A 56706-nucleotide genomic window follows, 5' to 3' on the forward strand; every position below is an offset into this window, starting at 1 on the left:
ATGGTCGGTCGCTCTCACCAGCACCACGACTGTCGTGTGGGCAATCGTTCAACAGCCAAAGGAACGCACCATGAGAATACGAACCTTGTATCTGGGGGCGGCGACTGCTCTCGGCTTTCTTGCAGGAGGCGCATCCGCCGACCCCCTTAGTGATCTGGCATCTTTCCCGTCGTTCTACGCAGATGCCGGGATGACGACGATGAAGCCGATGGCCGAGTTCAAGAAGGCCTGGCGTGCCACGCCAAAGAAAGATCGGGCTGCAATGAGGAAGGCGTGCAACGACCCGGCGATGAGCAAGGCACATGCGCCGTTCTGCGCAAACGTGCTGGCGCTCGGTGGCGCCAACTAGCCGCAAGTCCAGGCCACCGGTGGCTGGATGCAGAACCGGCATAAACTCCATACGCAGATGGCATTGGCAACTCCCACACCGATTGCAGCAAAGTCCATCCCGGCAAGGAGGAACCGCAGAGTTTTAAATTGCTGCCGATAATTACTGCAGTCGTCGATGGGACGATTGCTCAACTCCAGAGAAGGATCATACCATGAATATCAAAGCTATCTGCCTCGGCGCCTTCGCACTTTCCGTTCTGAGCGGCGTTGCGTTCGCCGGCGCGCTGGACGAGCCGTCCAACATGCAGCCCTTCTTCACGGACGCCAGCATGAAGACGATGAAGCCCAAGGCTGAATTCAAGGCCGCCTGGGACTCGATGGCGAAGGACAAGCAGGGCGCCATGATGAAGGAATGCCAGGATGCGGCGATGAGCAAGCCGCACGCCGAATTCTGCGCCAATCTGCAGGCGCTCGGCGGCGCCAACTAAACTGCCCTGACGCCCCGGACAACACCGGCACAAATAGGATGGCGAGCAGCTTGCTCGCCATCCTGTTTTCGGCGGCGTCCTAGTCTAGTGCCCATGTTGCACACGATGTCCGCAACGCGCGATCCTCGTGACCATGACGGACCGCTATCGACTTTATAGCCGCTGTGCATTGGCGCCGAGACAAGCGTTGCGGCAGGCTCCGAAGCTACGAGAAGCCTCGGACTTTGGGACAAATCGGCATGGACATTCATCACATCCGCTACTTCCTTGCCGTATGCGAGACGCGCAACTTCACGCGCGCTGGCGAAAAGTGCAACGTCACCCAACCGGCACTGTCGCGCGCCATCCAGCAACTCGAGGATGAGGTTGGCGGCCTGCTGTTTCGCCGTGAACGAAACCTGACGCATCTGACCGACTTGGGCGTGCTGCTGCGACCGCGTTTCCAGCAGATACTCGACGAGCTGACCGGTGTGCGACAGGAAGCGTCGAGGTTCTTGTGCCTGGAAAACGCCAACCTCAAGGTTGGCGTCATGTGCACCATCGGTCCGCGCCGCTTTACGGGCCTGCTGGCCGACTTCAACCGACGTCAGCAGGGCATCCAGCTTCAGCTGGTCGAGGGCGTGCCGGCGTCGCTGTCCCAACTGCTTGAATCAGGGGAAATCGACGTCGCCATCATGGCGTCGAGCAACAGCTTTCCAGACCGGTTCGATGTGACCCCGCTTTATCGCGAACGCTTTGTCCTGGCCTTTCCGAACGGTCATCGGCTGGCTCGCAACGACAACGTCGCCATCTCCGAACTCGACGGTGAAAACTATCTCAGGCGTCTCAACTGTGAGTATCGCGATCACCTCGCCGGGCTGTGCACCGACCGCGGCGTGAAGCTTAGGATCTCCTACGCCAGTGAGCGCGAGGACTGGATCCAGAACATGGTTTCAGGCGGATTGGGAATCTGCTTCATCCCGGAGTTCAGCGCTGTGATCCCGGGCCTGCAGGTCCGGCCCGTCATCGATCCCGAGGTCTGGCGGGAAGTGTCCCTGGTCGTTGTCGCGGGGCGCAGGTTCTCGCCAGCGGCATCGGCCTTCGTCAGCAGCGTCAAGGCGCATGGCTGGCCGGAAAGCGCCATCCCTCAAGCGATCCGCAAGACCGCGGCCTGAAAAAAAATAGAAGAAAATCCGGTTCTGCGCGACATATAGTGTCACGCACTCTTGCGCAGCTGAAGTGATCCACGATAGTTTTCAGGTATCGATTTGAGAGCCAGTCAGCATTTCTCTTTTCCTGCCGCTCAGATCACTCTCCTTGTCATGCCCCGCCTCCCGCGTTTGGGCACCGACAATGGAGAAATACAAGATGGCTACCAAGAAACTCAACCTCGCGTTTGCGGTCGGGCTGCTGGCCGCGACTGCCGCGTTTTCCGCTGCTCCGGCCTTCGCTGGCGACTGCCCTGTCGGCCAGGCGGCAACGACCGACATCCAGGAACATCCCGGCAAGCCAGTTGGCGTTGTCGACACGGTTCTCTCCGCGATCGATCTGAGCAGCAAGGGCGAAGCGTGGAAAGGCAACATGCTGCGTCTTCGCAAGCTCGTCGTTCAGCCCGGCGGTGTCGTCCCGTGGCACGAGCACAACGCTCGTCCAGCCAACATCCTCATCGTTGAAGGCTCGATCACCGAATATCGCAGCACCTGCAAGGTCGGCATCGAGCATCCGGCAGGAGACGTCACCGCCGAGTTCGGCCAACTCGCCCACTGGTGGAAGAACAACGGCAAGGTGCCCGCGGTGCTCTATTCGGCCGACGTCCTGCCGCCGGCAATGCACGACGACCACATGATGTAACCCGCGCTTCGCGGTGAGCACATTCCAGCACCCGCAACTGAAAGTGCGTCCTCAGGCGATCGCCTGGGGACGTCTGACACGGAGCCCTGTCATGACGACCAGTGAACAGACTGAACCGACGCGGCTCCGTATGGTTGCCGCGGACAGCTGGCGCTTCGGCCTGATTGCCCTGATCGCGTTTCTCACGCTTGTCGATCTGTTCGCCACACAGGCCATCCTGCCTTCGCTGGTGATCAAATTCGGCGTCAGCCGCGCGACAATGGGTTTTGCCGTCAATGCCAGTACGTTCGGCATGGCCGTGGCCGGGATCGCGGTTGCGCTCTTTGGCGGAACCCTCGATCGGCGCAACGGCATCTGGATCAGCCTTGCGGTGCTGGCGATCCCGACAACATTGCTGTCGCAGACCGACAGTATCGTGGTGTTCGCCCTGCTGCGTGTCGTCCAGGGCTTGTGCATGTCGACGGCGTTCACGCTGACGATGGCCTATCTGGCTGAGCACTTTTCCGCGCGGCAAACGACGGGTGCGCTTGCGGCCTATGTGACCGGGAACGTTGCCAGCAACTTTTTCGGGCGGCTGATGTCGGCCGCTGTCGCCGATACGTTCGGCATCTCCACCAATTTCCTTACATTCGCCGCCCTCAACCTGATTGGCGCAGCTCTTGTCTGGTTCACGCTGCAGAAGGCATCCGAAATGATGCGCGCCGACGCGATGGGCGAACCCGCTCGCGCGGCCTGGAAGGGTCCACTGAGAGACGCCGAGCTGCGCGCCTGCTTCGCAATCGGCTTCCTGATCCTCTTCGTCTTCATAGGCACCTTCACCTATGTGAACTTCCAGCTCGTCGCGGCGCCGCTATCGCTTTCTCCCATGGCGCTGGGGCTGGTGTATTTCGTCTTTCTGCCTTCCATGCTGACCACGCCGCTCGCTGGGCGCGTCGCTGCGGGCCTCGGCCCAAGGATCGGCATTGGTGCAACGCTTGCGCTGGCGATCCTGGGTCTGCTTTTGCTGCTCACCACCCACCTTCCCATTGTTCTCGGCGGGATGGCCCTGGTCGCCATTGGCACCTTCCTGGCGCAGGCGATAGCGACAGGCCATGTCAGCCGAACTGCCTCGCAAGACCGCGCCGCTGCAAGCGGCATCTACCTAGCCTCTTACTATGCGGGTGGGCTCGCCGGCAGTTTCGTCATCGGACAAATCTACGACCGGATCAGCTGGACCGCATGTGTGGCCGTGCTCGTCGCGGTCCTGGCCGGCGCGATCGCGGTCGCGCGCGTGCTGCAAACTCCAAAGGCATGAGATCTGACGACCGAGAATTTGGCTATCCAACAAAGGAGACTGAGATGATCAACACCCTGAAAACCATGATTGCCAGCGGCGCCATGTTGATGGCGATCGCGCTCCCTGCCGTCGCCTCGGAGGGTGTCGTCACGGTGAAGAGCGACTATTCCGTCGCCGAAACCGTCGCCCGCATCAAGAAGGATGTTCTCAAGAAGGGCATCAAGTTCTTTGGCGTCATCGACCAGGCAAGGCTTGGCAAGGATGCCGGCAACGATGTCAGGCCGTCGCGGCTGGTGATGTTCGGCAATCCGGCACTGGGCACGACCTTCATTACGTCCAATCCCGAAGCCGGCCTCGACTGGCCGGTGCGTGTGCTGGTCTACCAGACCGCGGATGGTGCGGTTTATGCCGCCTACAGCGATTTCGGCTGGATTGCCAAGCGGCATGGAATTACCGACCGCGAGGCGCAGTTCAAGATGGCGACCGAAGTCATCCAGTCCGTGACCTCGACGATCAGAAAGAACTGAGCTCGGAAGATCCGCCGCCTGGGCATACGAGGCGGGTCGCTTCTCGCGACAAGCCTACTCGGCGGCGGACAATGCCTTTGCCCGCTCGCCGAACCACCTCTTCTGCGTGGCTTCTCGCACCAGCGCGCCAACCGCTGGCGAATGCCTGCGGCCGCGCACGGTCACGAGATTGACCTCGCGCCAGAATTCCGGGTCGGTGATCGGCAAGGCCACCACTCCCGGATGTTTGGCGGTATGCTCGGGCATGAAACCGAAACCAAGCCCGGCAGCGATCATCGCGAGCGTCCAATCGTCCCTATCGCTCCAGTAAACAGGGCTGACGGTGACGCCCTGCTCGGAAAGAATGGCATCGGCATAGCCGGCAAATTCACAGTTGTTGCGGTGGATGTAGCTTTCATTGCTCATGTCCTTCACGCGCACACTGCGCTGGTTGGCGAGGCGATGTGTCAGGTGGACGGCCATCACCATCTGCTCGCGAAAGAGCGGCAGGGAGTGGACCTCTTGGTCGGGCACGTTCGACGGCAATGCGTAGATGGCGGCCTCGAGATCACCCTCGAGCAGTCGCCGCCGCAAACTCGGCGCGTCGGCGTCACACAGATGAAGCTCCACACCCGGGTGATGGGCGCGGACGGACGAGATGAGCTCGATGATCTCGTCCGGAGCTATTGTGCTCATGATGCCGACCCTGAGCGGGGTCTTCTTCATATGCACATACTGCTCGGCTATCTGCTTTGCCTGGCGAGAGTTCTCGAAAACACCCTCGAGATAGGTTTCGACCATGCGGCCGAGTTCAGTGAGGTGGGTGAAGCGTCGCTCACGATGAAAAAGCGCGCCGCCAAATTCGTCCTCGAGCAGCTTGATGGCGCGTGAAAGCGCTGGCTGCGTGACGTTGCACTCCTCCGCCGCCCGGGTGAAGTTCAATTCCTTCGCGACGGCCAAGAAATATCTGACCTGGCTGATCTCCACTGCACGCTCCCCCAGCGGGCATGCATACGGCACAACCCGTGTTGCGGCGTGATCTTACTAGGTGCCCCAACGTCAAACAAGCCAAGGCGGACGGTTCGAGGGCTTCGCCGGCCCCGAGCTGACGAATCTGACCGTCGGCTATCGAATCCATGTCTCAACGGCATTTCCGCTGCTTCGAGCCGGTCGCCATACTTGGTCCAGAACTCGAGACCTGGGCGCGGAAGCCCGTCGCTCGGCCGTTGCCGGCCATTCCGGCCACGGCTCCAACCGAAGGAAACAACGATGCTCAGAGGAAAGACGGCACTCATCACAGGATCGACCAGTGGCATCGGTCAAGGCATCGCCGAAGCATTCGCGGCGAGGGGCTGCAACATCGTCCTGAACGGTTTCGGCGATGCCGATGAGATTGAGCTCCTGCGCGCGAAGCTTGCCACCGACCATGGGGTCACTGTTCGCTACGACAATGCAGACATGAGCAAGGGCGGCGCGATCACCGCGATGATGGACAAGGCTATCGCCGAGTTCGGCGCGGTCGACATCCTCGTCAACAATGCAGGCATTCAGCATGTCGCGCCGATCGACGACTTTCCGATCGAGAAATGGGAAGCGGTCGTGGCGATCGATCTGATGTCGTCGTTCTACACGATCCGGCGCGCCTTGCAGGCTATGAAAGCGCGCAAATGGGGTCGCATCATCAATGTGGCCTCGGCCCACGCCCTTGTCGCCTCGCCCTACAAATCCGCCTACGTCGCCGCCAAGCACGGGGTTGCCGGCCTGACCAAGACAGTCGCGCTGGAGGTCGCCGAGCAGGGCATCACCGTCAATGCGGTTTGTCCCGGATATGTGCTGACCCCGCTTGTCGAGAAGCAGATACCGGACACTGCCAGGGCCCGTGGGATCACCGAACAGCAGGTGATCAAGGATGTGCTCCTGGCCGCCCAACCGACCAAGCAGTTTGTGACCGTTGCCCAGGTTGCGGCGCTCTGCCTGTTCCTGGCTTCAGACGATGCAGCATCGATCACCGGCGCCATCATGCCGATCGAAGGCGGCTGGACAGCCCATTGAATCCGGCAACGAGGAGCCAAAGGCCATGAACAAGATCACCCGAAATCCCTCAGCTTCGGACCCCATGCCAGAGACCGGCCATCAGGCCGATGGTTCGGTCCATCGCCAGACCGTATTGGTGCTGCAGGGTGGTGGTGCCCTCGGAGCCTACCAGGCCGGTGTCTACAAGGCGCTCGTCGAAGGTGGGATTGAACCGGATTGGGTCATTGGCACGTCGATCGGCGCCATCAACGCCGCGCTGATCGCGGGAAACGAGCCGAAGGATCGATTGCCGAGGCTTGAGGAATTCTGGGACAGCGTCAGCCGGAGCAGTCCGCTCGACGAGTTTTTCCGGATGATGGTTCCAAGCAACATCTTTGCCAACATGGGCACGGTGATGCACGGCATACCCGGCTTCTTTGAGCCGAACCCAAGCGCCATGTTTGGGGTGAACCGCGAAGTGGGTGTCGAGAACGCCTCCTACTACACCACCGACCCTCTCAAGAGGACGCTGAATGACCTGATCGATTTCGACTATCTCAACCGGCGCCATACGCGGCTGACGGTCGGAGCGGTCAACGTCAACACCAGCGAACTCAAATACTTCGATACCCTTGAGATGACGCTGTCAGCGGCGCATATCATGGCCTCGGGCGCCTTGCCGCCGGCGTTTCCGGCGGTCTGTATCGATGGCGAGCCCTACTGGGATGGCGGCATCTATTCGAACACACCGATCGAGGTGGTGCTGGACGCGCGTCCGCGGCGCGACGCGCTGATCTTTGCCGTGAACATGTGGCAGCCCCGTGCCACCGAGCCGAAATCGATCTGGCAGGTGATGGGGCGGCAGAAGGACCTTCAATACGCCAGCCGGGGCCGGAGCCACGTGGCGCGGCAGGAGCAGCTGCATCGCCTGCGCCACGTCGTGCGCGAAATGGGAAGGCTGGTTCCCGAGGAGCGGCGCGAGGATCCAATGTTCAAGGAACTCGCGTCCTATGGCTGTCCCTCGGTCATGCACCTTGTTCGGCTGCTTTCACCACGCCTCGACGGCGAGGACCACACCAAGGACATCGACTTCACCCGCTCAGGCATCCGCACACGCTGGCAGGCGGGATACGAGCATGGGCAGCGCGTCCTCGCGGAGAAGCCCTGGGAATGCGACGTCGACATGCTGCAGGGCATCGTCATCCACGAATCGCAAGAGTGAATTGTTCGAGCGCGGCGAGGCCGAGGAAACGGAGAATACCGATGCAGATCATCACTGCGGGGATGCGGCTGGTTCCAGAAGCCGTGCTCGCCAACAACGCCGCGCTTTTCCGCACGATACCGGAAACCCCATCGCATGCGGACAGCTCGCTTCATCGTGTGGTCGTCGTCGGTGGCGGCGCGGGCGGATTGGAATTGGCAACGCGCCTCGGCCGCAAGTTCGGCGAACGGCAACTTTCCGTCACGCTTGTTGACCGCAATCGCACCCACATCTGGAAGCCGCTTCTGCACGAGGTGGCGTCCGGTGCCTTGAGTGCGTCGAACGATGCGGTGGAGTACATCGCCCATGCCAGCCGCCACCATTATCGGTATCGCATCGGTGAAGTCGTCGGCATTGATCGCTCCAGGCGCCAGGTCTTTGTCGCACCCAGCTTCGACGACGATGGCAGGCAGATCATCCCGCCGCGTGTGCTGGGCTATGACACGCTGGTGCTGGCCGTAGGCAGTGTCAGCAACGACTTCGGCACGCCAGGGGCGGCACGCCACGCGATCGCGCTCGATACGGCCGAACAGGCCGCCCGGTTCAACAAGCGCATGATAGACGCGTGCCTGCGCGCCAATGCGCAATACGAGCAGCTGTCGCCAGGCCAGCTCCATTGCGTCATCGTTGGCGCGGGCGCCACCGGCGTCGAACTGGCTGCTGAATTGCATAAGTCGATGCGGGAGATCGCATCGCACAACCTCGACAACATCGATTTTGAAAGGCTGATCCGCATCACCCTCATTGAGGCGGGGCCGCGCATCTTGCCGGCCTTGCCCGAACACCTCGCACGCGCTTCAGCACGTCTGCTTGTTGATCTGGGCGTCCAGATACGGTGCGGGATCAAAGTCACCGAAGTGACCGAGGACGGCGTCAAGCTTGGCGAGAAATTGTTTGTGCCCGCCGAACTCGTCGTCTGGTCCGCTGGGATCAAGGCGCCGGATTTCCTGAAAAAGCTCGATGGCCTGGAGACGGACCGCATCAACCGCTTGGTCGTGGACGAGACACTGCAAGCCAGCGGGGACGAAAACGTGTTTGCGATCGGCGACTGCGCGAGCTGTGTTCTGCCCGGCGAGGGCAACCCATTGCCGCCGCGCGCCCAGACGGCCCATCAGCAGGCCGATCACCTGGTAAAGGTGATTGCCGCGCGTCTCGAGGGACGGGCCGCACCGGCTTTCCGTTACCGCGACTACGGCTCCCTTGTTTCGCTCGCCGACTACGGCTCGTTCGGCAGCCTGATCGGTGGATTGAAGATCGAAGGTCTGCTCGCCAGGCTGATGTATCGCTCTCTCCACAAGCTGCATCTCAAGGCGGTGCACGGCCTTGCGAAGACCACCTTGGATTCGATTGGCGAGATGATGGCGAGGAGCACCAGGCCTCGGATCAAGCTCCATTGAACATATAGGGGCAGCGCTATGAAAAAGTATGATGTCGTGATCCTCGGCGGCGGCAATGCCGGGATGGGCGTGACGGTGGCTACTCGTGCTGCGGGGCTGTCAGTGGCCATGATTGAACCACGCGACCTCGGAGGCACTTGCCCCAATCGTGGGTGCACGCCGAAGAAAGTGCTCGTTGCGGCGGCCCATGCGCTCCATGAAATCGGACGGGCTGACCAGCACGGGATCATGATCGGCAAGGCGAAGCTCGACTGGCGAGCCCTGATCGAACGGGAAAGAGACATTATCGATGACATTCCGTCCCGGCTGTCCGGATTGATGGCCAAGCGCGGTGTCGATGTCATCGTCGGCGAGGCCTCGTTCATCGGCAGCAATGCCATCGGTGTCGACGGCCTCGAGCTTGAAGCCAGGAACATTGTCATCGCCACCGGTTCGAAGCCGCGATCACTATCAATTCCTGGCGCCGAGCACCTGACGATTTCCGACGATGTCCTGAATGACCCGGTGCTGCCTCGCGGGGTCGTCTTCGTCGGCGGCGGCGTGATTGCCTTCGAACTGAGCCACGTTTACGCGCGCGCCGGCGTTGACGTGACGATTCTCGAAGCATTGCCACATCTGCTGGGAGCATTCGACGCCGATGCCGTGGCCCAGATCCGTAGCGAGAGCGAACGAATAGGCATTCAAGTCCGCACGCTTGCCTGGGTCAAGAAGATCGAGAAGGCTGAAGGACGATTGCGCGTAACCTTTGTGGCGGATGGCGTCGAGCATGCCGTGGAAGCGGACAGGGTTGTGAATTGCGCCGGGCGCGTGGCCAATGTCGAGGCGCTCGATCTTGGTGCTGGCGTTATCGTGCATCGTGAAGGCCGGGTCGAAATCGACGATCATCTGCGTTCCCGGTCTAACCCGGACGTCTATGTCTGCGGCGACGCGGTGTGGAATTCTCCGCAGCTTTCACCTGTCGCGACCTACGAGGGAGGCATCGTTGGCCGCAATATCGTCGATGGACCGAGACACCGGCCGGATTATGGCCAGATCCCAGCGGGGCTCTACACGGTCCCCGCCTTGGCCAGCGTCGGGCTGACCGAGGCCAAGGCGAAAGAGCAAGGCGCTGGCATAAAGGTCCACGTGAACGACATGCGGGGCTGGCTGTCCGCCAGGACTTATGCCGAGACAGTGGCGTGGTCGAAGATCATCGTCGAGGAAGCGACCGACAGGATCGTTGGCGCCCACATGGTGGGCCATGCCGGCGAAGAGCTGATCCATCTGTTCGCGCTTGCCATGAAGCACGGCATCACGGCATCGCAGCTGTCCGAAATGGTATACGGCTTCCCGACCTTCTCGTCGGATATCAGGAACATGATGTAACGAATTGAGGGAAGGTTGCGAACAGAATACGAACCCCGCGCGCTTGGATGCATCTTGGGCATCGAAACGATGCAAGGAAAGCATGGCCCTGCCCGAGGGGCTCCAATGGTAGGGTGCACGCAATCCATGAAAGTCCAGACATGGCCGCCGACGACCAGGCAATGACATTTGAACAGTCCGTCCAGGCTGCCATAGAACTTGATGCGCCTCTCAATGAGCGGTTGGCGGTTATTGCCGCGGCGGTGCGTCGCCTAAACGCGGATTTCGCCGATGCGGTTGACCGGCTGGTCGCACGCCTGGAAAAACAGGGAGCAGGAGCCATGGCGCCGGCTCCCGGTGATGTGATGCCGCCATTCCTGTTGCCAGACGACGAGGGCAGGCTGGTTGGCTTGGCCGAAATCCTTTTGAAGGGCCCGGCCGTGATCACCTTCCAGCGCGGGCATTGGTGTCCCTATTGCCGCTTGAATGCGATTGGCATTGTCGAGGCGCAGCAGGAAATTGCCGTGTTGGGCGGCCACGTCGTGGCGATCATGCCCGAGCGGCGTAGATACGCGAAGGCGATGAAGGCCGCGGTCGGTGCGAAGTTCCCCTTCCTGACCGACATGGACAATGGCTACGCCCTGTCCCTCAACCTTGCGATCTGGATCGGGGCCGAGATGGAGCGGTTGATGGGCGTTGCCTATGATCTTCCCAACTACCAAGGCAACGCCAGCTGGTTTCTGCCGATCCCCGCGACCTTCATCGTTGGCACCGACGGGATCATCACCGATCGCTTCGTCGATCCCGACTACCGCCGGCGCATGGAGATCGACGACCTGATCTCAGCGCTCAGGCGGGCTCGCTGACGCCAAAGGAAGACCAGTCGGTCGATCGCAACAGATTGAGCAAGGTCGTAGCGACGGGCGACCGATGCCGACCCGCTACCGCATAGACGGAGACGATCCGCGAAACTTCCAGATCACGAAGCTTGAGCCGGCGAGTGTTCTGCGACCGAGGCGCCGTCAGCGAGACGAAGCCAACTCCGGCGTTGGCTTCCAGCAACGCGAGGAGATCCTGGTCGGTCTCAACCTCATGCGCGGTCCGCGGCGTCAGGCCTTTCGCGGAAAGACAACGCGACAGGTCTTCGCTCGTTTCCCAATCGATCCTGCTTAGCACAGGTTCCGCGGCCAGCTGGCTCAGCGCGACATCGGCCTCGTTACGACGGGCGAGCGGATGATCGTTGTTCACGACCAGCTCGATGCCCTCCTGGAAGAGCGGCCATGTGTCGAGCCGGTCCCAAGCCTGCCCCAGGGGTCCGGCAACGGCAAGCTCGACCTCGCCATTCTTGAGGGCCTCGACGACAGCACTCGGCGAGCCGCGGTTGATCTTGAGATGGACTCCGGGATAGGCCCGGAAAAGCTCCGTGAACGGTGATACCAGCAGTGCAATGTTGACGCTGTTGGAAATGGTGACGTTGAGAGGCGCCACGTCGCTGCTTTGGACAGCCTTGGCGAGCGACTTGGCGGAAGTGGCGGCATCGTAGCATTGCTGCAGCAGGGGCAGCATGCGCCGCCCGAGTTCGGTCAGGTGTGAGTGCTGGCGTTCGCGCCGAAGGAGCTCTCCACCCAACTCTTCCTCGAGCGTCTTGATCGCGCGCGTCAGGGCAGGTTGAGTGACGTTGCACTCTTCGGCCGCCCTGGTGAAGTTCAGCGTGCTGGACAGGGCCAGAAAATAGCGGACCTGCTGCATTTCCATGAATTTTCGCCCCCTCAGCGAAATCCGATTCGTCAGGCATAGCTAATTTGTGCGTATGCTAACGCAAGAGGAGGCCTAGGCAAAGGCGGAAGGGTGGTGGCAGCACAGACCCGGGGCACGAGGCCCTCACGATGCCCGCCGGCTCCAACCGGCGGGTTCGTCAGCGCGACTACTGTCACATCGCCATTTTTTCACATTCAGCCTGAGCCTTCTTGGTGGACGTATCGATCATGTAGGCTTTGCCCTTGGCGTCAGTCATCATCATCATGCAGTGCTTGATTGGCTTGGCCATCTTCATCATTTCGGCGCTCATCTTCGCATCCGGCATCATCGTTCCCATGTGCCCATCGGGCATGATTGCCGTCACTTCACCACCCTTCATCATCGACATTTTGCCCATCGCGTCTTCGGCAAGAGCTTGCGAGGCGGAAAGACCGAGGAGACCGACAATGGCAACGAGCTTGATCGAGTTCATTCACTTACTCCCGTTTTGGGCACAAACGCCCTTTTTGAGTTCGCAAATTCTGGCCGTATCGTTACGCCATCACGAACACGTGACCGCCAATGCGCCAAGCAGGACTCGATCTGGCTGCGGCGGTTCACCGCCCTTTCACGTTGAATGAACCACCAGTTCGCTTGTCATGGGGATTCCCCTGAGGGCGCCAAGCACCATGTTGTGGGAGATCGCGCGCTCATGAATCTTCTCCAGATCGGCGCGCGGCGCCGAAGAGCACACGGTCGCGCTGAGGTGCAGGGACACATAGCAATGGCGCGCGTCGGCGGGCGCCTTGAGCCCGTCGAGCCCGTCGAACTCGCCGCGCGGGTCGAACACGCCTTCCGCGACGAAATCGACTGAACGCAGATCGACCCCCGCATGCGCTGCCAGCATCGGATAGTCCGAGCCGGCACACACGGCCGCCGCGGCAAAGATCTGCTCCCAGGGAAAGACGGCGGTCGGCGAATTGTCCTTGAGGCTCGCGGGTCGCTCCAGGAGCGGTGTCGTGTAAGGGTCGCTCGATTGCGGGTCGAAGCGGTAGCGGGCACGATAGGTGCCACGCACTTCGTCACCGTGTTTCTTTAGAACGGATACGATATCTTTGACTGTGCTGACGGGTTCTCCGAAGACTATTGGCATCTCTGCCTCCCTATAAAGTCGGAATTCCACTCACTGTATCGGGACCGAAGATGCCGACGACAGTTGCGGCCGCCTGACCCCAATCCCGATAATGTGCCGATAAGGTTCGCCCTACTTGGCAGGCGCGGCCGCCTGGGCTTCGCCGCCGAGATCTTTCTTGAAGGTTTCGAAATCGACCTGCATGCCGTTGAAGATGGTGCTCCAGTGGCGTGACAGAGCGGCGATAGCGACTGCCTCCTCGATCTCGTCCTCCGTTGCGCCCGCCTGTTTTGCGCTCTCGGTGTCTTCCCAGATGCAATACTGGCAGGGAATCTGGGCGGAGACGGCGAGCGAGATCAAGGCCTTGACCTTCGGCGGCAGGGCGGTTTCGCTCGAGAACTGCATGGCCTTCACCTCGGCCCAGGCGCCCGGCAGTGCTGCTTTCGAAACCTGATGGAGAAAGCTGGGCACCGAGCCGAGCGTCCGTTCGACATCCTTGTAGGTGGCGTCGACCTCAGCCTGACCGGCCCAGCCCGAGCCCGATGATAAGAAGGTGGCGCAGACGACCGTCGATGCGAACGCCGTTTGAAGGAAGCCTCGCGACCGGCGCGGTCCGAGCTTGCCGTGGTGCGCGTTGGAAGCAACATGGGGAACTACGAAGGTGGACATGATCTCTCTCCTCTATGGAACCATTCGAGTTGGCGCCCTGTGATGGCCGCGTGCTCTAAGGAGTCACGGAGGGGAGAAAAGGTTCGATCAATCATCCTCGTTTCTGGGCGGACGCGGCGAAAGATGAAGATGCAAGCGTCGGGCCTTGCCGTCTCGCTGAAAGATCACCAGGACGACGCCCGGCGGGCAGTGGAATGGGTCTTCGGGCGGATTGATGAACAGTCCCTCGATGACGGTGACGTGGCTGGCGCTGAGAATGCGCTGCGGTTCGAGGCGGACGCCGGCTTCCGTGTCGGAGTCGATTTCCCCAGCAAGGAATGAGCGGCCCAACACCGGTTCGCTTGATCCACGGACCAGGTGAAGGTCTTCCGCAAAGTGCCCGAGGAAGCGGTCACGCTCGCCATGCCGGTTAAGGCCACTGAAAATTTCGGAGTAAAATTGTTGGCGCGAGTGAGACTGCGAGCGAGCGTCCGCGTCGACCAGGCCTGCCGTTTCGAGCAGCATCTCGGCCAGCTTGCGTTTGGCTTCTGACAACCGGCTGCGAACCGTCCCGATCGGGACAGCCAGAATGGCGGCCAGTTCCTCATAGGACTGGTAGCTTCCGAAATAGCGCAACATGGCGGTAGCCTGGAGCGGCTCGGGAAGTTTGCGCAAGGCATCCCAAACCCACTCGCGAAGCGCGATCTTCTCCAGCCGCTCCTCGATGCTCGCGCGTTCGTCCGGGCGATCGGGAATGTCGGCGGTCAAGACCTCGCGTCGTCTTCGACGCAATTGTTGCAGGCAACAGCGGTGCAGCACGGTGCGAAGCCAGCCGCCGACGGCTTGCGGATCCTTGAGTTCACCGATGCGCCTCAGCGCGATCAGGAAAGTCTCATGCACAGCATCTTCGGCGTCCGACCCATAACCGAGCATGTTCAGCGCTGTCGCGTAGAGCCGCGCGCGATGGCGTTCCAGCAGCAGGCCGAGGCAACGACAATCGCCACCTTGAGCGGCAAGGGCCAGTTCGGCATCATTCGGCAGGATATGAGTTTCGTAGCCCATGGACTTAAGATGCATCAACCGGCGAAAAAGTTCGAATGCTGGTTCAGGCTTCGTCAAGATCCGATCAGGCGGCACCAGTTCACCAACGAGCTTTGAACGGGCTTCGAATTGAGGTTATGACCCTCCAACCGTCGCTCGCCGATCCATGGCGTGCAGTGCTTCGTCACTTCACCTCAGCTATCTTGCTGATACCACCTTCCACGTTCAGATGACCAAGACCGGAGCAAAGCCGCCGCCGGGTGTGCGGAAATTTGTAGTCTGGCCTTGGTAGAGGCGCGCGGCCGCGAGCAGCACCTGGCCATCATACGTATAAAGCCGCACGTCCATCTTGCGCGGTGCGGGTGCGCCATCGATCTCGATCATACGCTGCCCCGGTGCGGCGAATGCCTGGGCCACATAGCCACCACGGGCGATCTCTGCCCAAACCCCTTTTGTCACCTTGTCGCCTCGGTAGACCGCCTTGCTGCCGTGGCCTGAGACCGGCTTGAAGAACATGTCCTTGCGGGATTGCCAGGCGGCATCCGAATTGTCGGGCGTGACCAGTGTGGTGCGCGGAACGCCGGCGAGCCGCGAGCGCATCTCCGGAGGAAGGCCGAATGCTTCGAGTGCCGCCGGATCGGACAGCAATGTCAGATTGCGCTTGCTTGCAAAGAGCGCGTGGTTGTGTGGATTGGGCGTGAGCACCACGGCACCGTCCTGGTAAGCCGCCCTGAGCGCGGCATGTTCCGGGCGATCGAGTGTGAAATCGACCAAGCGGTTGTAGACGAGGTCAATCTCCTGTCCGCCGAGCCGAAGCCTGCCGCCATCATACTTCAGCCCACTCGCGTCCCCGATCATCGCGTCCACGCCGTGCTTCAGCAATAGCTGCCGGGCCAGCACGAATTCAGGATAGAGATACTGCTCCCCAGGCTGATCATCGACAATCGCAATCCTTCGCGGCGAGCCGGCTCCGCGCTGGCGGCGCCATTCGTTCTCGAACATCGCGATGACACTGGTTTCGAAGTGATCGTCCCTGGCACCGATCAACGCCCGATCGACTTCCGAGCAGCAGGCCTTCTGCGCTCTGGCCAGCAAGGCATTGAGGAAAGCCCCACCGGCATTGGTGTTGACCTCAATCAGCTTGGGACCCTGATCGTCGAGGTGGAAGTCGTAGCCCATCAGGGCGCCGACGGGTCCAAAATCCCTCTGCGCGATTTCGGGAGCCCAGGAGAGGGCCGTTTCGCGGTAAGCTGGCAACTTTGCTGTCGCCTCGATGGCGACGACGATTGCCTGCATCTCCTCAAGGGCGGGCGCTGCGAGGAAGACCGGGACATTGGAAAACAGATGCGGACGCGACGCCATCAAGGCTTCGCAGAAGCCGGGCTCTCCGGCTTCGCGATCCAGCGCGTCCCGAAGCGCTGTCCGGTCGAGCGTTATGCAGAAGCATTTGCGGTTGAGCCGCGTCGACAGGGACGTGCTCAAATCCACCACGCTGGAGACCGTAAGCATGAGCGTATCTCCTCGATCCCGGCTGCTGTTTTGGCCAAACTCGAATGGCCCGTAAATGGCATCTAATCCGGATCCCATGAAACCTTGCCAGATATGGGATTTCACCGGTTCGTGGACATTGATTTGCGTCAAAGTGCTGGCGTGAGCTTGGGTTATGATGAGATCATGAAAGTAGCGTTGGCTCAGCTTCGGTTATTGCTGGCCGTGATCCTCCTGATCGCGGGCGGGGCAGTTGCCGGTGTTGTCGGTCAGGCTTCCGCAACGGGCTCTCTAAGCGGTGTCACAGCTAGCGTTGCGACACTCTCGGCGAGTGCCTCGCACCAGGCGATAGGTCATGTCGCCTCCACAGACCAGGACAATTATCGCGCCCCTTGTGATGACTGTCTGAATTGCGTGCACTCGACCGGCTCCAGCTGTTGTGCCGCGGGCATTTCCGCCGGCGAATGCGACGTTCTTCATGAGGCGCCGATTGCCGCCCGGTTCATGGCGGGCAAGGCGTTCCTGCCAACGGGCATCGACCCCGAAGCGCTCCTGCAACCTCCCCGGACCTTCGCCTGATATCGCGCCGTCGCGGTGCTTGGGACTGTTGAATCCAGCAGTGCCCGTCAAGGCCCCATAACGCGCGAACGATCCGCGAAACCATAACCATCCCGGTCCCTTGCGCACCCATTTCAGGGTTCGCCTGTGCCTTCACACCAACGAAGGAAACTTGTCATGAAAACTCACCTTCAATTGATAGCTCTAGCAGCATTCACAACTCTTTCGGGCGCGGCATTTGCCCAGACCGACCCGCATCATCCGGCGGCTGATGCGCCGCAAGCCGCGGCTCCGTCCGCACAGGCGATGCCGGGCGGGTCGCCCGAGCAGTGCGCGGCGATGATGTCCACGATGCAGAAGATGATGCCCATGATGGAGAAGATGGCTCCCATGATGCAGCAAATGATGCCGATGATGCAGCAGATGATGCAGGGCGGCATGATGCAGGGTGGGCAAGGCGGAATGCAAGGCGGGATGATGCGGGATCAGGGCGGCATGACGCAGGGCGGCGGCATGACGAACATGCCGATGGACACCGCCAACATGTCCGAGGCCTCCAGAAATTATATGCAGGCGATGAAGCGAATGGACGCGCCGATGATGCAGGGTGTCCAGGCCGCCGATCCCGATGTCGCCTTCGTCCAGGCGATGATCCCCCACCACCAGGGCGCCATCGATATGGCACGGACGGTCCTGCAATTCGGCAAGGATGATCAGGTCAAGGTCTGGGCCAATCAGATCATCACGGCTCAGCAGTCTGAGATCGCCGCCATGCAGGAATGGCTCAAGCAACACGCGAAGTGACAGGAGGAAAACATGGACAAACTCAGTGTGCTGTCCGTCGGCATTGCGCTGGGCGTGACGTCGGCCCTGACGAGCATGCTCTGCGCTTTGGCGGTCGCTATCTGGCCAGAGGCAACACTCGATTTCTTCGGTGCCATCATGCACGGGCTCGACCTCAGCGCGGTCAGGTCTACGGCGCCGACAAGCCCTGGCCGAGTTCTCTATGGCGTTGTCGGGCTTGGCATCGTCGGGCTGCTGGCGGGTGTCGTTTACGCCTCGATCTACAATGTCGTCGCCACGTGGCGCCGGTCAAGCAAGTCAAGGTTCAGCCCATGAAAGCCACCGTCAATCCATGGACGACGTCGTCCCTCACTCTTGCTTTGGCGGGGATAATCATCGCCGGGATCGGACTGTATTTCATCGCCCTCAGGCCACCCCTGCTGCCCGAGGACGTCCGCTATATGAACCTCTCGGTCGCCGAGCTCGAAGCCGTCGGTCCACGGTTTGCGATGTGGCTCACCCAGGTCTTCCGGGTGCTCGGTGGCTACGCCCTGGCCACCGGCGTTCTCCTGGTTGCGCTGGCAATCACCGCGTTCCGCGCGCGCCATCCGGTCGCGGTGGCCGGCGCCCTGGTCGGAGGAGCGTCGTCCATCGGCTTGATGTCGGTGGTAAACTTCACGATCGGCTCCGACTTCAGGTGGCCGCTGTTCGCCTGCGCGATGGTCTGGGCCGTAAGCCTCATCGCGTATGGGCTCGAAAGCTCCCGCAATGACAATCGATGACAGACACGGGAATTCGGCGACGCATATGACCGTTATGCGGCCCGTGTGCCCGCCTTTTTTCCGCATCTGGCCAAGCTGTTCGATTCCGCCGGCGAGCGCCGTGCGCCGTGAAGGAGGCCCGTTGGGACCTGAACCTCGTGTACTGACGAAACAAACGAAATTCCGAAACCTGAACCCTAAAGCAAGGAAACGATCATGAAACGCCGGGATATTCTGAAGGCCGCCGCAGTGACAGGCGCCGCAGCTTTTGCGATCCCATCGAGCTATCTTGCGGCAGCCTTCGCCAATCAGTCGGGCGGCCAGCCGCTTGGCATCTCGCGCCGCACGATCGAGGTGAACGGTAAAGCTGCAAGCGTCTTCGGCCTGCAAAGGGCCGACGGCGCGCCTGGTCTGCGCTTGCGGGCGGGCGAAGCCTTCAACGTGCTGCTTCGAAACGAGACTGCCGAGCCGACGATCATACATTGGCACGGGTTGACGCCGCCATGGCCGAGCGACGGAGTCGGCGACGCGCCACTGCCGCTCATCGGCGCCAGGGCCGATCGCAGTTTCGATTTTCCGGTCGGCGGGCCCGGCACTTTCTGGATGCACGCGCATACCTTGCAGGAGCAATTGCTGCTCGCGGCTCCGCTCATCGTCGCCGATCCCGCCGATGACGCGAGGGATGAGCAGGAGCTTGTCATCCTGCTCCACGATTTCTCGTTCTCATCGCCGGAGGAACTGCTGGCCGGGTTGCAGAGTAAGAACACCGGCGGCTCCATGCCGATGGACGGTATGGACATGTCGGGAGCGCAAACCGACGCCATGGCAGGGATGAACCATGGCGGCATGGCGACCGATATCAACGATATCGAGTATGACGCCTATCTGGCCAATGACCGGTCCCTGAACGACCCCGAGATCGTGCCGGTCGAACGGGGCGGACGCGTGCGGGTGCGGATCATCAACGGCGCCACGGCGACGGCGTTTACAATCGATTTCGGGGAACTTGAAGGCGAACTGATCGCGGTCGACGGTCAGCCTGTCGAACCGGTCAGGGGACGGCGGTTTCCAATGACGATGGGCCAGCGAATCGACGTGCGCCTGCGGTTGCCGCGCGACATCAGCTCTTCCTTTCCGATCCTGGCGCTGCGCGAGGGGAGCAAGGAACGGACCGGAATCGTCCTGCGTCCCGCGGGGGCGGCGGTGGCCAAGCTCGGAACGGCGGCTGATGTCGACGCCCCGATTTTGGACCTGCCGCTCGAGGCGCAACTTCGAGCAATCGCGCCCCTTGCATCGCGCCCTGCCGACAAGACGTTCGAAATGGCGCTGACGGGCGATATGGCCGCCTACCGCTGGGGCTTGCTGACCAACTCCCCGATCGTCGTGGATCCAGGCGATCGCGTTGAGGTCACGCTGCGCAACGACACCATGATGGCGCACCCGATGCACCTTCATGGCCATCGTTTCCAGGTGGTCGCGATTGACGGACAGCGCTTCCAGGGTGCGGTTCGCGACACCGTGCTGGTGCCGCCGATGCGCTCGATCACCATCGCCGTCGATGCCGTCAATCCCGGTAAATGGGCGTTCCACTGTCACCATCTCTACCACATGGCGAGCGGCATGATGTCGACCTTTGCCTACCGAACCTGAGAAACACAGCCAGCGCGAATGCCGTCACGAGCCGCGGCACGGAGAACGATGATGAAAAAGGTCAATCTGGAAGTGCGCGACCTTGTCGGCATGATGGATTTCGCCGCGGTCGAAAAACGTCTCGCGGCTTTGCCGGGTGTCGTCAGTGTCGCGATGAACGCGGGGTCGACCACCGCAACCGTCGAATTCGACGAGGGGCGCACGACCCCGGAGACCCTTGCTCGGGAAATCGAGGCTTGTGGCTTTCATTGCCGCGGCGAGGTCGTGCCGCGGCATCTGTGCATTCCTGACAGGATGACGATTCCTCCGGGGCATCGACAAGCGACCTCCGGGTACGCGGGGCATGATCACGCCGAGCAACATCATGGCCGGCATGTGGCCATGATCGAGCCGGCTCCGGCGGGCGAGAGTAGGGCTGCGGCCAAGGCGCCGCGCGACGCCATGGCCCACGAGATGGGACACGGCGCCGGCATGGACATGCAGGGCATGGTCAAGGACATGCGCAACCGGTTCCTCGTCAGCCTGGTCTTCGCGCTGCCGATTTTCGCGATGGAGCCGATGGGCCTGGGCGAGCCCTGGCTGCGCCCGCCCTTCGGACTGAGCGAAGACGTCGCGATGTTTTTCCTCGCCAGCGCCGCGATCCTCTACCCGGTCTGGCCGTTCCTGGTGGCTGCCTGGCGAGCCTTGCGCAACGGTGTCCTCAACATGGCGGTGCTGGTGGTGCTGAGCGTCGGCACCGGCTACCTGTTCAGCGTCGGCGCGACCTTCTTCTTCGAGGGGGAGCAATTCTACGAGGCGGCGAGCGTGCTGCTGGTGTTCATCCTGCTCGGCCATTGGCTGGAGATGCGCGCCCGTGCCGGGGCGTCGGCCGCGATCAGGGCCCTGCTCAACCTCGCTCCGCCAAGGGCCTCCGTTTTCCGCGATGGCAAGGAGGTCGAGGTTGCGACCGCGGACATCGTGCTCGGCGACATCGTGGTCTTGCGGCCCGGCAACAAGCTTCCGGTCGACGGCGAGGTGATCGAGGGCACGTCGACGATCGACGAATCGATGCTCACTGGCGAGTCGATGCCGGTGACCAAGAAGGTCGGCGACAAGGTCATCGGGGCGACCATCAACAAGAGCGGCACGCTGCGCTACCGCTCCACCAAGGTGGGTGCCGACACTGCGCTGGCCCAGATCGTCAAGCTGGTCCAGGAGGCCCAGAACTCGAAGGCCCCGGCGCAGCTTCTCGCCGATCGCGCTTCGCAATGGCTGGTGCTTGCCGCGATCCTCATCGGGCTTGCGACCTTCGCCGTCTGGTTCTGGTGGCTCGGCCAGCCTCTGCTGTTCGCGATGACCTTGACGATAACCGTCTTCGTCATCGCTTGTCCCGACGCGCTCGGCCTCGCTACGCCGATGGCTGTCATGGTCGGCACCGGCCTTGGCGCTTCAAACGGCATCCTGTTCAAGAATGCCGCTGCTCTCGAGGAGGCGACCAAGCTCAACGTGATCGTCTTCGACAAGACCGGCACGCTCACCATGGGCCAGCCCAAGGTCGTCGAAATCGTTCCGGCTGCCGGCGTTTCCCCCGACGAGGTTCTGCAGGTCGCAGCTGCCGTGGATCAAGGGTCGGATCACCCGCTGGCCGTTGCCATCGTCGAGCGGGCCAAGGATCTAGAGCTTCTCAAAGTGTCGGGCTTTCTGAATATCGAAGGCAAGGGCACCAGTGCCACGATCGGCGGAGACCAGGTTTTCGTCGGCAACCGACGGCTTATGGACGAGCAGAAGATCGATCTCCTGGCGCTCGGTGAGAAAGCCGAGACGCTGAAGGGCGAAGGCCGCACCGTCATCCATGTCGCGCGGTCCGGCAAGCTGCTCGGACTGATCGCGATTGCCGACACGCCGCGCCCGACGGCCATCGCAACGATTGCCAAATTGCACGACCAGGGTGTTCGTGTGGCAATGCTCACGGGAGACAACGCTGGCACCGCCAAGCGCATCGCTGACGAACTCGGCATCGACATCGTCCTGGCCGATGTCTTGCCAGGGCAGAAGGCCGAGAAGATCAGGGAACTGCAAGGGCAAGGCCTGAAGGTCGGCATGGTCGGCGATGGCGTCAACGACGCGCCAGCCCTGACGCAAGCCGACGTCGGGTTTGCGATCGGCGCGGGCACCGATGTCGCCATTGAAAGCGCCGACATCGTGCTGATGAAGAGCGACCCTTATGATGTGGTCGGTGCAATGACGCTCTCGCGCGCGACACTGCGCAAGATGCACCAGAACCTCTGGTGGGCGGTCGGATACAATCTCATCGCCTTCCCGATCGCGGCGGGCGTGTTTTACCCGTTCCTGCTGAGCCCCGAGCTTGCGGCGCTGGCAATGTCGGGCAGTTCGGCGCTCGTGGCCGTCAACGCCCTGCTGCTCAAGCGAACCAGGCTCGAAGGCATTCGACCTGCCGCAGCATCGATGACCGAAGGCGTCGCTCATCAGCACCCTACGGGCGCGCAGGCATGAGCGTGGCGCAAGCTCGCCCGCCGACGTCGCGATGATTTGGCCGCGTGGCGCCCCGGCGGTTGTCCGGAGATGCATCAGTTCAAGCCCAGCTCCATCCTGGATGCCCGACATGTGTTGTTCGGCGGACCGGGTGGCAAAAATGATCTGCGACGAGGTCAGGTCGAGCGCCAAGGTGAGGCCAACGCCCACTGCGGTCGATGGTCATTTTCGAAAACAGGACTGGCACTCGTCTTGCAACTGCCGCTGCGCCGGCTAATCCCGGTCCTGATTTGGGACACGAATCAGGTTTGGCTCGCCGGGGACAGTTGGGGTTGGGGTCAACCCCCGGCGAGTTCGCTCCAGACTTTGAAGTAAAGGGTTCCAAATCATGGCTCATTCATTGCTGGCATTTTCTCGCTTTCGTGTTGCGTTTGATGGGGCAACCGGGGGGTGCTTTAATGTATCGAAATGATCCAGAACTCTGCGCTCGCGCGACCGCGCGAGGCATCACCATATACCAGCGTTCGAAGACAGTGTGGATCGCTTCTGGAAAGTACAGAGATCGAGATGTTCAAGTGAAGGGGCGCTCGCCGACAACAGCCCTGACATTGTGGAAGGAGGCTGTACAGTACCGAGGTTCGGGGATATAGGCCAATCGGCCAGGTGCGGCCGACGCCCTCGGGATTGGTGGCTCCATCGAGCGCCGGCCTCGGCGGGGTTGGGGTCCCGCCGCCGCATTAATTTAGCTGATTCTAAAATATTAAGGAATACTGCGATGGCGGACCTGGGTCTTCGCCTTCCGCCTCCCAGGCGCCTTCGCCGAACTCGTCCCTCGGCATCTTCTTGTGCGAGGTGCGTTTGAGCCATTGGAGGACGAGTTGCCGAGCTTGGATTGCGCTCGACCCCAATTTCATCTGCGCTGGTTGCCCGCCCATGGTCCAAGGCGGCGATAGAGTCCGGCGCAGCCTTCTTTGCAGTTGGAGCGCTAGATGACCGTACTCACACGCCGCGGACTTTTGAAAACTGCCGCGGTTGCTGGAGCGAGCGGGATCGGGCTCTCGGCCATGAAGTTTGGCGGCTGGGCCGCTGCCAGGCCTGAGCCGGTGGTGCTGCGCACAGCGAGGATCCAAGCGAAGCTTATGGATGTCGGCCAGACCAGGGACGTGCTGACTTATGGCGACGCCGGAATGCCGCCTGTGCTCAGAATGAGAAAAGGCGAGCCCTTCGCCGCGCGCCTTGTCAACGCGATCGACGATCCGACGACGATCCACTGGCACGGCATTCGCGTTCCAAACAAGATGGACGGTGTTCCGTTCCTGGTCCAGCCTTACGTCTACACCGGCGATCATTTCGACTATGCGTTCACGCCGCCCGACGCTGGCACCTTCTGGTATCATCCGCATTGCAACACGCTGACCCAGATCGGTCACGGCCTGACGGGCGTGATCGTGGTCGAGAATCCGGGCGATCCGAAATTCGATTCCGAGGTGGTCCTCAATCTGCGCGACTGGCGTCTCGGCGACGACGGCCAGTTCATCGAGCAGTTCCGGCCGCGTGATGCCGCGAGAACCGGCACGTACGGCACGGTGCGCACGGCCAACTGGCTCGATCAGCCGCAATATGACGCGCCGGCCGGCGGGCTGGTGCGGCTGCGGGTCGCGATCACCGACGTCACGCGGATCTATGCCTTTCGCGTCGACGGCAGCGAGGCGACAGTCATGGCGCTGGACGGCAATCCGGTGCCGCGGCGTTTTTCACCCGATGCCTTGCTGCTTGGGCCGGGACAGCGCATGGAACTCGCCATACGCATGCCCGACGACGAGGGCGCGATCGTCAGCCTGCGAGACGTCAGGGGCACCAAGCCCAAGGTGCTGGCGACCCTGCGCGCGACTGGCAGCTCGCTCAAGCGTGACATTCGTGATCTTGCTCCGCTGGAGGCCAATCCAGTCGCCGAGGTCGATCTCACCGCCGCCCAGCATATTTCGCTGGCGCTCAGCGCCACGGCGGAAAACATCCCGAGTGATGGCATCTGCGGTTCACTTGGCTACAGCTTCTGGGCCATCAACAAGGTGCCGTGGTCAGGCGATACATCAGATCCGACCGCGCCGCTGGCCGAATTGAAGCTCGGAGGCAGCTATGTCATCGACATGGAGAACCTGACGCCGCAATCCCATCCGATGCACTTGCACGGCATGAGCTTCAAGGTGTTGTCGTCCTCGACGCGCCCGGTTCAGCCACTGATTTCCGATACCTATCTCATCCAGCCCAACGAGAAGGTGAGCCTGGGCTTCGTCGCCGACAGTCCTGGCGACTGGCTGCTGCATTGCCACATCATCGAGCACCAGAAATCGGGTATGACGAGCTACTTTAGAGTGGTTTGAAGCCGCGCAGCGAAGTCGTCAGGCCGTGAATCCGCGCCGTGCGATCAAGACGGCATCAGCCTTCGTGATGCCTCGTGACCGTCACTTGCGCAGTTGCGCCTCGATCTCGTCGAGCACCTTGTCCTTGCCGATGCCGGTGAGGAAGGCGAGGCCCTTGATCACCGGCTTGGTCACCGAAGCGGAGATCGGGGTGGTGGCGACGATAAAGTCGACATTGTCGGCCAGTCCAGGCACCTCGGTGGCTTTTGCCTGCTGGGCATTGAAGGTGAGGCCGCGTTTCTTCATTTCCTCGGTGACGGCGACGTTGACCGCAGTCGAGGTGGCGATGCCCGTGCCGCAGGCAAAGAGGATCGTTTTCTGTCTGGACATCTGCTTCTCCCTGGTTATCAGCCGAGCACGGCACGCACGTCTTCGAGCGTCCTGGCCGACCTCAAGCCGTCCAATGCGTCTGGATTCTGGATGGTGGCCATGACGGACTGCAGCGCTTCAATCTGCTTGTCCTTGTCATTGATGGCAAGCAGGAAGACGAAGCCGACCGGCAGCTTCTCGTCGGGGTCTTCCATGTTGGCGAAGGTCACCGGTTGCTTCAGCGTGCCCATCGCGATGCCCGGTTTCAGCACATGCTCCGGATCGGTGTGCGGCACCGCGACATTGTCGGCGCGCTCCAGCGGCAGTCCTGTCGGGATGGTCAATTCGCGGCGCACGACCGCGTCGGCATAGGAGCTTTTGACATAGCCAAGGGCCTCCAGCCGGCCCGCCAGGATGCGGATGATCTCCTCATTGGTCGATGCATCGGATCCGAGCACGATCGCTTGCGGGTCCAGAAGCTGCATGAGGCCATTCGACATGATTTCGTTCCATCCACAAAAGTCGTGCGCCCCTCGAGGGGCGCACGATCGCCTCTAATTCAAGACGACAGTCAGCTTCAGGCCGTGCCTTCGGCCGGCTCGTCCTCGGCGCCTGCCGCCCGCTCCCAGCCGAGCGTATTGCGGCGGTAGAGGACAAACAGTGCCGCGATGACCACCGCGATCGCGATAATGCCGACAAGCCCAAGCCCCTGGATTGCCTCGATGATCACGTAAGGCACCCACAGGAAGCCGTCGACGACCGAAGTGATCTGCAGCGCATCCGCCGGCAGCTTGAAGCCCGATGCGACGGCGGCACTGGTGAACAGCGGCGCCAGCGCGTTGGCGACGTAGAAGCCGATGGCCAATGTCACCGTGCCGATCACCACCATGCGGAACACGTTGCCTTTGACCAAAGGCGCGGTCATGGCGACGATGAAGGGGATGACCGCCAGGTCGGCGAACAGGATGACGCGGTTGCCTGGCAGGATCACCGACAGGATGATCGCGATCGGCACGAGGATCAGCGACGACGAGATCGCCGCCGGGTGGCCGATCAGGATCGCCGAATCGAGGCCGACGAGAAGCTCGCGGTCACCGGTGCGCTTGCGCACGAATTCCTGTGCCGCGTCGGAAACCGGGATCAGCCCTTCCATCAGGATCTTGACCATGCGCGGCAAGAGCAGCATGACCGCGGCCAGCGTCATGCCGGTGCCGAGCACCTTGGCGAGCACCGTGCCGAGATCGCCGGCGTTGTAGAAGGCGATGGCGCCGAGCACGAGGCCGATGATCAGGCCCAGCACCACGGGTTCGCCGAACACGCCAAACCGGCGCTCGATGGTTTCCGTGTTGATGTTGATGCGGTTGATGCCGGGAATGCGGTCCATGATCCAGTTCAGGATGATGGCGATCGGCAGGATCTGCGCCGAGGCAAGGTGCGGCACTGAAATGCCAGGCACGCCGTAGAACTGCTGCACGGCGCGCGCCGACCAGTCGGCGAAGAGCAGCGACAGCGCCGCCACAAGTGCCGCGATGGCAATGCCATAGGCCAGATTGTCGGTTGCGGCGACGACGAGCGAGCCGACAAAGGCGAAGTGCCAGAAATTCCAGACGTCGACATTGAGCGTGCGCGTCATGCGGGTCAGCAACAGCACGATATTGACCAGGATGCCGACCGGGATGACCCAAAGGCCGACCGACGAGCCGAAGGCGATCGCGGCCGCCGAGGGCCAGCCGACATCGATGATGTCGCGATGGATTCCGGTGTTGGTGACGATGGCCTTGGCAACGTCGCCGATCGACGTGAACATGAGGCCGAGCACCAGATTGATGCCGATAAAGGCGACGCCGATGGTGACGGCGGCGCGAAAGGCCTTGCTGACCTTTGCTCCCAGAACCACGGCAATGATGAAAATGACGATCGGCAGCAGGATCGTAGCGCCGAGCGTGTCGATGGCCCCCTTGAGGCCAGCGAGAACAGTGTCCATTCTTCCTCCCCTGGAGCACCGGGCCCTACGCCCGGCGCTTCGCAATGATGCTCCGTTGATCTCATCCAACGCCTTTGCCGCCAAGCCTTGCGCAAAGGCACTCCCCAATCTGCCGTGCGGCGGAATGCTCCCCCGATTCATGTACCGGGATGAACATTTGCCTTTGTCAGCAAACGAATGTTTTATTGGGGCTGTTCACGACAATGTCAATCGGCAACCCTTTGGGCCAATCGAACCTCGGCGAACGCGCCTTTCCCCGGCGATTTCGCTGGAAATTGCCGCCCGCGACCGGTTTTGTTGGCAAATGGGGCTCGTTCCCTGCTAATCCGGCCACACATCAAGAAGCTGTGGACATCCTCGCATGACCAATGTCGCCCTGACCGGGCTTGCCCACGATCTCGCCAGGCGTGCGGCCGAGGGCCGTCCCGTGCGCATTGGCGTCATCGGTTCCGGCGAGATGGGTACCGACCTGGTCACGCAAGGCATGCTGATGCCTGGCATTTCGGTTTGCGCGGTCTCGACACGGCGCCCGCACACCGCGCGCGCGGCCATCCGCATTGCCTATGGTGACGAAGCCATGGCGGTCGAAGCCGACTCCGCATCGAAAGTCACCGGCGCCATCGAGAGCGGCAAGATCGCCATCACCTCCAACGAGATGCTGGTCACCAATCCGCTGATCGATGTCGTCATCGACGCCACCGGCAAGCCGGGCGTCGCCGCCGATTTCGACCTGATGGCGATGGAGCACGGCAAGCATCTGGTGATGATGAATGTCGAGGCCGACGTCACCATCGGCTGCTATCTCAAGCAGCAGGCCGACCGGCTTGGCGTCGTCTATTCGGTCGGCGCCGGCGACGAACCGTCAAGCTGCATGGAACTGATCGAGTTCGCGTCCGCGCTTGGGCTGACCATCGTCTCGGCCGGCAAAGGCAAGAACAACCCCCTCAACCACGATGCCGTACCGGACGACTATCGCGAGGAAGCGCTACGCCGCAACATGAACCCGCGCATGCTGGTCGAATTCGTCGACGGCTCCAAGACCATGGTCGAGATGTGCGCCATCGCCAATGCCACCGGGCTGGTGCCTGATGTGCCCGGCATGCACGGCCCGAAGGCCGATCGCGACGACCTCGCCAAGGTGCTGATTCCGCGCGAGGATGGCGGTCTGCTCACGAAGAAGGGCGTCGTCGATTACACGGTCGGCAAGGGCGTCGCGCCCGGTGTCTTCGTTATCGTCGAGGCGACGCATCCGCGCGTCATCGAGCGCATGGACGATCTGCATATCGGCCACGGACCCTACTACAGCCTCTTCAGGCCCTATCATTTGACCTCGCTGGAGGTGCCGTTGACCGCCGCTCGCATCGTGCTTTTCGGCAAGCCCGACATGGTGCCGCTGCCGCGGCCGGTGGCCGAGGTGTGCGCGGTCGCCAAGCGCGATCTCGCCGCCGGCGAGACCTTCGATTCGATCGGCGAGACCTGCTATCGCTCGTGGACGATGACCGTCGGCGAAGCCCGCGCCCAGCGCGCCGTGCCGGTCGGCCTGCTCGAGGGCGGCACGGTGCTGAAAGCGGTCAGGAAAGGCGAATTGCTGACCGCCGACAATGCCGCGCCCGACCCGACGACGAGGCTGTTCGCCCTGCGCCGATTGCAGGACGCGATGCTGTACGGAGCGAACTGAGGCTCTATTTCCCCAGTTCGATCGACCGCAGCCGCGCCGCTTCGATCGCTTCGGTCAGCAGATTTGTCAGCCGGTCCTCGCCCATCAGCACGCCAAGGGCCGCTGCCGTCGTCCCGTTGGGGCTGGTCACCTGCTGGCGCAGGACACCTGGTTCCTCACCACTTTCGGCGGCGAGCGAGGCAGCGCCGTAGACGGTCTGCATGGCGAGCAGCTTGGCGGTCGTTGTCGGCAGCCCGGCTTTCTCGGCGGCGACGGTCAGCGCTTCGATGAAATGGAAGATGTAGGCCGGCCCCGATCCCGACACGGCGGTGACCGCATCCATCAGGCCCTCGTCTTCGATGGTGGCCACTTGACCGCTCGCCGAAAGCAGATCGGCGACGAAACGCTTGGTCTCATCCGAGACCAGCCTGTTGGAAAACACCACCATCATGCCCTTGCCGATCGCCGCGGGCGTGTTGGGCATGCAGCGCACGATCGGCGCGCGGTTGCCCAGGATCGCCTCGAAGGTGGCGACGGGCGTGCCGGCGGCGATGCTGACGAAGGTGGTGCGGCCATCGCCGAAACGCTTGTAGCTGGCGGTAACGTCGCGGATCACCTGCGGCTTCACCGCGATGACGACGAGATCAGGCACGGCATCGGCTGGAATATCGCTGGCATCCGCGGCGGCGCCGCAGCCGAGCGCTGCCGCGCGATTGCGAAGGTCTGCATTGGGCTCGACCACGAAAACCGCCGATGGATGAAGCTTGCCGGATTTCAGCCAGCCGGCAAGCATGGCGTAACCCATATTGCCGCAGCCGGCGAGAACAAGCCTGATCGTCATGGAAACCCCTCCGAAGGAAGGCCATCACATAGACGCTCGCGCATCCGTGGGGAAGCCCCGTCAGGACGGAGGGGAAAATCGCTCCCCGCGATCTGGGTTGCGCACCGCGATCGGCCGCAGCGAGACTTGCCTGAGGCCAAGCACGCCGAGCACGAAGAACAGCCAGACCGGGTCGCCGCGATGGAAGAAGAAGCTCTCGAGGAAAGCGTTGAGCGCGGTGAACAGCACCACCATCATGAAAAAGTCGCCGAGATAGATGTTTTCCTTGCGCAACGGAATGCGCATGTAGTCGCGCAGCGGCGCGATGAGGAAGGCATAGACCGCGACGCAAAGTGCCGGAATGCCCATCAGCACGGCGATGTCGAGATAGCCGTCATGGCCGTGCACGATGGTTCGGATGTCCCAGGGCCGGTCGAAGGGCTGGTCCTGGTTGAGCAGCAGCGGCGTGCCCCAGAAGCTCTCGTAGCCGTAACCGGTCCATGGCTTCTTCGCCAGCATGGAGCCGGCGAACTCCCACAGCGTCGTGCGGCCGGTATAGGTGAGGTCGGGGAAATAGGTCGCCGCCAGCTGTTTCACCGGCGGCAGGAAGACGATCCCCAACGTGCCGACCGCCGTGGCCATGATCGCCAGCGCGAACAGGATCGGGGTGCCGAGCCGCATGCCCATCAGGCTCGGAAACATGACGATCAGGATCGAGAACGGCACCAGGCCGGCCGTCGTCTTGGAGCCGGTGTGCAGCATGAAGATCATCGCCGCGCAGAAGATCCCCGCGCCCCAGAACCGCTGCCCGCGCCGGTAGAGATAGAGTCCGGCGAAGCTGAAACAGGCCATGATCGGCCCGGCGATGTTCTTGTGGGTGAACACGCCGCGCCACAGGCCCGCATGCTCGGGTTCCTGTGAGTCGGCCGTGTGCATCGCCTCGTGCGGAAAGACGATGAGGCCGAGATAGGACAGTCCCATGACCACGACGGCGGTGAAGATAATGACTTTTGAGAAGGCTTCGGCGTCGCGCGGCAACACCAGGATCGTCGCCATCGTCAAAATGCCGATCAGTGTGAACGAGGCCGCGCGCATGGCCGACGGCGGATCGGTTGCCATCACCACCGACAGGAAGAAAAAGCCCAGCATCAGCATCCAGGACGGGCTGAGCAGCGAACGCACGATGCGCGGATCGGCGAAAGCCATCAGCGAGAAGATCGAAACGGCACCGAGCGAGCTGAAACCGAGCTGGTTGACGATGTCGCCGCCTTGACCGGTCAGTTCGGCGCCGGCCGGCTGGAACGGGCGGAAGGACACCATGATGACAGTGAACAGAAGCGCCGCGATCGCGGTCGCCACGCCTTCGCGCGTGAACACGGCGCTGAGCGGTGCGCGCTCAGTTTTTCTCAGGCTGGCGGTACTGCTCATTGGCATATCCGAATTCGGCCATCACGCGGCCGAGCGCCACATGGACAGGGTAGATGGCGATCGCCGGCGATCCTGTTCGCGCCAGCCGGGCCATGCCGCGAAACGGCGAGGCGGCTAGCAGCGCCAGGCTCTTCAGCAGCACCTTGGCGCCGGCCAGCGGCGTGCCAGCGCGCTTCTTCTTTTCGACCAGCGTCGAGATCACGCCGTTGCGCAGGCTGCGGGCACGGATCCAGTCGGCTTCCACGCGCCGGGCCGGAACGGTTTCCTGCACCTTGGCCTCGGCGCACCAGCCGAGCACAAAGCCCTTCTGCGCCGATCGGCTGAGAAAGTCGGAATCGCCGCCGCCCATGAAGTTGAATTTCAGGTCGAGAAAAGGCGGCCCCATGGCGGTGAGCACGTTGCGGCCGACCAGAAGATTGCCTGACGAATAAAGCGCCGGCACCCGTCCTGTCATCCGGTAGGGAGGCGCGAAGACCGGATGTTCGGCCCATCTCGCATGAGTGGGATCGGCAAACACAGGCACCTGCGGGCCGCCGACGATATCGGCGCCGAGCGCCTCCGCCGCCCCGCACATCCGTTCCAGCCACTGCGGATCGGCGATCTCGTCATCGTCGATGACCAGCAAATGCCTGAAGTTCGGGAATTGCAGGATCGCCGTCTGCCAGCCGGCATTGTAGGCGCTGCAATTGCCGCGCGCATGCGCGATGATCACCATGCCCGACATCTCGCCGTGCTCGAACAGCGGCAGCGCCGCCTTGGCGCCCGCGCGCGCCTCGGCTTCGTTTTCCATGACGATGACGGCAAAGCGCCTGGTGGTTTGCTGCGCCCGTAGCGACGCCAGCGTTTCCAGGAGCTGCTCCGGGCGCTTGAAGGTCGGCAAGGTGACGACGGCTTCGACGGCCTCCACGTCAAGCCGGGGAGACCGTCCCGCGATCGATACCGAACCGTCCGATGGCAAAGGGATCATCCGTGTCCAGCCACATGGTGAGTTGGGTTCTGGTAGCACCACCGGTGATAACGTTTCGTTAATCACCTTGCACGGAGAAGCCCGCCAGGCAGGGGCTTTCGGCCGTCGATTGTGCTCGCTTAATCAAGGGTTCACCGCGCTTTGCTACCGGCTACACCACAGGATAGGTGAGATGCATCTGCTGTTCGCCACATCGATCGTGCCCGACGGCGCACTCGCCTCGGGCTACGAGATCGCCAATGCTGCGATCATAGCCGCCTTGCGGCGCGCCGGCGCGCGCGTCACCGTCATCGGTTTCACCTGGCCGGGGAAAGCCGCGGCCGATCCCGAAAACACCGTGGTTCTGGGTGCCATCGACGTGCGCACGGAAAATGCGTCCGCACGGCAAAAGCTTGCCTGGGTCGGCAAGGCGTTGCTTTCGGGCCTCACTTTCGCGTCGGTCAAGCTGCGCGCGGTGTCCGACAGCGATGTTCTCGCCGCCATCGAACGCGCCGGTCCCTTCGACGGCTACGTGTTGAACTCCGTGCAGTTCGCCGGCGCCTTCGAAAAGCTGTTCGGTGACCGGCCTTCGATCTTCGTCGCCCACAATGTCGAGCATCTTTCGGCGCGGGAGAACGCCGCCGCCGCCAGCTTTTTCCAGCGTCTGCTGTTTCGCCGCGAGGCGAGACTGCTCGAGACCATGGAAGAGCGGCTCTGCCGCCGCGCGCGCTTCGTCTTCACGCTGGCCGAGGAAGATCGCGCGGCACTCGGTGTCGCCTCCAACGATCGCTCGGCGGTGCTGCCATTGGTTACCGGCGCCAAAGCGCCAGCGCATGAAGGCGTGCGCCATATCGACTGCGACGCAGCCCTGATCGGCACCTGGACCTGGCAGCCGAACCGCATCGGCCTCGACTGGTTCCTGGGCAGGGTGGTGCCGCATCTGCGGCCCGGTTTCCGCATCCGCATCGCCGGGCGGATGCCATCGGGCGTCACCTCCACGCATCCGGGTGTCGAATTTGTCGGCCGCGTGCCGGATGCAAGGGCCTTCGTGCGCAGCGCCGCCGTCATCCCGCTGATCAGCACCGCCGGCAGCGGCGTCCAGTTGAAGACCATCGAGACCTTCGAGCTGGGCCTGCCTTCCGTCGCCACCAGCCGCTCGCTGCGCGGCATCGACCACCGCCCGGCCAATTGCGTCGTCACCGACGATCCGGTCGACTTTGCCAAAGCGCTGGAGGCGGCGGCGGCCGACGTTCGCGACGTTGACGGCAGCGCGTTCCACCGCCGGCAGGTCAAGGCGCTCGACGCCGCCATCCGGCTCGGTCTCGAAAAGCTTGTGCCCGCCAGGCAGGAGGCGTTCGCATGAACATGCATGCCGCCCGCGCCGCGTCCGGTCTCGATACGCTGAGGACGATTCTCGGCATCCCGGTGCTCGCCATCCGTTGGGACGATGCGATCGCCTTGCTGAACCGCCTGATTGCCGAGCGGCGCTTCACCAAGGTCAGTTTCCTCAACGCCCACAATGCCAACCTCGCCTACACCGATCCGGTCTTTGCCGAGGCGCTCGACGATTTTCTCATCCTGCCGGATGGCATCGGCGTCGATCTCGCCGCGAAGCTGCTCTATGGCGCGCCGTTTCCGGACAACCTCAACGGCACCGATTTCGTGCCGGCCTTCCTGCAGGCCTCGACAAAGCCGCTGACCGTCGGGCTGCTCGGTGCGACGCGCCTCAACGCCGAAGCGGCGTCCAGGAAACTGGCGGCGATTGCCGTGCAGCACAATTTCGTGGTCATTCATGATGGCTATTTTTCGGCTGCCGAGGAGGCGGGAATAGTCGACCGGATCGAAGAATTGCGGCCGGATGTGCTGCTCGTCGCCATGGGTGTACCGCGCCAGGAATTGTGGATCGCGCGCCACATCGATGCACGCCATTGCACGCTGCCGATCGCGGTCGGCGCATTGCTCGATTTCCTGAGCGGCGCCGTGCCACGGGCGCCCTTGTGGATGCGCCGGCTGCGCCTCGAATGGCTGTTTCGGTTGGCTGTCGAACCGGGCCGCCTGTGGCGCCGCTACATGGTCGGCAATCCCTTGTTCCTGTGGCGCGTTGCCAGGCAGAAATTCTCGCGTGCGCCTGCCGGAGATGCCGAGTGAACAGCCGGTTCGTGCCAGGCGCCGCTATCGCCCCCAGCCCGCTTCGCGAGACGCCGACGGCGGCGGTGGTGACGGCAAGCTATGCGCCGGATTTCGAGCGTTGCCGCCTGTTGTGCGAAACCCTTGACCGGCATGTTTCAGGTGCTGCGCACCATTACCTTCTGGTCGAACATCGTGACGTGGCGCTTTTCCGTCGGCTGGAGACCAGCCGCCGCACCGTCGTCGATGAGCGCGAGCTGCTGCCGCACTGGCTGCGCGCCTTCGACGATCCGCTCAGCCTGTTCCGGCGGCGCATCTGGCTCAGCCTGAAGACCCAGCCATTGCGCGGCTGGCATGTGCAGCAGTTGCGCCGCATCGCCATCGCCGCACACGCCAGGGAGGACGTGCTGATCTTCTGTGATTCCGACGTCGCCTTCCTCAAGCCTTTCGATTGCGGCGCCTTCTGGCACGACGGCAAGGTGCGACTGTTCCGCCGCGACGGCGTGCTGGCGGACGAAGGTCATGAGCAGCACCGCATCTGGTCGCGCAACGCGGGGGCGGCACTCGGCATCGACCCGTCGCGGACATCCACCCACGACTACATTTCGACGTTGATCGCATGGCGGCGCGACACCGTGCTGGCCGTGTGCGGCGAGATCGAGAAGGTCCATGCGCGCGGCTGGGTCGAGGTCGTCGGTTCGGCGCGCAAATTCTCCGAATGCATGATCTACGGCCGCTACGTCGACGATCTGCTGTCGGGGGCTGGCCACTTCCACGGTTCGCAAGAGTTCTGCCGCGTCCACTGGACGGGCGAAGCGCTGTCGGACGATGAATTCCGCCGCTTCATTGGTGCCATGGCGCCGGAGCAGGTGGCGATCGGCATGCAATCGTTCATCGGCACCGATATCGGCCGCATCCGCCGCCTGATCGGGCTCGACTAAGGCGTGATCCCCGAAAGTGGGAACCGGTCTCGGAAAAGACCATGCTCAAATGACGGATCCTAGACCGGTTTGGCCGGCTTGCGCATCGCCGAATAGGTGAGCAGCGTCGAGGCGAGATACAAAAGCAGGAACACGACGTTGAGCGACAGAACCAGGTTCGGCGTGTCGAGGATGGTCGTCAGCACATAGGTCAGCAACACCGCCTTGAGCCCGGCGAGCAGTCCCAGATTGAGCGCCCGCACCAGCGTCTGGCCGCGCGCGAACAGGAGCTCGGCCTGGTATTCGACCAGATTGCGCAAGCCCGGAACGCAGATCGCCAGGGCCACCAGCGGGGCGGCCTCGGCGACATTCTTGCCGAGCGCGTTGGGGAAGAAATGCAGCACGATGCCAAGCGTCGCCAGCGCCAGTGTCGAGACCGCGAACACGCCGCCTTCGATGCCGCTCTTCACCGCCAGCCGTGACAGCAGTTCGGGGGCGCGCATCATGCGCTGCACCAGCATCATGGAGAAGGTGCGGATTGGAATCGCCGTCAGGTCGACCAACCGCATGATGATGGCGTAGATGCCGGCCAGATGCGGTCCGCCGATTGCCAGAACCAGAAGTTTGTCGAACTCCATCTGCAGGTAGAACAGCACCTCGGCGCCGGCGACGTAGATCGAATCGGCCAGTCGCCGCAAATAGAGCTCGACACGCAGCCGCAGCCGCTGGCGCGGATAGAAGAAACCGAAAGCGATCAGCAGCGAGGCGGCATTGGCGCCGATATAGAACCACGACCATATCCAGACGCTGTGTTGCGCCCAGAACATGAACAGCACCGCGCCAAGCGCCCGCAACGCCGTCGCCAGGATCGCCAGCAGAGCGGCACGGCCGAACTTGCCCAGACCGTTGTTGACGATCAGCGCCACCTCCACCGGTCGCCACAACAGCGCCTCGGCAAAGACGATCGCCGCAAACACCGACAGCGGCACGGTGTCGGCGAAGAAGATCAGATAGACGCCGAACGAGGCCGCGGCCAGCAGCGGCAGCGACAGTGCGCCGAGCAGCAGGAAGCCGGCGGTGAAGGTGCCGATCAAATTGGGGCGGATGGTGGCCGTGCGATAGAGTGCCGAGATGAAACCGAAGGCGAGGATGCGCGACAGCATGACGCCGGCCGCCGAGGCGGTGGCGAACATGCCGAATTCGGAAATCGACAGCGTGTTGGCGAGAGCGATGAAATAGGCGAGTGAAAACACCAGTCGCCCGCCGGCGCCGCTGATCGCCGAGAAATAGTCGCGAAGCAGCCCCCGTCGTTCGGCCAAAAAGCTGCCGATCCGGGCGAGGGGCCGCCTTTGCGGTATGTCACTGGCCTGCGTCATGTGTCGCGTGAAAGCATAGGCGGGAAAGCTTAACGTGCCGTTTTGGAACCTTCTGGATGTGTTGAGAAAACCATGCAACCGAAGAGGGAAAGTGCACGGTCGGCCGGGAAAAATTAACCTTTTGTTTTCCATGCCTGTTTAGCGTGGCTTAACGAATGGCCAACCGCCGTTCGAGGCCGCCAAGGGTAAAGCTCCAGAACAATGGTCGACAGGGAAAACCGCGAGGACTGGAAGCGCGAGCGATCGCTGCTCGCACTTGGTCAGGCTGTGCGCGGCGAGGACGATTCCGAGCCTTCCCTTGTCTCGATAGGGGACCGGGCAAACTCGTCATGGCGCGAGGATGCCGCCACGCGCCATCGTCTTGCCCGTTCACGGCGCGAGGCGCGCACGAACCCGATACCGTCTGCCGCCGCCGGAGCAGAGCGGTTCCAGCCAGGCGAGCAACTGGCCGCGACCGCGCAAGGCGACGCCTGGCGCTCGCGGGAGGGGGCCGGTGCTGGCGATTTGCCGCCAGCCGCGCCGCGCGCAAGGACGGCCCCCGAAGAGCTTCCCGGCATCGGTCGCCCTCATGACGCGCCCGGGTCTCGCTATGCGGACGAAGCCGATGCATCCGTCGGCGATGGCGCGGACAGCCAGCAATGGAAGCCGCTGATCGATCCGATGCAGGTGGTTCGCGGCGTCGCCAGGTCGAAGCTGCTGATCATCACCACGACGATATTGGGCGCCGGGCTCGGCGTCGCCATCGCGCTGTCGACACCGAAGAAATACGAAGCCACCACCGAGCTGATCATCGAGCCGGGCGACCTGAAGCTTTCCGATCGCGATCTCACCCAATCGGTGGGTCAGCCCGATGCCGCTTTGGCTGTCGTCGAAACCCGGATCAAGATGCTTACGTCCGGCAATGTTCTCAACAAGGTCGTCGACAAGCTCAATCTCGTCAACGATCCCGAGTTCAACGGCCAGGGTTCCGGCGGCCTCGGCGTCATGTCACTCATCCGCTCGATACTGTCGCGCCATGATGGGCCGGGCGGCGTCGATCAAGTCCGCCGCCAGGCGCTGGCGGTTGGCAATCTGGCCGAGAGCCTGTCGGTCGAGCGCACCGGCAAGACCTTTGTCATCTCCGTCAGCGCCACCACCCAGAATGGCGAGAAGTCGGCTCTCATCGCCAATACGACCACGGCTGTCTTCCAGCAGGAGACTGGTCAGTACCAGTCCGACATGGCCGGCCGCGCGACGGGCGAACTGACGTCCAAGCTCGACGAATTGCGCAAGGGTGTCGAGGCGGCCGAGCGCAAGGTCGAGGATTTCAGGGCCACGCATGACCTTGTCGACGCGCAAGGCCATTTGATCAGTGACGACCAGATGCTGAAGCTTAGCGAGCAGCTTTCCGTCGCCCGCGCCCGCACGCTGGAACTCAATGCGCGGGCAGCGTCGGCGCGTTCGATAGACGTCAATTCGGTTCTCACCGGCACCTTGCCGGAAGAGATCAACTCCAACACCATGAGCGACCTGCGCTCGCAATATGCGGCGCTGAAGCAGGAGGCCGACCGCGCCGCGATTCGGCTCGGGCCGCGTCATCCCGAACTCCAGGCTCTCGACGCCCAGCTCGCCGGCGCGCGCGAGCGCATCGCCGCCGAACTGCGCCGCATCGCCTCTTCGCTGCAGGTCGACCTGAAGCGCGCGGTTCAGCTCGAACAGGACCTCGCTTCTCGGCTGGCGCAGGCGAAGGTCCAAAGCGGCGACGTCAACAGCGACCTGGTTACTTTGCGCGAACTGGAGCGCGATGCCACCGCCAAGCGTTCCGTCTACGAACAATATCTTCTGCGCGCCAAGGAGACTGGCGAACAGAAGGACATCAACACCGCCAACATCAATGTGATCTCCCCCGCCCAACCCCCACTCGAACCAAACGGGCCGTCGCGAGCCTTGGTCGCGTTGGCCGGCCTGCTGCTGGGCTTTGCCTCCGGTGTCGGCCTTGGTGCCATGCGCGGTGCCTATGAGAGCCTGCGCGAGACCGCAACGTCGCGGCCGCGCCGCACCCCCAGGATGGGCGACCGCCGCACACCTTACGAAGACAAGGCGCATCAGGCCGCACCCCCGCCGGCGCCGCAGCCACCAGCACCCCCACCATCCGCACCGCAACCGCCTGCGCCGCCACCGCCCGCGGCGCCACCGCCTGTTGATCAGGCTGAGACCGCGCCAACCGAAGGTCCCGGTCGCATTGGTGCGTTGCTGTCGAAGGTGCGCAAGGCCTTGTCCCGCAAACCGTCCTCGGAGGAGTTTGTCGATACCGGCGAGTGGGTCTTGCCCCCCGCCGAAAACGGCAAACCCACCGAAGATCCGGGGTACCCCGTCTATTCCCAGCCGGCGCCTGCCTTTGCCCCTCGGCAGCCAGGTTCGGCAGGCTATCCGCCGTCGCCTTTCCAGCATGGCGCCCAGCTCCCCTATCCGCAGCAGCGGCCGCACTCGGCCCCGTATCCCTATGCGCAGCCGATGGGCTACCCGCAGGCGCAGCAGCCCTGGCAGCCGCAGACGCAGCCGCCGGCTGGCTACCCCTATGCGCGGGCGATGGCGCCCTATGCCGGGCAGATGCTTTATCCACCTCAGTCCGCCGCCGTGCCCTATCCCCAGCCGCCCGCCTCGCCGCAGCAGGCCGCGCAGCCTCATGCGCCATCGGCGGAGGCACCGCACTCCCCGGAGGACGTCGAGCAGCAGGCTCCGATCGAGGAAATCCGCGCCAGCCTGCGCGAATTCCGCGAAGCGGTCCGCGAACTCACCGAAAGCCGTGCTCGCCGGCGCTATTTCTGAACATCGAATAAAAGTCGCCGGTTTCGAGTTAACGGCATGGGACGGCGCTTTGACGAGATTGCCCGGCCGAATTTTCGTGAAAATGCCGCGCTGGGAAAGATCCGGAGCGCGCCGCTTCCAGAAGCGACGCGCTTGGGCATTGTGGTGTTGAAGGTGGTTCATGGCTGAAGTGATTGACGGAAAAAGCGTCGCCGAAGACGTGGTGCGGACGGTCAAGACCCTGACGGCCGAACTCGTTGCCAAAGGCAGGGCCAAGCCCGGTCTTGCCGTGGTCATCGTCGGCGAGGATCCGGCGAGCCAGGTCTATGTCGCTTCCAAGTCCCGCACCGCCAAGGAATGCGGCTTTCACTCGCTCCAGCACACGCTGCCGGCCGAGACCTCCCAAGCAGCGTTGCTGAAGATCATCGGCGAGCTCAACGCAGATCCGGCCATCAACGGCATCCTGGTGCAGCTTCCGCTGCCTGCCCATATCGATGCCGGCAAGATCATCCAGGCCATCGCGCCCGAGAAGGATGTCGATGGCTTCCACTTCATCAATGTCGGCAAGCTCGGCACCGGCGAACTCGACACCGCCTTCGTTCCCTGCACGCCGGCCGGCTCGATGCTCTTGATCGAGCGCGTGCGCGGCAAGGACCTGTCCGGCCTCAATGCGGTCGTCGTCGGCCGTTCCAACATCGTCGGCAAGCCGATGGCCAATCTTCTGCTCGCCGCCAACTGCACCGTCACCATCGCCCACAGCCGCACCAGGGATCTGCCCGCGCTTGCCCGCACCGCCGATATTCTTGTCGCCGCCGTCGGCCGGCCGGAGATGATCAGGGGGGATTGGGTCAAGCCAGGCGCCACCGTCATCGATGTCGGCATCAACCGCATTCCGGCACCGGAGAAGGGCGAGGGCAAGTCCCGCCTCGTCGGCGATGTCGCCTATGCCGAAGCGGCCAAGGCGGCCGGCGCTATCACGCCAGTGCCCGGCGGCGTCGGGCCGATGACCATTGCCATGCTGATGGCCAATACGTTAGCCTCGGCCTACCTTGCGGCCGGATTGAAACGGCCCTCCTTCTGACCTCCTTCTGAGAGCGCCAGCTTTGCCGAACCCTCCTGTTCCTGTAGAACGGCCGGTCATGAATGATCCCGTTCAAGGCGGCCGGCAGTTCGCTTTCCTGCTGGTCGACAAGTTCTCGATGTTCTCCCTGGCCGCCGCGATCGACACGTTCCGGTCGGCAAACCGGCTGCTCGGCCGCGACTTCTACGGCTGGACCACGGTGTCGGCCGACGGCGATCCGGTGATGGCCTCCAACGGCCTGCCGCTCAAGATCGACTACGCTGTCGCCGACCTGCCGCCGGTCGACATCCTTTTCGTTTCGGTCGGCCTGACGACGGAGTTTCCCGGCAAGAGCAAGGTGCTGGCGGCGCTGCGCAGCTGGGGCCGGCGCGGCAATGCGCTGGGTGCGCTTTCGGTCGGATCCTACCTGCTGGCCGAGGCCGGCCAGCTCGAAGGTTATCGCTGCACCATCCATTGGGAGAACCGCGCCGGCTTCGTCGAGCGCTTTCCCGACATCAACTGCACAGGCAACGTTTTCGAGATCGACCGCAAGCGCTACACCTGCGCCGGTGGCACCACCTCGATCGACCTGATGCTGGAGATCGTGCGTGGCGATTTCGGTTCCAACCTCGCCAATGGTGTCGCCAACCAGTTCCAGCACGAACGCATCCGCTCGGCCGGAGACCGCCAGCGCGTCGGCCCGGAACGCGACCTGACCGGCAAGTCGGAGAAGCTCAGGCGCATCGTCGAACTGATGGCCGACCACCTCGACGAGCCGCTATCGGCGGTGCAACTCGCCAAATCCGCCGGCCTGTCCGTGCGCCAGGTCGAGCGCCTGTTCCTGCGCCATCTCAGCGTCACGCCCGGCCGCTACTACATGCGGCTGAGGCTGGAGCGTGCGCGCGAATTGCTGCGCCAGACCAACATGCCGATCCTCGACGTGGCGATCGCGACGGGCTTCACCTCGCATTCCTATTTTGCCCAGAGCTACCGGCTGCAGTTCGGCCGGCCGCCTTCCGAAGAGCGCCGCACGACTTATTGAATTGGGTTTTCGCCCGCCGCTGATGCCTGTCCTCCCTGCTCCTTGTCCCGGCTTGTGTCCTGACGCGGCGTCAAATAGCTTGCCTCGCTGAACCAGGGGCGGACTCAGGAGATTGCGATGGCGGGACTTGCACGGAGCGTCGCTGCGGCGATTTTCCTTTTGTCGATGACGACGTTCGGCTTCGCCGCGAACAAGGTCATCATCATTCTCGATGCCTCCGGCTCGATGTGGGCGCAGATCGACGGCAAGCCCAAGCTTGAAATCGCCCGCGAGTCGCTGAGAACCGTGCTTCAATCGACCCCCGCCGATGACGAAATCGGCTTCATGGCGTATGGCCATCGCGAAAAAGGCAGCTGTGACGACATCCAGTTGATCGTGCCGCCCCAGGCCGGTTCGGCCAGCGCCATTTCGGCCGCCGCCGACAGTTTGAAGTTCCTCGGCAAGACACCGCTGACGGCGGCCGTCAAGCAGGCCGCCGAAGCGTTGAAATACACCGAGGACAAGGCCACCGTCGTTCTCATCACCGATGGGCTGGAGACGTGCGGCGGAGATCCTTGCGCGCTCGGCAAGGAGCTCGAAGCGTCCGGCGTCGATTTCACTGCCGACGTGGTCGGTTTTGGCCTTACCGCCGACGAAGGCAAGCAGATCGCCTGCCTTGCCGACAACACCGGCGGCAAATATATCCAGGCGTCCGACGAGAAGGCGCTGCAGGACGCGCTTGTCGAGACGGTGGCGGCTCCCGCGCCAGCGCCCGAACCGGCGCCTGCTCCCGCCCCGGCGCCTGCACCGGAAAAACCGGAATTCAATTTTCTGCCGACCGCGCTGCTGGCAGAGGGTGGCGATCCGGTCACCGACGGCAATGCCTGGGAAGTCTACAAGGCGAAATCCGATGGCACGCGGGGCGACAACGTCACCACCGAATACGGAGCCTACAAAGCCAATCTGGAACCGGGCGACTACATCATCGTCGCGCGCGACGGCGAGGCCAAGCTTGAGCAGAAGATCAAGATCGAGGCAGGCCAGGTCTACAAGCCTCTCTTCATCCTGAACGCCGGCACGCTCATCATCCATCCGCGACCCAGCGAAGGGGCGGATGTTGTCGATGGCGCGTCCGTCGTGGTCGATTATCCCGGCGCTGACATGCCCGCGACCTATTATGGGACCACGAAAGCCGTGTTGCCGGCAGGCGACGAGAAGGTGACTGTCACGATCGGGCAGGGCGTGGTCACCGAGACGATACCGCTTGCTGCCGGCAAGACCGTGGAAAAGGATATGATCGCCGGCGTCGGCCATGTCGTTGCCAATGCCTATTATACCGCCGGTGGCGACAAGGCGGACGGTTCGGGTATCGGCTTCAAGATCGTGAAGGCGAAGAAGAAGATCGACGGAACCAGGGACGAGGTGACCTATGCCTATGGGCCCGACAGCAAGTTCGATCTGCCGCCCGACGACTATGTGTTGATTGCGACGGTCGATCTCGCCGTGGTCGAGCAGCCGTTCACCGTCAAGGTCGGCGAATTTCAGGATGTGAAGATCGCCATGAATGCCGGCGTGCTGGCGATCACCGCGCCTGGAGCCTCGAAAATCGAGATTTTCGAGGCCAAGAAGGACATCAACGGCAACCGCAAGTCGCTTGGCTACGCGTACGACCAGAAGTATCAGGCGGCGATACCGGCGGGCGACTATGCCGTCGTGTCGGAGAAATCGGACAACAGCTCGAAGGAAGGCACCGTGACGGTCAAGGCCGGCGAGCGAGCCGAACTGACTGTGCAATAGAATCGCATGCACGACCGCAAAAGGGCGGCCATGAGCCGCCCTTTTTCATGAATTGCGCAAAACTGCCGTCACGCCGTTCCAAACGCGCTGGCGCCATGGTCGGCACGGCCGACCAGCTGCCGGAATCCGGCGAACAGTTCGCGACCGAAACCGAATTCATTGCCGATGAGGTCGGCGTCCGCTGTCCGGCGCAGCGCGAAATCCCCGGCCGGCACCAGCACTTCCAGCGTTCCGGCGTCGGCGTCGAGCCTGATGATGTCACCCTCATGGATCCTGGCGATCGGCCCGTCCTCTACCGCCTCTGGCGTCACATGGATCGCCGCCGGCACCTTGCCGGACGCACCCGACATGCGCCCGTCGGTGACCAGCGCCACGCGCTGGCCGCGATCCTGCAAGATGCCGAGCACCGTGGTCAGCTTGTGCAACTCCGGCATGCCGTTGGCCTTCGGACCCTGGAAGCGGATGACGGCGATGAAATCGCCTGTCAGCGTGCCTGCCTTGAACGCCTCGTTCAGCCCTTGCTGGCTGTCGAACACCTTGGCCGGCGCCTCGATTAGGCGCCGCTCCGGCTTCACCGCCGAGGTCTTGATCACGGCGTGGCCGAGATTGCCCGACAGCACTTTCAGACCGCCGGTGGCCTGGAACGCCTTGCTGAATGGCGCCAGCACCTTCTCGTCTCCGCTTGTCCGCGGCGAGGCCTCGCGCACCACACCGCCATCGGCGCCAAGCTTTGCCTCGACGGCATAGGGTCGCAATCCTTCGCCCCACACGGTCTGCACGTCCTCATGCAGGATGCCTTCGTCGAGCAGTTCGCGAATCAGGAATCCGAGGCCGCCGGCGGCGTGGAAATGGTTCACGTCGGCAAGACCGTTCGGGTAGACCCGGGCCAGCAGCGGCACCGCTTCCGAGAGATCCGAAATGTCCTGCCATGTGATCGCGATGCCGGCGGCCGCCGCCATGGCGATCAGGTGGATGGTGTGGTTCGTCGACCCACCGGTGGCGTGCAGGCCGACGACGCCATTGACGATCGAACGCTCGTCGATCATCCGGCCGACCGGCGTATAGGCATTGCCGAGCGCGGTGATCGCCAGCGCCCGCTTGGTCGCTTCCCGGGTCAACGCGTCGCGCAGCGGCGTGCCGGGATTGACGAAGGAAGCGCCTGGCGTGTGCAGGCCCATGATCTCCATCAGCATCTGGTTGGAGTTCGCCGTGCCGTAGAAGGTGCAGGTCCCCGGCCCATGGTAAGACCTGGACTCGGCCTCGAGCAGTTCGGCCCGCCCGGCCTTGCCTTCGGCATAGAGCTGGCGGACCTTGGCCTTTTCGTCGTTTGGCAGGCCGGTGGTCATCGGTCCAGCCGGAATGAACACCGCCGGCAGATGGCCGAAGGTCAGTGCCGCTATCACCAGCCCCGGCACGATCTTGTCGCAGACGCCGAGATAGACGGCGGCGTCGAACATGTTGTGCGAAAGGCCGATCGCGGCGGCCATGGCGATCACGTCGCGCGAAAACAGCGACAGCTCCATGCCGGGCTGGCCCTGCGTGACGCCATCGCACATTGCCGGCACGCCGCCAGCCACCTGGGCAATGCCGCCAGCCTCGCGCGCCGCGTCCTTGATCAGCGCCGGAAAGGTCTCGAACGGCTGATGCGCCGACAGCATGTCGTTGTAGGAGGTGATGATGCCAAGGTTCGGCACCTTGTCGGCGCCCAGCGCCAGCTTTTCCGAGGGGCTGCAGACCGCAAAGCCATGGGCGAGGTTGCCGCAGGACAGCACGGCCCGGTTGGCGGTGCGGTTCGACGCTTCGGCGATGCGGCCAAGATAGCGCTCGCGGCCCGGTCTGGAGCGCTGGCGGATGCGCTCGGTGATGGCTTCTATGTCGCGTCTGGCGGTCATGGTGTCGGTCCTTTCAGGCGAGGTCCCGGAACACAATCCGGCTGTCTGCCGGGACCCACAGCAAGTTCAAGTCAGGGGGCCCAGAAAACCTCTACGGGCTTCGGTGCGGCATCGAGCACGGCGCGAATTGGCTTTCGCGGTCCGGGCGCGACCGCGCCGTCGAAGGCGGTTCGCTTGTCTTCGCCCTCTATGTGAAGTGCGATGAAGCCGGCATCGACGATGCGAGCCAGCGACAGGGTCAGCCGCGGCTCGCCGGCGCTGGCCGCGTGAACCGGCAGCACGATCCGGTCGGAGGCTGGATCGAGCAGCTTTGGCAAATCGTCGGCGTCGGGAAAGAACGAGGCGGTGTGGCCGTCCGGTCCCATGCCGAGCACGACGACATCGAGCGGCCAGGGCAGCGACAGGAGCGCCGCATCGTCGGATGCGGCGGCGTCCTCGATGCCGACGGCCTCATGATATAGCGGCACGAAACGTGCCGCCTTGGCCGCGTTCTGCAACAGATTGGCGGCCACCAGGCCTGCGTTGGAGCGCGGCGAGGAGGCGGGCACGAAACGCTCGTCGACCAGCGTCACGATCACCTTGTCCCAGGCGATCGGTGTGGCCGAAAGCGCCGCGAAGAACTTTGCCGGCGTCGTGCCGCCGGAAACCGCCAACAGCGCCGTGGCGCGCTCGGCAATCGCCTTGCTCAGGCGATCGGCAACGCGGCCGGCCAGGGCAGTGGCCAGTTCCGGACGGCCGGAAAAGGCATGCCAATTGTAGGCGGCGCCGTTCAGTTGCTCTCGTGCCATGTCCGCCCGTCACGTTCGATCAGTGCAATGGAGGCCGATGGCCCCCAGGTGCCGGCCGTATAGCCCTGCGCCTCTTGCCTGGCGCTTTCCCAGGCGTGCTGGATGGGGTCGATCCACTTCCACGCCGCCTCGACCTCGTCGCGGCGCATGAACAGGGTCTGGTTGCCGCGGATGACATCCATGATCAGCCGCTCATAAGCGTCCGGCGCGCGGCCTTGGAACGACTGCGCGAAACTCATGTCGAGCGGGATCTGGCGCAGCCGCATGCCGCCCGGGCCCGGATCCTTGATCATGATGAACTGCTTGACGCCCTCGTCCGGCTGCAACCGGATGACCAGCTGGTTTGCGAAGATCGGTCCGGCGCTGTCGCCGAAGATGGAATGCGGGATCGGCTTGAACTCGATGGCTATTTCCGAAACACGGGTCGCCAGCCGCTTGCCGGTCCTGAGGTAGAACGGAACGCCCGACCAGCGCCAGTTGCCGATCTCGGCCTTGATGGCGACGAAGGTCTCGGTGTTGCTGTCGTGGCCCAGTTCCTCGACATAGCCCTTGACCGGCCCACCGGCCGAGGCCCCGGCGCGATATTGCCCGCGCACGGTTTGCTTCGGCGCTTCGTTGCCATTGATGCGCTTCAGCGCGCGCAGCACCTTCAGTTTCTCGTCGCGCACCGCGTCGGCGTCCATCGACGACGGCGCCTCCATGGCGACGAGGCACAAGAGCTGCAGCATGTGGTTCTGCACCATGTCGCGCAGAGCGCCAGCCTTGTCGTAATAGGTGACGCGGTCTTCCAGCCCCACGGTCTCGGCCACGGTGATCTGCACATGGTCGATATGGGCGGAGTTCCAGAGCGGCTCGTAGAGCGCGTTGGCAAAGCGCAGCGCCATCAGGTTCTGCACCGTCTCCTTGCCGAGATAGTGGTCGATGCGGAAGATCTGGCTTTCGTGGAAGTCGTCGCCGACCAGATCGTTGAGCGTACGCGCCGAGGCAAGGTCGCGGCCGATCGGCTTCTCCAGCACGATGCGCGAGTTCGGCGTGATCAGATTGTGCTCTTTCAGCTTGTGCGAAATGTCGCCGAACAGCGCCGGCGCCACCGCCAGGTAGAAGGCACGGATGCGATCGCTGTCGCCAATCGCTTTCTTGAGTTTGTCGAATCCCGCACCGCTCGTTGCATCGGCCGAGACGTAGGAGAGCCGTGCCAGGAAGGTCTTCAACTCCTTGGCGTCGATATCGGCCGCCTTGACGTGCTCGGAGATCGCCTGTTTGGCGAAAGCCTGGAATTCCTCGTCACTCATTTTCGAGCGCGACGTGCCGATGATGCGCGTCGGTTCGGAGAATTGATGGTCGCGCTGGCGATGGTAGAGCGACGGCAGAAGCTTGCGCTCCGACAGATCGCCGGTGCCGCCGAAAATGATGAAGTCGAACGGTTCGACGGGGATGATCTGGCTGGTCATGGTCTGTCCGCTTTGACGCCGGTCGCAAGAACGCGGCTGATATAATCTAATCGATTTAAATATTCCAGTGCCATGGTGTCACATCTGAGTGTTCGCACCTGCCCCTTGACAGTCCGAGACCCCGGAGGCTTGTCGATAGCGCGGTTCCGGAAGCCTTCGCAGTTGCAACATAGAGCGGGATCGAGGCGAAAGCCAAAGGAGAAATCGGCGATGGCCGCGCATCTTCCGACCACCTTGGCCGGAAGCCTTGGCTTTGCGCCGATATGCGTCGCCAGCGCGCTGGTCTATCGTCACCAATCATGAGCGGGAAAAAGCATGCGTCTGCAAAACAAGGTTGCCGTCATCACCGGTGCCGCGTCGGGCTTCGGTGAGGGTATCGCCAGGTGCTTTGCCAAGGAAGGCGCCAGGGTCGTTGTCGCCGACTTGAACGCCAAGGGCGCCGAACGTGTTGCCCGAGAGATCGGCGAAGCGGCGATCTGGACCCAGACGGATGTTTCGCTGCGGTCCGAGTTCGACGAGATGGTCTATGCCGCGAAAAGCGCCTTTGGCCGCATCGACATCATGGTCAACAATGCCGGGTTTACCCATCGCAATGGCGACATGCTCAAGGTCGACGAGGAAACCTTCGACCTGATCACCGCTGTCAACATGAAGGCGATCTATCACGCGGCACTTGCCGTGGTGCCGATCATGGACCGGCAAGGCGGCGGCGTCATCCTGACCACGGCTTCCACCGCCGGCATCCGGCCCCGGCCCGGCCTCACCTGGTACAATGCGTCGAAGGGCTGGGCGATCACCGCCACCAAATCGATGGCGGTGGAACTGGCGCCGAAGAACATCCGCGTCAACTGCCTCTGTCCTGTCGCCGGCGAGACCGGCATGCTGGAAAAATTCATGGGCGCCGACACGCCGGAGATCCGTCAAAAGTTCCGCGCATCGATCCCGCTTGGCCGGCTTTCGACGCCGCTCGATATCGCCAACGCCGCACTCTGGCTGGCTTCGGATGAAGCCGCCTTCATCACCGGTGTAGCGCTGGAGGTCGACGGCGGACGCTGCATCTGAGAGCGCTCGCCATCCGGCGTCGATTTGACTTGGCCGACGGGCAGGCGGCATAAAGCCTTCTTCGGGCTTTGGGGCCGTGCCGTGAGGAACGCCAGACTGCGGAAAGTTCACGAAGACCTGCGGCAGTATGTCAGGGGCTACAATGCAAGGCGCGCCCGCTCGAAAAGCAAGGCGACCTTCATCGGCATAACCGGTAGCTCCGGCAAATCGACCGCAACGGCGCTGCTTGGGCACATATTGGCCGGCCATGGTTCGGTTCATATTCAACTTCTTTTCCATTCGCTGAAGATGCTGTCGAGGATGCTTTCGCGCCGGATCGGCGGCGTGAACTACGTCGTGGTTGAGGTGTCAGTGTCGGCGATCAATTCCATCAAGCCGATGGCGGAAATGTTGCGGCCGCATGTGGCTGTCGTCACAATGGTCCGGCTTGAGCATGTCTCCAGTTTCAGAACCTTGGAGAATGTCGCTCACGAAAAAGGCGCACTCGTCGAGGCTCTGGAACCGGGCGGCCTCGCCTTGCTCAATGCCGATGATCCGAATGTGCTGGCCATGGCATCCGGGAAGGCGCAACGCTTTGTCACATTCGGCGAGTCAGAATCGGCCGACTACCGTGTCACCGAGGTCAGTGCCGGGTATCCTCGCATGCTCAGCTTCAAGTTACACTGGCGCGGCGGCGAGCTTGACCTCAAGACCCCCTTCCCAGGTGAGCATTTCTGGCTGCCGACTGTCGCAGCCGCGGCTGCGGCCCTCGAACTTGGAGTACCTTCGCAGACAGTTAAGGACCGGATCGAAACGTTTGAGCCTGTGGAAAACCGGTGCCAGGTGATTATCCCGGAGGGCGGGCCGCACTTCATCGTGGACTCCGTCAAGGCGCCTTGGCATTCGCTACCCCTTGCCTTGGATATGATGGCAAAATCTACCCTCAGCGAAAAGCGGATCGTGCTTGGCCAGTTGTCGGACTTTACCGATTCGAACGCAAAGTATGCCCGCGCCTATAAGAGCGCGCGTGAGATCGCGAACCAGGTGATATATGTTGGCGAGCATGCGCATCGCTCGAAGGCCAGCCAGGCCGATCGCGACACTGGCCGCTTCGTCGAATTGCGCACGCCGAAAGAGGTCTCGGATTACATCAGGCGGACAGCAGTGCCTGGCGAGTTGATCCTGTTGAAGAGTTCTTCCAATCTCCATCTGGAACGTGTCCCGCTTGCCTGGACTCACGATGTTCAGTGCTGGGTTCCGGTATGCGGCAAAACCGAGGGATGCCAGCAGTGCGGCCTCTATGAAGTGCCCTTCGAACAACATCGGGAGTTTGTAAGGCAACGCAAATCGGCGCGCCGCCTGCAACGTTTCCGGGGCCGCTTTGGGTGGTTGCTTGGCGGTTTAAGCCTCAGGCGCCGGTCTTGATGTAGCTCTTGTAGATCCAGCCGGTCTTTCCGTTGTAGACGATCTGGCACCATTTCTGGCAGCCCATCACCTGCACCGAGGCTCTGGCGGGCACCGTGCTGATGGCGGCCGCGTTCTTCTTCGGGCCGCTGCGCATGGTCACGGCCCTCAGGATGCGGCCGGTTCCGGCGGCCACCACTTTCCGTGGCTTTGCCTTGGTTTGACTGGTGTCGTTCTGGGTTGCCTCGGGCTGCTGCTCCGGCGCTTGCGGTTGCGCCGCCGGGATGGCGGCGGTTTGCGCGCCATCGGGATCGCCGCCCGCCGCGCTGGTGGGGGCGGCAACCTTGGCAAGTTCGGTGGTGGCGTCGGTATCGGCTGCCGGCTGCGCGAAAGCCGCCGCCGGTTTGTCCGGCGCCTGTTCGGCCTGGTTCGTCACCTGGCTGGGGGCGGAGGCGGCCTTCGACTGCGAATTGGTCCAACGGGGATCATTGGCCGCGAGCGCTTGCATGGTGGCTTCCGCTCCCGCCACCGTCGGTGAAACCTTATCGGACTTGCGTGCCGCCTGCGGCACGGCTGCCGTGGCCACAGCGGGCCCGACAGGAGCGATTTTCGTCGTCTTCACCGGAATGGTCGGAATGGTCTGCTCGGGGCTCGCTGCCGCTTGCCTCTCACTGGCCGGCAATGCCAGCCACAACGCCACCGCGGCAACGCCAAGCAGTGCTGCGGTTCCGATCGCGGCGATCACCAGGTGCGAGTTGGAACGGACTTCCTGCCAGAAGGACGGCCGCATGTCGTATCCGAACTGCATGGCAAAGCGCCGACGTTCCGGCGTACCGAAACTGAAGGGCTCTCTCACTCTTGCCACCTCCATAAGCGGGCCGATGTTCTTTCGATCGGTGCCGGAAGTCCGGCGTCTGATCGGCATCGGTCCCAAAAAATCAACGCGGGCAGGCCCGCAGCAATCCCCGAACAATCGCCCAGAACGGGCATCTTTCGCCCGCGATTGTGGCATCAGTGCGCCGACGTTAAGGATTCTGCGCCTTTGCCGGGGATTGCGCAATGCGTCGGTTGGGCAACAAATATTACAATATTACATTAGACCGGAGCGGCTAAATCCGATCCCGCAGCGCGAACCAGTTGAGGGCGAGGAAAAGCAGCGGCGTGCGGAAGCGACGGCCGCCGGGGAACGGCGGAATTTTCAGGTCCTCGATCAGTTTCAGCCGGTCGCGGTTGCCGGCAACGGTTTCGGCATAGAGCTTGCCGAAGAAGTTCGACAGCATGACACCGTGGCCGGAATAGCCGCCGGCCGAGATGACATTGGGCATCACTTCGCGCACGAACGGCTTTCTCGGCACCGTGATGCCGACATAGCCGCCCCAGCCATGCGTGATCTCGACATCCCTGAGTGCCGGGTAGAGCTCCGTGATCTGACGGCGGATGTGGATGTGGATATCCTTTGGATCGTTGACGCCGTAGATCTCGCGTCCGCCGAACAGCAGCCGCCCGTCCTTCGATCTGCGAAAATAGCGCACGACGAAGCGGGAATCGTCGACGGCCTCGCCGCCAGGCAGCACTTTCGAATCCGCTCCCAGCGGCACTGTCGCACCCATGAACGAACCGATCGGCATGATGTGCGCGGCACTCACCGGCTCGAGCGTGCCGCCATGGGCGTTGACCGCGATCAGGCATTTCTGCGCCGACACCGTGCCTCTCGGCGTCGAAACCTTCACCTTGCCGCCGCTGGAAATGATGGCGGTCGATGGCGTCCTTTCGAACAGCTGCGCGCCCGCTTGCGCCGCCACCCGCGCCGTGCCGATCACCAGCTTCATCGGGTGGATGTGGCCGGTGCCAGTGTCGCGCGTTCCGCCGAAATAGTGCGTCGAGCCCAGCCGCTCCGCCGTCTCCTTCGCATCCATGAACGAGATATGCGGGTAAGAAAACCGGCTCGCCATGATCTCGGCATGCGCCTTGTAGTCATCGACATAACGCGGCTTGTGCGCCACGGACATCTGGCCGGGCATATACTCGATATCGATCTGGTTGGCGGCGGCGAATTCGACGAGATGCGTCTTCGCCTCTTCGGCAAGATCGAACAGCGCCTTGGCGCGGGTGAAGCCGTACTCGGCTTCCAGTTCTTCGACCCAGGCGCGCTGGCCGGTGCCGAGCTGGCCGCCATTGCGGCCCGATGCGCCATCACCGAAGCGGTGGGCCTCGATCAGCACCACATTGGTGCCTGCCTTGGCAAGGTGGGCGGCTGCCGACAGGCCGGTAAAGCCGCCGCCGATAATGACGACGTCGCATGTCAGGTTGCCGTCGAGCGTCGGGTACTCCGGCCGCGGGCCGACGGCGTCTTCGTACCAGGAACGGCCGGGAGAGATGGGGGATTGGTAGGGCATGATCGGCAAAGACTCGGGGTTTTGAAAGAGGGTGAGAGAGCGAATAGGGAAAGATTGAAGATGTTGATCGAGGCTGTGCCCGCCTGTCCCATCGTTTCTATTCGCTATTCGCTCATGGCATCACACATTCAGCAGCAGATATTCCCTCTCCCAAGGGCTGATCACTTCCATGAACGTCTCGAATTCCGCCCGCTTGATCGCCGCATAGGTCGCGGCGAAGGACTTGCCCAGCAGCGCGCAGAGTTCCCCGTCGCCCTCGAACAGGTCGACGGCCTCGAGCAGGCTGCGCGGCAGGTCGATCTCGGCCGCGTTGGCGGTGGTCAGCACGGGAGGCTCGGCCTTGATCTTGTTGGTGATGCCGATCAGCCCGCAGGCCAGCGATGCCGCCAGCGCCAGATAGGGATTGGCATCGGAGGAGGGAATGCGGTTTTCGACGCGCCGTGCCGCCGGATCCGAGCGTGGCACGCGAAACGCCGTGGTGCGGTTGTCATAGCCCCATTTGTTGTTGACCGGAGCCGACGCCGCCTGCGTCAGCCGGCGGTAGGAATTCACATAAGGCGCGAACATCACCAGCGCGTTCGGCACATGCTTCTGCATGCCGCCGATGAAATGGAAAAAGTCTTCGGTTTCGGACCCGTCCTCCGCCGAAAAGATGTTCTGTCCGGTCTTCTTGTCGATGATCGACTGATGGATATGCATGGCGGAGCCCGGCTGCCCCTGGATCGGCTTGGCCATGAAGGTGGCGTAGATCTCGTGCTTGAGCGCCGCCTCGCGAATGGTGCGCTTGAACATGAAAACCTGGTCGGCCAGTTCGATCGGGTCGCCGTGGCGCAGATTGATCTCGAGCTGACCGGCACCCTCTTCATGGATCAGCGTGTCGATCTCCAGGCCCTGGCTTTCGGAGAAATGGTAGATGTCGTCGATCAGCTCATCGAACTCGTTGACGCCGGCGATCGAATAGCCGGCACCACCGCCGATTGCGCGCCCCGAACGGCCGACAGGCGGGGTCAGGGGATAGTCCGGATCCGGGTTCTTGCGCACGAGGTAGAATTCGATCTCGGGCGCCACCACCGGCTTCAGGCCGCGCTTGTCGTAAGCGGCAACCACGCGCTTCAGGACGTTGCGTGGCGTGAACTCGACCGAGCGGCCGTCCTGGTGGACGAGGTCGCAGATGACCGCGGCCGTCGGGTCTTCCTCCCAAGGCACTACCGTCAGCGTCGACAGATCGGGCATCAGCTTGAGGTCGCCGTCGTCCTCGGGATAGTGAAAGCCGTTGCCATCCTCGGGATAGCCGCCGGATATCGTCGTCATGAAGACGGCCGACGGCAATGCCAGCGACGTGTTGGAGGTGAATTTCTTCGACGGCATCATCTTGCCGCGCGCGACGCCGGCCTGATCAGGTGTGATGCATTCGATATCCTCGATGCCGCGCCATTCCAGCCAGGCGCTGACTTCCTTCCAGTTCTTGACGCCACGTTGGTTTTTCACGAAGGCAGGCGTACGGGCGCGTCCTCCGCGGCTCGACGGACGGACTTCCTTTTTTGCAGGCGGCATCATTCACCAGATTGGGTTGCGGATTTCGGAGTATAGCCGTGCCCCCCTATGGAAGGGAAGGGGAGCCATGGCAGGCATTCCTGTTCTGGTTGAAAATCGCGCGCCGGTCGGCTTAGGTTTAGGCGCTCCCCAGCCCGGAAGGCATCGATGCGAAACAACAGCGGACTGACCACCATCGGCTTCGATGCCGACGACACGCTCTGGCAGAACGAGCAGTTCTTCCGTATGACGGAGAAGCACTTTGCCGCCATGCTTGCCGACCATGGCGAGGCGGGACATATCTCGGCACGATTGCTGGAGGCCGAAAGGCGCAACCTTGCCGTCTATGGCTTCGGCATCAAGGGGTTCACGCTGTCGATGATCGAAACAGCGATCGAGGTCACGCAAGGCCACGTGCCGGCCTCGGTCATATCGGCAATTCTCGATGCCGGCCGCGAGATGCTGAGCCATCCGATCGAGGCCTTGCCGCATGCGCGCGAGGCTGTCGAGAAGCTTGCCGGCGCATTCCGCCTTGTGCTGATCACCAAGGGCGACCTCTTCGACCAGGAGCGCAAGCTGGCGCAATCCGGGCTGGGGGATCTGTTCGACGCGGTCGAGATCGTCAGTGACAAGAATGCCGCCACCTATGCCCGCCTCTTCAGCCGCCACGGCGATGGTCCCGCAAGAAGCATGATGGTCGGCAATTCGCTGAAATCGGACGTCGTGCCGGCCATCGAGGCCGGCGGCTGGGGTGTCCATGTGCCACATGAACTGACCTGGGTGCTGGAGCATGTCGAGGCTCCGGTTGCCGAGCCGAGGTTCCGCCTGATATCCGATCTCGGACAACTGCCCGGGCTGGTCGACAGCATCATGAACCCAGGCTGACCGTGGGCCTCAGCTATTTGTTTTTGCACAATTCCGGACGGAGAACCACCACACACTTTTGCTGGAATTACCCTACCGGCTGATCAGGCGATCGATCACCGGCTGCAACCGTTCGGGTGTAATCGGCTTGGCGACCACAACGTCGATGACGCTCGACAGGCCCAGGCTTTCCGGCGTGCCATTCTTGGTTGAAAGCAGGATCACCGGTGGAACCGGTTTGCCGGAGGCCCGACGCAACGCATCGATGCCGGACATCAGGTTGTCGCAGTCCTTGTTGTCGGCGCCGCCATCAAGGACAACGGCACCCGGAATGAGGGATCGCAAGACCTTTGCCGCCGTGTCGGGAGATTCCGAGATTGGCTTGAGCCCGGATCGCTCGACGATCTTCGAAATCACCACCCGATTGATTGGCGATCTTCCGACGACAAGCACCTGCGAGGGATCGCGGATCGTCTCGGTCCTTGAGTCGCGGGTCACCAAATTCGGGCGTTTTGGAGTCTCGCCTTCACGATTCACTGGGCACCCAAGTCAACCAAGAAGCTCGCCCCCATTTCAATGCAGAGTTGAAATCTGGAGCGCAATTGGCGTGAGATCGCGGCCCATGTCAAGTTGAAATAAAAGAGCTTGGAACCGACCCCCGGGGCAGCGAATTCAAGCAACGCGACTGTACTGACCTGTCCACGCGATGCGTTGCGTAAAAAGAAAATTCACCTGCGCAGAGACTGCGCAGGTGAAGGGCGGGTTGAGCGGATTTCGGTCAGCCTTGGCTCTGCTGCGTGACGATAACCGGGATCAGCAAGTCACCCCAGTTGCCGTCACCGCCGTGATGCCGTGCCGAGCGCACGAGCTCGACCGAGACGCCTGCCTCGACCGCCTTCATCACGGACTGGTTGAGGCGGTGCAGATCGTTGGCCAGCATGCGGATCGTCGCTTGCTGGTCGACGCTCATCGTGGTGGACTGCTCTTCGGCGCGTTCCTTGACGCGGCTTATCGATGCCATTGTTCTTCTCCTGTATCTCAGCCCTGCTGGGCGTTTCCTCGGTGTTCTCTTTCGCTATTCGGCGGCCGGCTTGAATTGCGCGTGCTCGGTCGATTCATGCATGGCGGTGGTCGACGACTGGCCGCCGGTGATCGCCATCGAGACGGCGTCGAAGTAGCCGGTGCCGACCTCGCGCTGATGCTTGGTCGCGGTGTAGCCGTTGGCTTCGGCGGCGAACTCCGCTTCCTGCAACTCGGAATAGGCCGCCATCTGTCGCGCCTTGTAGCCACAGGCGAGTTCGAACATGCCGTAGTTGAGCTGGTGGAAGCCGGCGAGCGTGATGAACTGGAACTTGTAGCCCATGCTGCCGAGCTCCTTCTGGAACTTGGCGATCGTCGCGTCGTCGAGATTCTTCTTCCAGTTGAACGATGGCGAGCAATTGTAGGCAAGCAGCTTGTCCGGGTGATGCTTGCGCACGCCCTCGGCGAATTTCTTGGCCTGCGCCAGGTCTGGCTTCGAGGTCTCGCACCAGATCAGGTCCGCGTGAGGCGCATAGGCGATGGCGCGGGCGATGCAGGGCTCGATGCCGTTCCTGACATGATAGAAGCCTTCCACGGTGCGCCCGGCGCCGTAGTCGACGAAAGGCTGGTCGCGTTCGTCGATGTCGGAGGTCAGCAGCTTGGCGGCTTCCGCATCGGTGCGCGCGACGACCAGGGTCGGCGTGCCCATCACGTCCGCTGCCAGGCGCGCGGCGTTGAGGTTGCGGATATGCGCCGCCGTCGGGATCAGCACCTTGCCGCCGAGATGGCCGCACTTCTTTTCCGATGCCAGCTGATCCTCGTAGTGAACGCCGGCAGCGCCCGCCTCGATGAATGCCTTCATGATCTCGAAGGCGTTGAGCGGCCCGCCGAAGCCGGCTTCCGCATCGGCGACAATCGGCGCGAACCAGGTGTCGACTGAAAGCCCGTTG

At 62.7% G+C, this 56706-nt stretch carries 52 protein-coding genes (1 of these 52 only partly in view); 29 read left to right on the forward strand and 23 right to left on the reverse strand.

What is annotated here, in order from left to right; all coding sequences use genetic code 11:
• The 6 genes from OOJ09_RS19780 to OOJ09_RS19805 form a co-directional block, all read left to right on the forward strand.
• On the forward strand, positions 1-349 hold a 349-nt coding region (locus OOJ09_RS19780), incomplete at its 5' end, for a hypothetical protein (protein ID WP_269906799.1).
• A 193-nt stretch (positions 350-542) separates the two neighbouring features.
• Positions 543-818, forward strand: coding sequence for a hypothetical protein (locus tag OOJ09_RS19785; protein ID WP_269906800.1), 276 nt, complete (start codon positions 543-545; stop codon positions 816-818).
• 239 nt (positions 819-1057) lie between these two features.
• Positions 1058-1972 (forward strand): LysR family transcriptional regulator, encoded by a 915-nt coding sequence (locus OOJ09_RS19790; protein ID WP_269906801.1) that lies wholly within the window; start codon positions 1058-1060, stop codon positions 1970-1972.
• A gap of 193 nt (positions 1973-2165) precedes the next feature.
• On the forward strand, positions 2166-2648 hold the full coding sequence (locus OOJ09_RS19795) for a cupin (protein ID WP_269906802.1): 483 nt from the start codon (positions 2166-2168) through the stop codon (positions 2646-2648).
• Between the two features lie 91 nt (positions 2649-2739).
• A complete protein-coding gene (locus OOJ09_RS19800; protein ID WP_269906803.1) occupies positions 2740-3942 on the forward strand; it encodes an MFS transporter in 1203 nt (400 codons plus the stop codon).
• A 44-nt stretch (positions 3943-3986) separates the two neighbouring features.
• Positions 3987-4451, forward strand: coding sequence for a DUF302 domain-containing protein (locus OOJ09_RS19805; protein ID WP_269906804.1), 465 nt, complete (start codon positions 3987-3989; stop codon positions 4449-4451).
• Positions 4452-4505: 54 nt separating this feature from the next.
• Here OOJ09_RS19805 and OOJ09_RS19810 read toward each other — a convergent pair whose 3' ends face one another.
• Positions 4506-5417, reverse strand: coding sequence for a LysR family transcriptional regulator (locus OOJ09_RS19810; protein WP_269906805.1), 912 nt, complete (start codon positions 5415-5417; stop codon positions 4506-4508).
• 282 nt (positions 5418-5699) lie between these two features.
• Here OOJ09_RS19810 and OOJ09_RS19815 point away from each other — a divergent pair, with 282 nt between their 5' ends.
• The 5 genes from OOJ09_RS19815 to OOJ09_RS19835 all read left to right on the forward strand — a co-directional run bounded on the left by OOJ09_RS19815 (position 5700) and on the right by OOJ09_RS19835 (position 11311).
• On the forward strand, positions 5700-6482 hold the full coding sequence (locus tag OOJ09_RS19815; protein WP_269906806.1) for a 3-hydroxybutyrate dehydrogenase: 783 nt from the start codon (positions 5700-5702) through the stop codon (positions 6480-6482).
• Positions 6483-6507: 25 nt separating this feature from the next.
• A complete protein-coding gene (locus tag OOJ09_RS19820; RefSeq protein WP_269906807.1) occupies positions 6508-7665 on the forward strand; it encodes a patatin-like phospholipase family protein in 1158 nt (385 codons plus the stop codon).
• A gap of 41 nt (positions 7666-7706) precedes the next feature.
• Positions 7707-9101, forward strand: a complete 1395-nt coding sequence (locus OOJ09_RS19825) for an NAD(P)/FAD-dependent oxidoreductase (protein ID WP_269906808.1) — start codon at positions 7707-7709, stop codon at positions 9099-9101.
• Positions 9102-9119: 18 nt separating this feature from the next.
• Complete coding sequence (locus OOJ09_RS19830; RefSeq protein WP_269906809.1) at positions 9120-10466, forward strand: dihydrolipoyl dehydrogenase family protein; 1347 nt, start codon at positions 9120-9122, stop codon at positions 10464-10466.
• A gap of 140 nt (positions 10467-10606) precedes the next feature.
• Positions 10607-11311, forward strand: coding sequence for a peroxiredoxin-like family protein (locus tag OOJ09_RS19835; protein ID WP_269906810.1), 705 nt, complete (start codon positions 10607-10609; stop codon positions 11309-11311).
• On the opposite strand, the gene OOJ09_RS19840 is transcribed toward OOJ09_RS19835, so the two are convergent.
• The 6 genes from OOJ09_RS19840 to OOJ09_RS19865 all read right to left on the reverse strand — a co-directional run bounded on the left by OOJ09_RS19840 (position 11295) and on the right by OOJ09_RS19865 (position 16512).
• Entirely contained in the window at positions 11295-12200 is a 906-nt protein-coding gene (locus OOJ09_RS19840; RefSeq protein ID WP_269906811.1) for a LysR family transcriptional regulator, read from the reverse strand. The genes OOJ09_RS19835 and OOJ09_RS19840 overlap by 17 nt on opposite strands.
• A gap of 175 nt (positions 12201-12375) precedes the next feature.
• A complete protein-coding gene (locus tag OOJ09_RS19845; protein ID WP_091580002.1) occupies positions 12376-12675 on the reverse strand; it encodes a hypothetical protein in 300 nt (99 codons plus the stop codon).
• A 135-nt stretch (positions 12676-12810) separates the two neighbouring features.
• On the reverse strand, positions 12811-13335 hold the full coding sequence (locus OOJ09_RS19850) for an OsmC family protein (RefSeq protein ID WP_269906812.1): 525 nt from the start codon (positions 13333-13335) through the stop codon (positions 12811-12813).
• 111 nt (positions 13336-13446) lie between these two features.
• Positions 13447-13983, reverse strand: coding sequence for a carboxymuconolactone decarboxylase family protein (locus tag OOJ09_RS19855; RefSeq protein WP_269906813.1), 537 nt, complete (start codon positions 13981-13983; stop codon positions 13447-13449).
• A gap of 87 nt (positions 13984-14070) precedes the next feature.
• Positions 14071-15081 (reverse strand): RNA polymerase sigma factor, encoded by a 1011-nt coding sequence (locus OOJ09_RS19860; protein WP_269906814.1) that lies wholly within the window; start codon positions 15079-15081, stop codon positions 14071-14073.
• A 147-nt stretch (positions 15082-15228) separates the two neighbouring features.
• Positions 15229-16512 (reverse strand): hypothetical protein, encoded by a 1284-nt coding sequence (locus tag OOJ09_RS19865; protein WP_269906954.1) that lies wholly within the window; start codon positions 16510-16512, stop codon positions 15229-15231.
• Positions 16513-16623: 111 nt separating this feature from the next.
• Between OOJ09_RS19865 and OOJ09_RS19870 the strand changes: the two genes are divergently transcribed.
• The 7 genes from OOJ09_RS19870 to OOJ09_RS19900 all read left to right on the forward strand — a co-directional run bounded on the left by OOJ09_RS19870 (position 16624) and on the right by OOJ09_RS19900 (position 25096).
• Entirely contained in the window at positions 16624-17070 is a 447-nt protein-coding gene (locus tag OOJ09_RS19870; RefSeq protein WP_269906815.1) for a hypothetical protein, read from the forward strand.
• 156 nt (positions 17071-17226) lie between these two features.
• Complete coding sequence (locus tag OOJ09_RS19875; protein ID WP_269906816.1) at positions 17227-17853, forward strand: DUF305 domain-containing protein; 627 nt, start codon at positions 17227-17229, stop codon at positions 17851-17853.
• 12 nt (positions 17854-17865) lie between these two features.
• A complete protein-coding gene (locus tag OOJ09_RS19880) occupies positions 17866-18168 on the forward strand; it encodes a DUF5676 family membrane protein (protein WP_269906817.1) in 303 nt (100 codons plus the stop codon).
• Complete coding sequence (locus tag OOJ09_RS19885; protein ID WP_269906818.1) at positions 18165-18614, forward strand: hypothetical protein; 450 nt, start codon at positions 18165-18167, stop codon at positions 18612-18614. Before OOJ09_RS19880 ends, OOJ09_RS19885 begins: the two co-directional genes overlap by 4 nt.
• A 195-nt stretch (positions 18615-18809) precedes the next feature.
• Positions 18810-20243, forward strand: coding sequence for a multicopper oxidase family protein (locus tag OOJ09_RS19890; RefSeq protein ID WP_269906819.1), 1434 nt, complete (start codon positions 18810-18812; stop codon positions 20241-20243).
• Between the two features lie 51 nt (positions 20244-20294).
• A complete protein-coding gene (locus tag OOJ09_RS19895) occupies positions 20295-22736 on the forward strand; it encodes a heavy metal translocating P-type ATPase (protein ID WP_269906820.1) in 2442 nt (813 codons plus the stop codon).
• A 968-nt stretch (positions 22737-23704) separates the two neighbouring features.
• Positions 23705-25096 (forward strand): multicopper oxidase family protein, encoded by a 1392-nt coding sequence (locus OOJ09_RS19900; protein ID WP_269906821.1) that lies wholly within the window; start codon positions 23705-23707, stop codon positions 25094-25096.
• A gap of 81 nt (positions 25097-25177) precedes the next feature.
• Here the strand turns inward: OOJ09_RS19900 and OOJ09_RS19905 are convergent, their stop codons facing one another.
• The 3 genes from OOJ09_RS19905 to OOJ09_RS19915 form a co-directional block, all read right to left on the reverse strand.
• Positions 25178-25465, reverse strand: a complete 288-nt coding sequence (locus OOJ09_RS19905) for a PTS sugar transporter subunit IIB (RefSeq protein WP_023809203.1) — start codon at positions 25463-25465, stop codon at positions 25178-25180.
• Between the two features lie 17 nt (positions 25466-25482).
• Positions 25483-25944 (reverse strand): PTS sugar transporter subunit IIA, encoded by a 462-nt coding sequence (locus OOJ09_RS19910; protein WP_269906822.1) that lies wholly within the window; start codon positions 25942-25944, stop codon positions 25483-25485.
• Between the two features lie 77 nt (positions 25945-26021).
• Positions 26022-27428, reverse strand: a complete 1407-nt coding sequence (locus tag OOJ09_RS19915; RefSeq protein WP_269906823.1) for a PTS galactitol transporter subunit IIC — start codon at positions 27426-27428, stop codon at positions 26022-26024.
• A gap of 361 nt (positions 27429-27789) precedes the next feature.
• Here OOJ09_RS19915 and OOJ09_RS19920 point away from each other — a divergent pair, with 361 nt between their 5' ends.
• Positions 27790-29106 (forward strand): NAD(P)H-dependent oxidoreductase, encoded by a 1317-nt coding sequence (locus OOJ09_RS19920; protein ID WP_269906824.1) that lies wholly within the window; start codon positions 27790-27792, stop codon positions 29104-29106.
• A 4-nt stretch (positions 29107-29110) separates the two neighbouring features.
• Here the strand turns inward: OOJ09_RS19920 and proC are convergent, their stop codons facing one another.
• Genes proC through OOJ09_RS19935 form a run of 3 tightly spaced genes read right to left on the reverse strand, consistent with a single transcriptional unit; the run spans position 29111 to position 32300 of the window.
• The gene (gene proC, locus OOJ09_RS19925) at positions 29111-29926 is read right to left on the reverse strand and encodes a pyrroline-5-carboxylate reductase (protein ID WP_269906825.1); all 816 of its coding nucleotides are present in this window, start codon (positions 29924-29926) and stop codon (positions 29111-29113) included.
• 60 nt (positions 29927-29986) lie between these two features.
• Positions 29987-31333 (reverse strand): O-antigen ligase family protein, encoded by a 1347-nt coding sequence (locus tag OOJ09_RS19930; protein WP_269906826.1) that lies wholly within the window; start codon positions 31331-31333, stop codon positions 29987-29989.
• Positions 31302-32300, reverse strand: coding sequence for a glycosyltransferase family 2 protein (locus OOJ09_RS19935; protein WP_269906827.1), 999 nt, complete (start codon positions 32298-32300; stop codon positions 31302-31304). The genes OOJ09_RS19930 and OOJ09_RS19935 overlap by 32 nt, the downstream gene beginning before the upstream one ends.
• A 172-nt stretch (positions 32301-32472) precedes the next feature.
• Between OOJ09_RS19935 and OOJ09_RS19940 the strand changes: the two genes are divergently transcribed.
• Genes OOJ09_RS19940 through OOJ09_RS19950 form a run of 3 tightly spaced genes read left to right on the forward strand, consistent with a single transcriptional unit; the run spans position 32473 to position 35347 of the window.
• Positions 32473-33642: a glycosyltransferase family 4 protein gene (locus tag OOJ09_RS19940; protein ID WP_269906828.1), complete on the forward strand. Its 1170-nt coding sequence runs from the start codon at positions 32473-32475 to the stop codon at positions 33640-33642.
• Positions 33639-34427, forward strand: a complete 789-nt coding sequence (locus OOJ09_RS19945) for a WecB/TagA/CpsF family glycosyltransferase (RefSeq protein ID WP_269906829.1) — start codon at positions 33639-33641, stop codon at positions 34425-34427. Before OOJ09_RS19940 ends, OOJ09_RS19945 begins: the two co-directional genes overlap by 4 nt.
• Entirely contained in the window at positions 34424-35347 is a 924-nt protein-coding gene (locus OOJ09_RS19950; protein ID WP_269906830.1) for a DUF6492 family protein, read from the forward strand. The genes OOJ09_RS19945 and OOJ09_RS19950 overlap by 4 nt, the downstream gene beginning before the upstream one ends.
• Before the next feature lie 59 nt (positions 35348-35406).
• On the opposite strand, the gene OOJ09_RS19955 is transcribed toward OOJ09_RS19950, so the two are convergent.
• Positions 35407-36702, reverse strand: a complete 1296-nt coding sequence (locus OOJ09_RS19955; RefSeq protein ID WP_269906831.1) for a lipopolysaccharide biosynthesis protein — start codon at positions 36700-36702, stop codon at positions 35407-35409.
• A gap of 201 nt (positions 36703-36903) precedes the next feature.
• Here OOJ09_RS19955 and OOJ09_RS19960 point away from each other — a divergent pair, with 201 nt between their 5' ends.
• The 4 genes from OOJ09_RS19960 to OOJ09_RS19975 all read left to right on the forward strand — a co-directional run bounded on the left by OOJ09_RS19960 (position 36904) and on the right by OOJ09_RS19975 (position 43367).
• Positions 36904-39510, forward strand: a complete 2607-nt coding sequence (locus tag OOJ09_RS19960) for a GumC family protein (protein ID WP_269906832.1) — start codon at positions 36904-36906, stop codon at positions 39508-39510.
• Positions 39511-39670: 160 nt separating this feature from the next.
• Positions 39671-40570 carry a bifunctional methylenetetrahydrofolate dehydrogenase/methenyltetrahydrofolate cyclohydrolase FolD gene (gene folD / locus OOJ09_RS19965; protein ID WP_269906833.1) on the forward strand — a complete coding sequence of 300 codons (900 nt, stop codon included), beginning with the start codon at positions 39671-39673 and terminating at the stop codon, positions 40568-40570.
• A 58-nt stretch (positions 40571-40628) separates the two neighbouring features.
• Positions 40629-41591, forward strand: a complete 963-nt coding sequence (locus OOJ09_RS19970) for a GlxA family transcriptional regulator (protein ID WP_091582818.1) — start codon at positions 40629-40631, stop codon at positions 41589-41591.
• A 117-nt stretch (positions 41592-41708) separates the two neighbouring features.
• Positions 41709-43367, forward strand: a complete 1659-nt coding sequence (locus OOJ09_RS19975) for a vWA domain-containing protein (RefSeq protein ID WP_269906834.1) — start codon at positions 41709-41711, stop codon at positions 43365-43367.
• A 68-nt stretch (positions 43368-43435) separates the two neighbouring features.
• On the opposite strand, the gene edd is transcribed toward OOJ09_RS19975, so the two are convergent.
• The 3 genes from edd to zwf all read right to left on the reverse strand — a co-directional run bounded on the left by edd (position 43436) and on the right by zwf (position 47498).
• Positions 43436-45259, reverse strand: coding sequence for a phosphogluconate dehydratase (gene edd, locus OOJ09_RS19980; protein WP_269906835.1), 1824 nt, complete (start codon positions 45257-45259; stop codon positions 43436-43438).
• A gap of 71 nt (positions 45260-45330) precedes the next feature.
• Positions 45331-46047, reverse strand: a complete 717-nt coding sequence (gene pgl / locus OOJ09_RS19985; protein ID WP_269906836.1) for a 6-phosphogluconolactonase — start codon at positions 46045-46047, stop codon at positions 45331-45333.
• Positions 46029-47498 carry a glucose-6-phosphate dehydrogenase gene (gene zwf / locus OOJ09_RS19990; RefSeq protein WP_269906837.1) on the reverse strand — a complete coding sequence of 490 codons (1470 nt, stop codon included), beginning with the start codon at positions 47496-47498 and terminating at the stop codon, positions 46029-46031. The genes pgl and zwf overlap by 19 nt, the downstream gene beginning before the upstream one ends.
• Positions 47499-47813: 315 nt before the next feature.
• Between zwf and OOJ09_RS19995 the strand changes: the two genes are divergently transcribed.
• A complete protein-coding gene (locus OOJ09_RS19995) occupies positions 47814-48560 on the forward strand; it encodes an SDR family oxidoreductase (protein ID WP_269906838.1) in 747 nt (248 codons plus the stop codon).
• An 81-nt stretch (positions 48561-48641) separates the two neighbouring features.
• Complete coding sequence (locus OOJ09_RS20000) at positions 48642-49964, forward strand: Mur ligase family protein (protein WP_269906839.1); 1323 nt, start codon at positions 48642-48644, stop codon at positions 49962-49964.
• Here OOJ09_RS20000 and OOJ09_RS20005 read toward each other — a convergent pair.
• The 3 genes from OOJ09_RS20005 to OOJ09_RS20015 all read right to left on the reverse strand — a co-directional run bounded on the left by OOJ09_RS20005 (position 49948) and on the right by OOJ09_RS20015 (position 53896).
• The gene (locus OOJ09_RS20005) at positions 49948-50799 is read right to left on the reverse strand and encodes an SH3 domain-containing protein (protein WP_269906840.1); all 852 of its coding nucleotides are present in this window, start codon (positions 50797-50799) and stop codon (positions 49948-49950) included. The genes OOJ09_RS20000 and OOJ09_RS20005 overlap by 17 nt on opposite strands.
• 253 nt (positions 50800-51052) lie before the next feature.
• Positions 51053-52339, reverse strand: coding sequence for an NAD(P)/FAD-dependent oxidoreductase (locus tag OOJ09_RS20010; RefSeq protein WP_269906841.1), 1287 nt, complete (start codon positions 52337-52339; stop codon positions 51053-51055).
• Between the two features lie 120 nt (positions 52340-52459).
• Positions 52460-53896: a glutamine synthetase family protein gene (locus tag OOJ09_RS20015; protein WP_269906842.1), complete on the reverse strand. Its 1437-nt coding sequence runs from the start codon at positions 53894-53896 to the stop codon at positions 52460-52462.
• Positions 53897-54040: 144 nt separating this feature from the next.
• On the opposite strand from OOJ09_RS20015, the gene OOJ09_RS20020 reads away from it, so the two are divergent.
• Complete coding sequence (locus OOJ09_RS20020; RefSeq protein ID WP_269906843.1) at positions 54041-54757, forward strand: HAD family hydrolase; 717 nt, start codon at positions 54041-54043, stop codon at positions 54755-54757.
• 72 nt (positions 54758-54829) lie between these two features.
• Here the strand turns inward: OOJ09_RS20020 and OOJ09_RS20025 are convergent, their stop codons facing one another.
• The 3 genes from OOJ09_RS20025 to aceA form a co-directional block, all read right to left on the reverse strand.
• Complete coding sequence (locus tag OOJ09_RS20025) at positions 54830-55234, reverse strand: response regulator (protein ID WP_269906844.1); 405 nt, start codon at positions 55232-55234, stop codon at positions 54830-54832.
• Positions 55235-55514: 280 nt separating this feature from the next.
• Positions 55515-55757 carry a hypothetical protein gene (locus tag OOJ09_RS20030; protein ID WP_224568019.1) on the reverse strand — a complete coding sequence of 81 codons (243 nt, stop codon included), beginning with the start codon at positions 55755-55757 and terminating at the stop codon, positions 55515-55517.
• 54 nt (positions 55758-55811) lie between these two features.
• Positions 55812-56706 carry the 3' portion of an isocitrate lyase gene (gene aceA / locus OOJ09_RS20035; protein WP_269906845.1) on the reverse strand. The gene runs 395 nt beyond the window's last position, so only the last 895 of its 1290 coding nucleotides appear in the window; the start codon falls outside the window, past its right edge; it ends in the stop codon at positions 55812-55814.

The sequence above is a fragment of the Mesorhizobium qingshengii genome (genome assembly GCF_027563465.1).
In the GTDB taxonomy this organism is placed as follows: domain Bacteria; phylum Pseudomonadota; class Alphaproteobacteria; order Rhizobiales; family Rhizobiaceae; genus Mesorhizobium; species Mesorhizobium qingshengii_A.

What these genes read in the sequence shown, in the direction of transcription:
- OOJ09_RS19785 (WP_269906800.1), top strand. Translation starts at nt 543, where the DNA reads ATGAATATCAAAGCTATCTGCCTCGGCGCCTTCGCACTTTCCGTTCTG.
- OOJ09_RS19790 (WP_269906801.1), top strand. Translation starts at nt 1,058, where the DNA reads ATGGACATTCATCACATCCGCTACTTCCTTGCCGTATGCGAGACGCGC.
- OOJ09_RS19795 (WP_269906802.1), top strand. Translation starts at nt 2,166, where the DNA reads ATGGCTACCAAGAAACTCAACCTCGCGTTTGCGGTCGGGCTGCTGGCC.
- OOJ09_RS19800 (WP_269906803.1), top strand. Translation starts at nt 2,740, where the DNA reads ATGACGACCAGTGAACAGACTGAACCGACGCGGCTCCGTATGGTTGCC.
- OOJ09_RS19805 (WP_269906804.1), top strand. Translation starts at nt 3,987, where the DNA reads ATGATCAACACCCTGAAAACCATGATTGCCAGCGGCGCCATGTTGATG.
- OOJ09_RS19815 (WP_269906806.1), top strand. Translation starts at nt 5,700, where the DNA reads ATGCTCAGAGGAAAGACGGCACTCATCACAGGATCGACCAGTGGCATC.
- OOJ09_RS19820 (WP_269906807.1), top strand. Translation starts at nt 6,508, where the DNA reads ATGAACAAGATCACCCGAAATCCCTCAGCTTCGGACCCCATGCCAGAG.
- OOJ09_RS19825 (WP_269906808.1), top strand. Translation starts at nt 7,707, where the DNA reads ATGCAGATCATCACTGCGGGGATGCGGCTGGTTCCAGAAGCCGTGCTC.
- OOJ09_RS19830 (WP_269906809.1), top strand. Translation starts at nt 9,120, where the DNA reads ATGAAAAAGTATGATGTCGTGATCCTCGGCGGCGGCAATGCCGGGATG.
- OOJ09_RS19835 (WP_269906810.1), top strand. Translation starts at nt 10,607, where the DNA reads ATGGCCGCCGACGACCAGGCAATGACATTTGAACAGTCCGTCCAGGCT.
- OOJ09_RS19840 (WP_269906811.1), bottom strand. Translation starts at nt 12,200, where the DNA reads ATGGAAATGCAGCAGGTCCGCTATTTTCTGGCCCTGTCCAGCACGCTG.
- OOJ09_RS19845 (WP_091580002.1), bottom strand. Translation starts at nt 12,675, where the DNA reads ATGAACTCGATCAAGCTCGTTGCCATTGTCGGTCTCCTCGGTCTTTCC.
- OOJ09_RS19850 (WP_269906812.1), bottom strand. Translation starts at nt 13,335, where the DNA reads ATGCCAATAGTCTTCGGAGAACCCGTCAGCACAGTCAAAGATATCGTA.
- OOJ09_RS19855 (WP_269906813.1), bottom strand. Translation starts at nt 13,983, where the DNA reads ATGTCCACCTTCGTAGTTCCCCATGTTGCTTCCAACGCGCACCACGGC.
- OOJ09_RS19865 (WP_269906954.1), bottom strand. Translation starts at nt 16,512, where the DNA reads ATGCTTACGGTCTCCAGCGTGGTGGATTTGAGCACGTCCCTGTCGACG.
- OOJ09_RS19875 (WP_269906816.1), top strand. Translation starts at nt 17,227, where the DNA reads ATGAAAACTCACCTTCAATTGATAGCTCTAGCAGCATTCACAACTCTT.
- OOJ09_RS19880 (WP_269906817.1), top strand. Translation starts at nt 17,866, where the DNA reads ATGGACAAACTCAGTGTGCTGTCCGTCGGCATTGCGCTGGGCGTGACG.
- OOJ09_RS19885 (WP_269906818.1), top strand. Translation starts at nt 18,165, where the DNA reads ATGAAAGCCACCGTCAATCCATGGACGACGTCGTCCCTCACTCTTGCT.
- OOJ09_RS19890 (WP_269906819.1), top strand. Translation starts at nt 18,810, where the DNA reads ATGAAACGCCGGGATATTCTGAAGGCCGCCGCAGTGACAGGCGCCGCA.
- OOJ09_RS19895 (WP_269906820.1), top strand. Translation starts at nt 20,295, where the DNA reads ATGAAAAAGGTCAATCTGGAAGTGCGCGACCTTGTCGGCATGATGGAT.
- OOJ09_RS19900 (WP_269906821.1), top strand. Translation starts at nt 23,705, where the DNA reads ATGACCGTACTCACACGCCGCGGACTTTTGAAAACTGCCGCGGTTGCT.
- OOJ09_RS19905 (WP_023809203.1), bottom strand. Translation starts at nt 25,465, where the DNA reads ATGTCCAGACAGAAAACGATCCTCTTTGCCTGCGGCACGGGCATCGCC.
- OOJ09_RS19910 (WP_269906822.1), bottom strand. Translation starts at nt 25,944, where the DNA reads ATGTCGAATGGCCTCATGCAGCTTCTGGACCCGCAAGCGATCGTGCTC.
- OOJ09_RS19915 (WP_269906823.1), bottom strand. Translation starts at nt 27,428, where the DNA reads ATGGACACTGTTCTCGCTGGCCTCAAGGGGGCCATCGACACGCTCGGC.
- OOJ09_RS19920 (WP_269906824.1), top strand. Translation starts at nt 27,790, where the DNA reads ATGACCAATGTCGCCCTGACCGGGCTTGCCCACGATCTCGCCAGGCGT.
- proC (WP_269906825.1), bottom strand. Translation starts at nt 29,926, where the DNA reads ATGACGATCAGGCTTGTTCTCGCCGGCTGCGGCAATATGGGTTACGCC.
- OOJ09_RS19930 (WP_269906826.1), bottom strand. Translation starts at nt 31,333, where the DNA reads ATGAGCAGTACCGCCAGCCTGAGAAAAACTGAGCGCGCACCGCTCAGC.
- OOJ09_RS19935 (WP_269906827.1), bottom strand. Translation starts at nt 32,300, where the DNA reads ATGATCCCTTTGCCATCGGACGGTTCGGTATCGATCGCGGGACGGTCT.
- OOJ09_RS19940 (WP_269906828.1), top strand. Translation starts at nt 32,473, where the DNA reads ATGCATCTGCTGTTCGCCACATCGATCGTGCCCGACGGCGCACTCGCC.
- OOJ09_RS19945 (WP_269906829.1), top strand. Translation starts at nt 33,639, where the DNA reads ATGAACATGCATGCCGCCCGCGCCGCGTCCGGTCTCGATACGCTGAGG.
- OOJ09_RS19955 (WP_269906831.1), bottom strand. Translation starts at nt 36,702, where the DNA reads ATGACGCAGGCCAGTGACATACCGCAAAGGCGGCCCCTCGCCCGGATC.
- OOJ09_RS19960 (WP_269906832.1), top strand. Translation starts at nt 36,904, where the DNA reads ATGGTCGACAGGGAAAACCGCGAGGACTGGAAGCGCGAGCGATCGCTG.
- folD (WP_269906833.1), top strand. Translation starts at nt 39,671, where the DNA reads ATGGCTGAAGTGATTGACGGAAAAAGCGTCGCCGAAGACGTGGTGCGG.
- OOJ09_RS19970 (WP_091582818.1), top strand. Translation starts at nt 40,629, where the DNA reads ATGAATGATCCCGTTCAAGGCGGCCGGCAGTTCGCTTTCCTGCTGGTC.
- OOJ09_RS19975 (WP_269906834.1), top strand. Translation starts at nt 41,709, where the DNA reads ATGGCGGGACTTGCACGGAGCGTCGCTGCGGCGATTTTCCTTTTGTCG.
- edd (WP_269906835.1), bottom strand. Translation starts at nt 45,259, where the DNA reads ATGACCGCCAGACGCGACATAGAAGCCATCACCGAGCGCATCCGCCAG.
- pgl (WP_269906836.1), bottom strand. Translation starts at nt 46,047, where the DNA reads ATGGCACGAGAGCAACTGAACGGCGCCGCCTACAATTGGCATGCCTTT.
- zwf (WP_269906837.1), bottom strand. Translation starts at nt 47,498, where the DNA reads ATGACCAGCCAGATCATCCCCGTCGAACCGTTCGACTTCATCATTTTC.
- OOJ09_RS19995 (WP_269906838.1), top strand. Translation starts at nt 47,814, where the DNA reads ATGCGTCTGCAAAACAAGGTTGCCGTCATCACCGGTGCCGCGTCGGGC.
- OOJ09_RS20010 (WP_269906841.1), bottom strand. Translation starts at nt 52,339, where the DNA reads ATGCCCTACCAATCCCCCATCTCTCCCGGCCGTTCCTGGTACGAAGAC.
- OOJ09_RS20015 (WP_269906842.1), bottom strand. Translation starts at nt 53,896, where the DNA reads ATGATGCCGCCTGCAAAAAAGGAAGTCCGTCCGTCGAGCCGCGGAGGA.
- OOJ09_RS20020 (WP_269906843.1), top strand. Translation starts at nt 54,041, where the DNA reads ATGCGAAACAACAGCGGACTGACCACCATCGGCTTCGATGCCGACGAC.
- OOJ09_RS20030 (WP_224568019.1), bottom strand. Translation starts at nt 55,757, where the DNA reads ATGGCATCGATAAGCCGCGTCAAGGAACGCGCCGAAGAGCAGTCCACC.